The sequence below is a fragment of the Saccharospirillum sp. HFRX-2 genome (assembly GCF_043196805.1).
Lineage (GTDB): Bacteria > Pseudomonadota > Gammaproteobacteria > Pseudomonadales > Natronospirillaceae > Saccharospirillum.
In genome coordinates, this window is record NZ_JBEBMU010000005.1 from 56,184 (window position 1) to 113,854 (window position 57,671).

Below are 57,671 nucleotides of genomic sequence, written 5' to 3' on the forward strand. Positions count from 1 at the left end.
CGCGCGATTAACGAAGGCGTGAAAGCTCGGCTCGGCGGTTTGCATTCGGGGCAGATCGCTATGGTCAGCGTCGATTTCGATCCCATCGAAAAACTGCAGCACGCTGGCGACTGGGACGCGACTGCATCTTTGTTAAGCGACGCGGCAGTCAAGGTGCAAAACGCCGGCGCCGAAGCGCTGTTGATCTGTACCAATACCATGCACAAGGTGGCGCCGCAGATCGAAGCTGCGCTCGACATTCCTATCCTGCATATTGCCGATGCCACCGCTGAGGTTTTGCTGAAACAGGGCGTCAGCCGGGTCGGTTTATTGGGCACCGCCTTTACCATGGAGCAGGATTTTTATAAGGGCCGGTTGGCCGATAAATTTGGACTGGATGTGGTGGTGCCCAACGAAGCTGATCGCGCCATTGTACACCGCGTTATTTACCAAGAGCTTTGTCTGGGCAAAACAGACGCGGAGTCAAAGCAGGAATACTTACGCATCATTGATGCCTTGGCGGCAGACGGCGCTGAGGCGGTTATTCTGGGCTGCACTGAAATTGGTTTGTTGGTGCAGCAGGCCGATACCGTCGTCACCTTAGTCGATACCACAGCGATTCATGCCCAGGCGGCCGTCGATTTCATGTTGAGTGAATAACCGATTTATTTACTGGTATGGGTGAAGCTGCCATCCCAGTTTTCGGGCAGGGTTTCCTGCTCGAGAATGGCGATACGCTCCAGGTAGACCTCGTATAATTTGGCTTGTTCGCTCTGTGCTTTCAGTTGTTCAAAAGCAGCGTGCGCCGCCTCCCAGTTTTGTTGTAAATAGAGTTGGTAAGCGTCATCCAACGCATCCAATTCGGCGCGCTGATCGGCCGTTAAGTCACTCAGTTTTCCCCAGGGTTCAAACACCGCCACCGGTTCGGTTTTGCCTTTAACGCGGATGCGATCAATAGGACGGAACGCCCAGTCATCGATCGCTGCCCGGGTCTGTGGGCCGATCAGTATTTTCACGCCGTAGAACTTGGTCAGGCTTTCCAGACGCGATCCCAGATTCACCGCATCGCCGAGCACGGTGTACGCGCGGCGATAGGTCGAGCCCATGTCGCCGACGTTCATTGGCCCGGTATTCAAACCGATACCCACCTGAATTTCCGGATAACCCAGGGCCTGTAATTCCGGGTTTAACGCTTCGGTAGTGGCGATCATTGCCACCGCTGCTTCCAATGCATGACGTGGATGCTCGGGGTCTTCCAAGGGCGCGCCCCAGAACGCCATCACCATATCGCCGACGTATTTATCGATGGTGCCTTGGTGATTAAAAATCACCGCGGTGATGGGTGTGAAATATCGATTCAGTAAGTCTTTGAGTTGGGTTGCACTTAAGGATTCAGAAATAGTAGTGAACGAACGCACATCGGAAAACAGCACCGTCATTTCGCGGTTGTCACCTTCGAAACCATAGGCTTCCGGGTTACTGAGCATGCGCTCAATGTGCGCTTTGGGAACGTACTGGCCGAAGACGTTGGTGACGTGTTGTTTATGGCGTCGCTCGCTTAAAAAACCTTCCAATAAATGCAGCGTGCCCAACGCCAGCGTTAACAAAACGCTGCTCGCCAACGGCAAGGCCATCTGCTGATAAATCCACAGCGAAAAGTTGACGGCAATCAGCATGATCAGCAACAAAGCGGTCGCCGAAGCCAAGGCCAGCGGTCCCAGTCGGCTGGAAATCAACGAGAAAATAACCCCCAGGATGATCAGCAGAATGGCGGTCATGGTGTCGCCATAATCCGGGGTGAACGGAAAGTTGCCGACGAGCAGGCCATTGAGCAGATTGGCGTGCACTTCGACGCCCGGAAATTGGGTGCCGACCGGGGTGGTCCGAAGATCCGACAAGCCGACCGATGAAGTGCCAATCAATACCAGCGCATTGCTGAACACATCCGGATTGGCTTTGCCATGGATGACATCGGTGGCCGAAACGTAGGGAAATTGACCTTGCGGACCGAGGTAGGGCACCAATACGCGGCCGGCATCGACACGCAGGGATTTGTCGGCAAAGTGCAGCCGGTCGATCACATCCAGATGGCTGTTAAAGGGCACGATGTCGAGATCAATGCCGTCAAGAAAGTAGTAGGTCAGACCCATCGCCAGCGCCAGGGATGGATAGAGGCCGTCTTCAAAACGCGTCACCAAAGGCGCTGAGCGCAAGGTGCCATCGCCATCGATGGTCGGCACGATGGAGCCCGCCGTCACCGCTGCATTTTGCAAAACATCCACGGCACCAGCGTAACCCTGAGCTTCAACGATCAGTAACCGCTGTGTTTGCTCTGGTGTTAATTGATAGACCGGCGCGGGCAATTCACCGATGCGCAGCTGGGCGTCATCCTGCAATAAAAAGGGCAGCACCACATCGATGTCGGCGAAGCTGTTGGCCAGAATCTGGTCGTACTCGGTCAGCGGAATAAAAGGTGTCAGGGATTCCGCCAACTCAGTATTGCCTGCGATCAGCGCCTGCCGCTGTAACTGACGCGTCGGATTGGCCTGGGGTTCGGACATCAGAATATCGAAGCCGATGACCACAGCGCCGGCCTCGGTTAACTGCCGGGTCAGGGTGGCGAGTTTATCGCGCGGCCAGGGCCAGCGACCTTCAGCTTTGAGGCTGGCTTCGTCGATATCGACAATCACGATGTGGTCGTCGGCGCGGGCAAAACGGTCGCCGCTGTTGAGCAGTTGGTAGCGCCAGTCGTAGAACAAATAATCGAGCCGCTGGATAAAGGAATGCTGATCGTAGCGCGCCACAAAAAGGTGATAACTCGCCAGCGACAGGGTGATCATCAATCCCAGCAACAAAGCGCCCCAGCGCAAGGCGTGTCGGGATATTAACGGGCGCAGTGCTAAGGGCATGTCGAAATCGGGCTCCGGCATTCGATCAGTAGGCAGCATAAGCCAAGCGTGGCGCTTTGTCCCCTGACCGCGCTGCATTAGAGTGGCGCTCTGGTTTGGCGTTATTGAGGTGGTTGTGCGCGTCTATCGTTGGTTGTTTGTGGTGTTGTTATTGGTGGTTACGGTGTTGTCATTATTGCCGTTGGAGCATCCGGAGTTTTCGTCTAACGACAAGCTCAATCATCTGCTGGGCTGGGGTGCTCTGGGTGTGCTGGCGGGTCTTGGCTGGCCGGGTCGCGTGGCGGTGTGGCCGGCATTGTGGGGCTACAGTTGGTTGATTGAGGTGGCACAGGGCTTGACCACTTATCGGTTATTCAGCATTGCCGATGGCTTTGCCAACCTGGCAGGACTGGTGCTCGCCGTTGTGTTGCTTTGGCTGTGGTATAAGATGCGATCAATCACCCAATCTGGACAAGGCGCCGGGAGGCCCGAATGACTAAGACAGACCGTAATGTTGCCTTGGTGGCGCACGATAATAAGAAAAAAGAACTGGTGGCCTGGGCGCAAACCAACAGTGAATTGCTGGCGAAGTTGGGCATCTATGCCACCGGCACCACCGGTAAATTGATTGAGCAGGGTTTGGGACGTTCGGTCACCAAACTGCTCAGTGGTCCTTTGGGCGGCGATCAGCAGATTGGCTCCAAGATTGCCGAAGGCGAAATCGATTTGCTGATTTTCTTTTGGGACCCGCTGGAACCGCAACCGCACGATCCGGATATTAAAGCGCTGTTGCGTATTGCTGCGCTGTACAACATTCCAGTGGCCTGTAATCAGGCCAGTGCCGATTACATGATTCATTCGCCGTTGCTGTACGGCGATTACCATCCGAACAAGCCGGACTTTTCCATCTATACCCAAAGGGTGACGCCGGCCGGTTAAGCCCGGAGTGCGACTATGGTCAAGGTCAGTTTCACCGAAAACCTGCAACGGCATGTGCGCTGTGATGCCGTGACGGTAACCCCCGGCACCCTCGATGAGGTGCTGGCTCAGGTGTTTGAACAGTATCCGCCACTGGCGGGTTATGTGCTCGACGATCAAGGCGAGTTGCGCAAGCACGTCATGCTCGCCATCGATCAACAACTTGTGCAAGGTGCCTTGCCGCATAAACAGCGGCTGGATCAGGGCAGTCGTCTGCACATCATGCAGGCACTCTCCGGGGGATAAGCCTGGCGGGTAAGCCTTGAGGCAGAATCGGGAGACTGAACCATGGTAGATGGCATTCTGTTTTGGACGCGCAAGGGCCTGGTGGAATTAACCGCTGGCGCCAAGGGTTTTGATTATGTCCGCACGCACTTTTTGGGTGAGCCGGTATCGGCCGCAGCGGTCGGACCGGATGGCAGCTGGTGGTGCTCGCTGGCGCTGGGTCATTTTGGCTGCAAGCTGCATCGTTCGACCGATCAGGGCGCCAGTTGGCAGGAAGTGGCGGTACCGGTGTTTCCGGAAAAGCCCGATGATCCGGACGACAAAAACCCCTGGGCGTTGGAACAGATCTGGTGCCTGGAACCCGATCCACAGATTCCCGGCCGGCTTTGGGCCGGCACCATTCCCGGTGGTTTGTTTCGCAGCGACGATGGTGGCGACAGCTGGTCGCTGAACCAGGCGTTATGGAATACCCCGGAGCGCAAAAACTGGTTTGGCGGTGGTTACGATGACCCGGGCCTGCATTCCATTGCCATTCACCCGGAAGATTCCGACACCCTGATCGTCGCCATTTCCAGTGGCGGGGTCTGGAAAACCGAGGATGCCGGCAATCACTGGCGTCAGGTGGGGCAGGGTTTGCGGGCGGAATATCTGCCCGACGATATGCAATTCAATCTGACCAACCAGGATGTGCACCGCTTGCTGGTGGCGCCCTCCGATCCGCAATGGGTCTGGGTGCAGCATCATAACGGTGTCTTTGTATCCAGCGATGGCGCTGAAACCTTTACCGAGTGCAAGCCGCAACCGAGTGGTTTTGGCTTCGCGCTGGCGGTGCATCCCAAACAACCGCAGACCGCCTGGCTGATTCCCGGCGTCAAAGATCAATACCGTTTTCCGGTCGATCAGGCGTTACTGGTGAATCGCAGCGATGACGGTGGCCAGACCTTTCAAGCGCAGCGTCAGGGTTTGCCGCAGCACGGCAGTTTCGATCTGGTGTATCGGCATGGCCTGGCGGTGGATGCCCGCGGCAATACTCTGGTATTTGGAACCACCACCGGCAATGCCTGGTGCAGTCGCGATGGTGGCGCCAGTTGGCAGTTGCTCGGCCACACCTTGCCACCGGTTTATGGCGTGAGCCTGCTGGCCGGCTGAGTCGCGTTCGTTTTATTTGCCAACTGGCAACCAGGCTTTCCACTGAATGGTCGGGCCTCGACTTCACGGCGGCCGCGGCGCTGGTAAGATGCGCCCCTTTGAGGATAGGGAGAGCTGCCGGTGAAGTCGACGACAACGACGAGCACGAATACCACCACCCATTCCGTGCCGGAGGATTTGCTGGCTCTGGTCGCGGGTGCCTTGTTTGTGTCGCTGGGTTTGCTGTTGTTTAAGCATCAGGGCTTTCTGACCGGCGGCACCGCTGGTCTGGCATTGGTGCTGACCAAGGTGGTGCCGTACAGCTTTGGTCAGGTTTTTTTCGTCATAAACCTGCCGTTTTATTGGCTCGCTTTCACGCGCATGGGTTGGCGCTTCACGCTCAATACTTTTATCTCGGTCGCGGCGGTGTCTTTGCTGGCCGATAACCTGTCGATCGTCATCGAACTGGGTCGGGTCAGCCCGATCTTTGCGGCCATCATGGGTGGCTTTCTGATCGGTACTGGCATGCTGGTGTTTTTCCGTCATCGTTCCAGTCTGGGTGGGGTCGGCATCCTGGCGCTCTACGTTCAGGAGCGTTTTGGTTTTAGCGCCGGTCGCTTTCAGATGAGTGTCGATGTCGCCATCGTTGGCATCGGTTTCTTTTTGGTGCCGCTGCCGATTCTGGCACTGTCGATTCTCGGTGCACTGGCATTGAATGTGGTGATTGCACTGAACCACAAACCCGGGCGTTATCAAATCACCTGAAACGCTGTGCTCGCCCGCTCAGGGCGTTTGAATTCTCTGTTGAACGGCTGAAAGCTGAGGCCGGCTGGTGTAGGCTTAGCGACTGCTTTGCTCACCGTTACGACAAGAGGACGTCCGGTCGATGGCCACCATTCGGGAAGTATCCAAACACGCGCAGGTATCGGTGGCGACGGTTTCGCGCGTGGTCAACGGCAACAAGTGGGTGGCCGAAGCGACTCGCCAGCGTGTGCTCGAGGCCATGGCTGAACTGGGTTATCAACCCAATTCCTTTGCCCGCAGTCTGGCAACCAACAAATCTGAAACCATCGGTATGGTGGTCGGCGATCTGGCCGGCCCCTTCTTTGGTGAGATGATGCAATACGCCGAGCAATCGGTGCGCGATGCCGGCAAACATCTGATCATCACCAGCGGTCACAGCACGCTTGAAGAAGAGCGTGATGCCGTCCAGTTTCTGCTCAAACGTCGCTGCGATGCGTTGATTCTGCATCTGGATTTAATGCCGGATGCGGAAATTATCGAGCTGTCCAAGAAGGAATCGACGCCGATGATTCTGGTCAACCGACTGGTGCCGGAACTGACCGAGCAATGCGTGTATCTGGATAACGAAGCCGGTGGCTTTCTGGCCACTGAACATCTGCTTAAACAGGGTCACCAACGCATCGCCTGCATTACCGGCCCGCTCTATAAAGCCGATGCCCGCGAACGTCTGGCGGGCTATCGCCGCGCTCTGGCCAGTGCGGGGGTGGCGTTTGACGAGCAACTGGTCGTGGAAGGCGATTTTATGGAGCCTGGCGGTGAGGTGGCGGTGACGACTCTGCTGCACCGCAAGGTGGATTTCAGCGCGGTGGTGGTTGGCAACGACCTGATGGCCATCGGCGCCTACAACGGTTTTAAGCAGGCCGGAATGCGCATTCCCGAAGACGTCAGCCTGGTTGGCTACGACGATGTCTTGATGGCCGGTTATCTGGAACCGGCGTTGACCACGGTGCGGGTGCCGGTGGCTGAGTTTGGCAGTGAAGCCGGGCGTCTGGCGTTGAAGCTGGGCGAGGGTATTGATTGCGAGATTCACAATCGCTTTATGCCGACGCTGATTGAACGCGCTTCGACCGCTCCGCAATTGAAAGCCTCTCCGAAAACCGCCTGAGCCGGCGCGCGGTTCAGCGCGGTCCGGCGACCAATAGCGACAAGTAACAGGCCCAGGAGGCCTGCCATTCGATGCTCACGGCGCTGACGTCCGTTGCTGCTGTCGGCTCGTTAACGGTCGAGGTTTCGGCCGCGCCACCGCGTACCAGAATGCCGGGTGCAGCCTGCAAGGCGCCGGAAATCAGCGGGGCAAATCGGGGCTGCTGTACCTGCGTTTCGCCGCCGCCAGTGGTCCAGATGGTGGCGTTTGGGTTATGGCCGAAAAACCAGGGGCTCAGATCGAAGGCGGTGTCATACCAGCGCTGGCGACCGGTCAGTTGATGCAACCAAAGCAGTTGAGTTCCCAGCGTCGCCAACGTGCCGTTGTGATCATCCTTGGGCGCGCCCTGATGCCAGTTCAGACGGCCGTAAGGGTGAGTGAGCTGGCGCTCGCGCTCAGCCTGAAAGGTCTTTTCCATTCGTGTCAGCAGTGCATCTTTGAGTGTGCTGTCCTGCTCTGGCATGGCCAGAAAGTTAAACAGCGCCAGAAAGTTCAATTGCTGCCAGCCCGGTTGGTCATCGCCCAATCGGGCGGTACCTGCCAGTTCCCACAAGCGGCAATAATGCTGGTCATGCAAGGGTTGTGTATCGCTCCAATGGCGGGCGACCTTGGCCCACAGCCGGTTGTCGCGCTCGTCGTCATCCTGGTAGGCCTGGCCAAAGCTGCCGGTGCTGGTCGCGGCCAGACAATGGATGGCTTCCAGATGAGCGTCGAGAAACTGATCGGCCTGCTTTGCCGCTGTCTGACAACGCTGTGCCAGCAGCCAGTCTTCGGCAAGCGGGGACCGCTCGAAAGCACGGGCGGCCAGATGCGCGGTGGCGGCAAAATTGGCCGTGGCTGTGGTGCTCACTGGCATTAACCAACGGGTTCGGTGATCTGCCTGAGGTGCGTCGCTTAAAGCGGCACTCTCGGCGCTGGTGAGTTTGTGGTGCATTGCGCCGTCGCCGCGTTGCAAGGACAGCAAAAAATGCAGTTGCGGTCGGACCAGATCGAGAATGGCTGGGCGGCCTGGATTGTAACTGTGCAGCGGTTGGATGCGTTCGGGTAAGGCTTGCGGCCGAATCATCCAGGTCAGCAATGGCAGCGCGATCGACCAGGCTGCGGTGACGCTGTAGTGGCCATAATCCGGGCCGTCGTACCAACCACCACTAAGATCTCGCTGGTCGTGCTGGCCATAGACTGGCGCCTGCTCATCCTGCTGATGCGCTTGAGGATAGGCGTCGCTGTTAAACCAATGAAAGGCGCCCCAGGCCAGGTCACGATGCAGCCGATAACGCTCAGCGGCTTGGCCGGTGGCGGAAAAATATCGCTGGCTTGGTGGGTAAACATCGGCGCTACCGGCGGCAAAACCTGGGCGATTTTGCGTCTGGGGTTTGCCATTGGCATTGGATTGGAGCGTCATACCGATTTCCTTTGCGTCACCTAGGCGGTCGTTATCGCCGGGTAACAGGGTGGCAAATCTTCAGGCTGCCCGGGTTGTAAAACTGTCCAGATTGGCAACGCAAGCATTGCGCGATCTGGTTTTTTGTCGTGCCGCCAAAGCTTCCAGCGGTGACATCTCGGGACTTTTCAGTGTGGCGCGCGTGCAGTTAGACGATGGTCCTGCTTGACACGCCTGACGGCCGAATTTAGGGTAACTGTAAACGGTTACAGGATCACTGTCCAACCTGGGCAGAGGTCACCACAAGAACCATCGGTTGAGCCCATTTGGCTAGCGGGCCACCGAGCCGTTTACTGTCTGAGGCTTGCTTTGGTAAGCCCGGGGTTTGCAACCTCGCTCAGATAACGCCAGTCGTAACCGCTTTCCGGCGGCTGACGACAACAACAAAAACAACAATGGTTGGAGGCAACCAATGAACCTCAAGCGTAACCTTGGCATCGCTTTGGCCCTGAGCGGTCTGGCGACTGCAACCCAGGCTGACAACATCCGTTTCGACGGCTATCCCGATTACGACAGCCAGTTGGAAGCCATCCTGGATGGATTTCCGCAACACAGTGTCGAGCTGCTGATGAACGAGCACGGCGGCCACCACGACAAACTGAAAACCAACCTGGCAACCGGCAGTGGTGCGGGTGATGTGGTGTTGGTTGACCGTGGTTTCGTCGGCTCCTTTATCAACTCCGGTGGCTTTGTTGATCTGACCGATCGCTTCGCGCCTTATAAAGATGACTTCGCTGAATACGCTGTGGCTCAAGGCCAGGGCGCCGACGGTCGTCAATACGCAGTACCGGTCGATCTGGGTCCGGGCGTGATGTATTACCGTCGCGACTACATGGAAGACATGGGTTACGACATCGATAACGTCATCAACGACTGGGACAGCTACCTCGACTACGGTCGTGAGCTGAAGAAAAAAGACATCCTGTTGATCGGTGATGCGACTGCTGTAGCGACCGCTTACTGGAACTTCAACGTCGAACCGGGCAATGGTCTGTTCTTCGATGCCGACGGTGAACCGCTGGTCACTGGTCCACGTTTCCAACGCGCTTTCGAGCTGGCTAAAACCGTGCGCGATGAAGGCATGGACGGTCGCATTTCTGAGTGGACCGAAGAATGGTATGCCGGCTTCCGCGAAGGTCGTTTTGCCACTCAGCTGTCCGGTGCCTGGCTGCTGGGTCACCTGCAAAACTGGATGGCCCCGGAAACCTCAGGTAACTGGGGTGTGAGCAATCTGCCAGATGGCATTTACGGTACCTGGGGTGGTTCCTTCCTGGCGATTCCGAAACAGTCTGAACACCAGGAAGCGGCCTGGGACCTGATCGAATACATGATCAGTGAAGATATCCAGCGCGCTGGCTTTGCCAACATCGCTGCCTTCCCGGCTCATACCGGTACTTATGACGACGCCATGTTTGAAGAGTCGATCGAGTTCCTGCGTGGCCAACAAGCCCGTCTGTTGTTTGCCGACATTGCGCAAAACATCGAGCCGGTGCAGCCGCACGAAGGTGACCAGATTGCTGAGTCGCTGATGACTACCGCGCTGGAGCAGGTGCTGAACGACGGTGTCGACATCGATACCGCCCTGGCTAACGCTGAGCGTCAGATTCGTCGTCGCGTGCGTTGATTGAGTAAAGCCCACTTAGGCTTTGAATAAAGCTTTGGCCCGCCGCCCGGCGGGCCTTGTCAGGTCCGTATTATGAGCACAACCAAGCAGTCGTCCATCGCCCCTGAGCCTGGCCAACGCTGGCGCCGGTTCTGGTCGAACAGCACCCCTTACTGGTTTATGTCGCCCTACATCCTGATCTTCGGTGTGTTCGGCATTTTCCCTGTTTTCTTCATGATTTATCTGTCTTTCCATACCTGGAACCCGGTGCAGGGTTTGGGTTCTATGGAATTTGTCGGTCTGGAAAACTATGCCTTGGGTCTGACCGATCCAACGCTGTGGCAGACCATGTGGAACACCATCCTGATGGCACTCTATTCGGGCGTTCCGCAACATCTGGTGGCTTTGCCGCTGGCCTTTTTGCTGGTGCAATTGGGTAAACGTGCCCGTCATTGGCTGACCACTGCCTATTTTCTGCCATACGTCACCTCGACCATCGCAGTGTCGATGATCTTCTACATCATGTATTCGCGCGACAGCGGCATTATCAACCAGGCATTGATGGCGTTGGCGCAAGCACCGCTGACGGGCTGGGCCTTTGGCTGGTTAAACGAGTTTTTACCCATTGGTTGGGTGCAGGAAAACTCGGTGATTCGTTATTCAGTGGCCTTTGTGGTGTTCTGGAAATACGTGGGTTTTAACACCGTTATTTACACCGCAGGCTTGGCCACCATTTCTGATGATTTATACGAAGCGGCAACCATGGATGGTGCCAGTGGCTGGCAGCGTTTCCGCCATATTGCCTTGCCGTTGTTACGTCCCTTTATCTTTTTTGCGGTCACTCTGACCATCATCGGCAACATGAATCTGTTCGATGAACCCTATGTGTTGACCCGGGGTTTGCAGTTGGCGTCAACCAATGGCATGAGCATCTCCAACTATCTTTATCGGGTTGCCTGGGAATGGCTCGACATGGGCGGTGCTGCCGCTATTTCCTGGATTCTGTTCGTGGTGATTGGCATCTTCACCGGTTTGTATTTCTGGTTTTTTGGCCGTCGTGGCCTGGGAGGCGACTGAGATGGCCACTGATACTTTTGCCGACGATTGGCAAGCACAGGACAAAAGCCAGCTGCTGCGTCGCAGTGTGAAATTTATCGCTCGGGCGGTGATGTGGGCGGCCTTATTGAGTGCAGTTCTGCTGACCGTTTTTCCATTTTTCTGGTCGCTGCTACTGGCCACTCATGATCGCAATACCATGTTTGGCAGCGGCCTGAATTTGGCCATTGGTGACCAATTCGTTAACAACTACCACCGGCTGCTGGAGGCGATGGATTTTTGGGTTGGCATGCTCAATTCATTTTCCGTTTCTGTCATTGGTACCGCAGCCTCTTTGTTGTTCTGCAGTATGTGTGGTTATGCCTTGGCGGTGTTTAAATTCCGCGGCCGCAATGTGCTCTTTACCATGATGATCTGCTCGATGATGCTACCGCCGATCTTGACCTTGATTCCTTACTATATGGTCATTGATGCGCTGCATTTAACCAACACTCATCTGGCCGTCTGGCTGCCGTTTTCGATCAATCCGTTCGGCATTTTTCTGATTCGCCAGTACGTTGTCGCCTCAGTTCCAAAAGATTTATTGGAAGCCGCCAAGCTTGATGGCGCCAGTGCGTTTCGCACCTATTGGAGTGTGGTTTTGCCGCTGTTGCGTCCCGGTTTGGCGACACTTGCCATCGTGCAGTTTGTGTTCTTATGGAACAACTTTTTGCAGCCGCTGGTGGTGTTGACCAGCAGCGACAAGATGGTGATTACCCAGATGCTGCGCTCGGTCCAGGGCGTTCCTAACACGCCTTGGGGCGCGTTAATGCTGGGTACCTTTATTTCCATTGTGCCGCTGGTGTCGATCTATATGCTCGCCAGTCGACAAATGATCCAAGGCCTGACTTCGGGCGCGGTTAAAAATTGATGATCGGCCGTGAGGCCACGAAACGTTGGAGATTTCTATGAGTTTTAAATTACCCGCCGAGTCACCTTTGGCGCGCAAAGATTTTTTGTTCGGCGTAGCGACGGCGTCGTTCCAGATTGAAGGGGCGGCCCATGAAGATGGCCGCGCTGAAAGTATCTGGGACCGGTTCTGTGCCACGCCGGGCAAGGTGCTGGGTGGTGATAACGGCGATGTGGCCTGTGATCACTATCATCGCTGGCCGGAAGATCTGGATTTGATCAAAAACTTAGGCTTCGATGCCTATCGTTTTTCCATTGCCTGGCCGCGCATTGAGCCGCAGCCGGGTGTGTGGAATCAGGCTGGTTTTGATTTTTACGACCGTCTGGTCGACGGCATGCTCGAACGTGGCATCCGTCCGGTGGCGACTTTATATCATTGGGATTTGCCGCAGTATCTGGGTGATCGCGGTGGTTGGGTGAACCGCGACACCGCCTATCGCTTTGCCGATTATGCGGATCAGATTACCCGTGTGCTGGGTGATCGGGTGGAAAGTTACGCCACTTTGAACGAACCCTGGTGCGCCGGTTTTCTCAGCTATCGTCTGGGCATTCACGCCCCGGGTCTGAAAGATGATCGGCTGGGTTTCCAGGCGGCACATCATCTGCTGCTCGGTCACGGTCTGGCGTTGCCGGCGATGCGCGCCAACGCGCCCAAGGCTGATCACGGTATTGTGCTCAACTTCACGCCGGCCTATCCGGCCACCGACAGCGCAGCGGATAAAGCGGCGGCGGATTATTCCGACGAAGAGAACAGCCACTGGTATCTGCAGCCGTTGCTGACCGGGGAATACCCACAGGCGGTGCGCGAACGTCATCCGGAATGGATGCCGACAGTCTATCCGGGCGATATGGAGATACTGGCACGGCCGATCGACTTCCTCGGCATCAATTTCTACACCCGGTCGGTGGTTCGCGCTGGTGATAACAGCGACTACGAATCCATTGCGCAGGACGCGCCAAAGACCGATATCGGCTGGGAGATTTATCCGCAGGCGCTGACCGATCTGATGACCGGTTTTAATGCTCGTTACGACAACCTGCCGCCGATTTACATCAGTGAAAACGGCGCGGCGGATAACACCGGCATTGTCGATGGCGCGGTCGATGACCAATTGCGCGTGGGTTATTACGATCAGCATTTGCAAGCAGTCCACAACGCCATCGAAGCCGGCGTTGATGTGCGCGGTTACTTCGCCTGGAGTTTGATGGACAACTTTGAATGGGCCGAAGGTTACAGCCAGCGCTTTGGCATTGTGCATGTCGATTACGACACCCTGGCGCGCACACCCAAGCGCAGTTCGGCGGTGTTTACCGAGTGGTTGGCGCAACGTCGCTGAATCCATCGTCGCTGAACCCATCGCCGCAGTTGTGATTGCCTCAGTGCACTTCTAGTATGGTGTTCATACTGTCGAGACAAGGAGCGTCTCCAAGTCTTCTTGCTCGGGAGTGACGTCATGAAGGGTGTTCTGGGGCAATGTCTGCTGTTATCGCTGGTGCTGTGGTCGGTGACGGCCCAGGCTGAATCGGTGAGTTTGAGCTGTGATCGGCTGGTGGCGACAGGTAATCCGGATTACCCACCTTATCTGTGGCGTTCGCCGCAGCATGAAAATGCCTTGATCGGCGCCAATCAGTTGTTGCTCGAAGAAGTTGGCCAGCGGCTGGGGATTCCCATCGAAGTGGTCTATACCGGCGCCTGGTCGCGGGCACAGGAAGAAGTTCGCGCTGGCCGGGTCGACCTGATCGCCGGCGCCTTTTTGACCAAATCCCGCCTTGAGTATATGGATTACATTCATCCTGCCTTTTACACCACCCGCAGTCTGGTCTGGACGCGCCAGGATCAAATGCTGGCGTATCAGGACTGGGCCGATCTGGGGCAATGGCAGGGCATCAGCCTGATCAATAACAGTCTGGGTCAGGACTTCGACAACTACGCTCACGATCACCTGAGTATCGACAGCGTGGCAACACTGGATCAAGCCATGCGCATGTTGGTTCAGGGCCGGGTCGATTATCTGCTCTATGAAGAGTTTCCCGCAGCCGCCTATGCCGAACGACTGGGCTTTGCCGGTGAATTGCGAGCGCTGGAGCCGCCGATCAGTCAGGAACAGCTGTTTTTAACCTTGTCGCATCGGTCGCCCTGCAACAGCGGCGAATTGCGCGGCCAGTTGGCGCGCATCCTGACTGAAGTCATTGAAGATGGCACCGCCCAGCGCTTGCTGTCGACCGGACTGGAGCAGTGGCAACGCCAGCACAGCAGCGCTGCAACACCTTAAGGCTGGGATGTCGGGCGTTGGTAACGCCACGCCAGACGCTGACCCAAACGCGCCGATTCCTCAGCACGTTCCAAGGTGTAGAGCAGGGCGCAGGCGTCGTCGAGGCTGACCGGAGCTGAGCCGTGACCCGTCACGGCCTTGGCCAGTCGTTGATAAAATTGACGATAGTCGCCGTGCGCCGGCGTCGCGGGCTGGCTGCCATCGACAGTCGCCAGTTCGCCGCTTTGTTGGGCGCCAAGATTCGGATAAGCCGGATCGTTCGGTGCCTGGTCAGCGCGCAACGCCTCTTCTTGTGGATCCAGGCCCCAGCATTGCCAGCTACCGCCTTCAAAACGAGCGTTAAAACGACGCATGGCGCCCGCTTCAAAGGGCGTAGAGCCGAGCACAACTTCGCACTGCCCATAATGCAACTGCAGTTCAAACCAGTCGGTGGTCTGGCTGCCAGCGCGCAGCGTGCGCAGGTTAGCGGTTAACGCCTCGGGCGCGCCCAGCAGGTGCAGCGCCTGATCAATCAGATGCGGCCCCAGATCCCAGAAAATGCCACTGCCTTCGCCGGGCTGTTCGCGCCAGCGTGCTTGCGGCTGCGGACGAAAGCGGTCGAAGCGCGAATCCAGGTGTTTCAGTTGGCCCAGCGGTGCTTCGTTAAGCAAACTCTTGAGATGCAGAAAGTCGCCATCAACACGCCGGTTTTGATAGACGCACAGTGTCCGGCCCGCGCGCTCGGCCTGCTCGGCCAAGGCTTCCATTTGCGCCAGCCGGGTGACTGCCGGTTTTTCCAGTAGCACGTCTTTGCCGGCATCGAGCGCGGCCATCGCCAGTGGATAATGTTGATCGTTGGGGGCGGTGATCACGATCAGGTCGAGATCAGCCATGGCGATCAGGTCGTGGGCATTGGCCACCACCGGGCTGTGTGGGTAGCGTGCCAGGACGGTCTCGCTCTGACGGCTGGCTACGGCGGTCAGCGCAAACTCATCGAGTGCGTCGATAAAGGGCGCATGAAACACGCGACCGGACAGGCCATAGCCGATCAGTCCAGTACGAATAGGGCCAGTGGTCATGTTAATTCCTTCGGGATATCGAGACGCCTATTAGGCCGAAGTCGAGCCGGTGGCTGCAAGTTTCAAAGGGTAACGTCTGAACATGGGTTGTACTTATAAATGCAAGTCATTATCATTATTGACCATTCTTTGACATTTATTGTTGTTCGTATCGCTGTGCCTCAAACAACCCCTATTCATAAGACTTATTCATAAGGCTTATTCATAAGACAAGGAGTAACCCATGCATCGTTTGTTTATCGTCCCTTTGACCGCCTGTTCTCTGGTGGTGGGCGCCGCTCATGCCGCTGCACCGAGCAAGGACGCCATCGTTGAACAATACGCCGATGTCGCTTTCACCACTTATCAGGCCTCGCTGACCTCAGCCAAAGCCTTGGAACGCGCCATTGAGCGCTTCGTCGGTGAGCCATCAGAAGCCGGTCTGCAGGCGGCCAAGGATGCCTGGATCGAAGCGCGTGAAGACTATCAACAATCGGAAGTGTTCCGTTTTGGTAACCCGGTGGTCGACGATTGGGAAGGTCAGTTGAATGCCTGGCCGCTGGACGAAGGTCTGATCGACTACGTTGACGACAGCTACGTGCATGAACTGGGTAACCCGGGCGCTACGGCTAATCTGATCGCCTCCGACAGCGTTCAGGTCGGTTCCGAACAGTTGGATGTGTCCAAGCTGTCACCGGAACTGCTGGCGTCATTGAATGAACTGGGCGGCTCGGAAGCGAACGTCGCGACCGGTTATCACGCTGTGGAATTTCTGCTTTGGGGTCAGGATCTGAACGGTACCAATGCCGGTGCCGGTGAGCGTCCTTATACCGATTTTGTGGTGGGTGCCGACTGCACCAACGACAATTGCCACCGCCGTCGTGCTTATTTGCAGGCGACTATGGATCTGCTGATTGCCGATCTGGAATACATGGTTGAGCAATGGTCACCGAACCAGTCCGATAACTACCGCGCTGCCTTGCTGAGCGAGCCGACCGATAACGCCTTGCGTCGTGTGTTCTATGGCATGGGCAGCCTGGCTTTGGGTGAACTGGCCGGTGAGCGGATGAAGGTGGCGCTGTCGGCGTTCTCTACCGAAGACGAGCACGACTGCTTCTCCGACAACACTCATAACTCGCACTTCTATAACGCCCGCGGCATTCGCAATGTGTATCGCGGTGAGTTCGGGGGTGAAAACGGCAGCTCCATCCGTGATTATCTGCAGTCCAAGGATCCGCAACTGGCTGAGCGTGCCGATGCTGCTTTCGCCGAGGTCGATGCGGCGATGAGCAAGCTGGTGGCTTCGGCTGAGCAGGATAATGTCCACTTTGATCAACTGATCGCCATGGATAACAGCGAAGGTCATGCCCTGGTTCAGTCGGCTATCGATGCCTTGGTTGCTGAAGCGCGTGTCATCGAAGAGATGGCTTTGGCGATGGATATCGACCGCCTCAATCCGGATAATGCCGACCATCAGTTCTAAGCTGGTTTCGGGGTCGGTTGGACCGGCCCCGACGCTATTGTGCTGTATCAATCGTGAAGTGAGATCGTATGAATCTCGTGACCTCTCGCCGTCACCGGTTTCGGTTGGGCGGCTTCGTTATTGCTATCTTGCTGGCCTTGCCGTCGGCGGCTGATCTGCCAATGACCGGTGGCGATACCACCGTGCACAGCACCGGCGTTAACGCCTTCTCATTGCCAGCGGCGAATCTGTCGTTTGAGCAACGGTTGGACTTCAGCGTCGGCAATTCGTTTTTCCGCAATCCCTGGATACCGGCGCCGGCGACGACCACAGCGCGCGATGGCCTGGGCCCGCTGTTCAACACCAACGCCTGCCAGAGTTGTCATATCAAAGACGGTCGCGGTCATTTGCCGGAAAGCGATGCCGACAATGCGGTGTCGATGTTAGTGCGTCTGAGTATTCCCACCGATGATTCCGTGGCCGACGATTGGATCGCCCGCCATGGCGTGGTGCCGGAACCGAGCTACGGCGGTCAGTTCCAGGACGCCAGCATTCCTGGTACTCAGCCGGAGGGTCGCGTGACCATCCAATTCACCGATTACGCTCATCGTCTGGTCGATGGCAGCGAGGTTGTGCTGCGTCAGCCTCGGCCGGTATTCAGCCAGTTAACCTCGGGTGATATGCATCCGGACACCCGGGTTTCGGTGCGTGTGGCGCCTGCCATGATCGGTCTGGGCCTGCTTGAAGCGGTTTCTGAAGATCAGGTTCTGGCCTGGGTGGATGCCGAAGATGCTGATGGCGATGGCATTTCTGGCCGCGCCAACCGGGTCTGGGATGTGCAAACCCAAAGCCAGGCGCTGGGCCGCTTTGGCTGGAAGGCCGGTCAGCCCAGTTTGCGCCAGCAAAATGCCGCTGCCTTTAATGGTGATCTGGGGCTGACCAGCGATCTGTTCCGCACCGAAAACTGCTCGCCGCGCCAGCCGGTTTGCGCGCAGAGCGTCAATGGTGGCGATCCAGAGGTGCGCACCGAACTGCTCGATGCGGTGACCTTTTACTCGGGTCATCTGGCGGTACCGGCGCAGCGCAATCATGACAGCGCCGCCGTACAGCGTGGCGAAATGTTGTTCAACGACAGCGGCTGTGCTGCCTGTCATCGGCCGACCATGACCACGGGTTCGTTGCCGGATCGGCCAGCGTTATCGAACCAGACCTTTCATCCCTTTACCGATTTGTTATTGCACGATATGGGACCGGGCCTGGCGGATAATCGTGCGGAATTTGCTGCCAGTGGACAGGAGTGGCGTACGCCACCGCTCTGGGGCATCGGTTTGATACCGACGGTCAATGGTCATCAGCAGCTGCTGCACGATGGTCGCGCTGAGTCGGTCTTTGCGGCGATTCTGTGGCACGACGGTGAAGCCAAAGCCAGTCGTGAAGCCTTCGAACGTTTATCGGCCGAAGAGCGGGCGGCGTTGATTGAGTTTGTTAACTCCCTTTAGGAGTCTTTAGTCATGCGTTATCTGAGTATGTTGATATTGGCCGTGGTGTTACCGGTTAAGGCGGCCTGGCTGGATGAATGGGAAGCAGCCCAGAAGCAGGCTGTTTTGGATTGGCAACAGGCCGCTGCTGAGTTAGCGCAGCAATTGCAGCAAAGTTGTAGCGGCAGTGACTTCTTGTCGACTGCTCAGCGTCACGCGGTGCAGCCGGCCTGGCAGAATTTGGTGGCGCAGTGGGGCGTCATTGCGACTCAGTCTCCGGCCGTTATCGATGAGCTTGGTCTGGGTTACCGGGTGGCCTTCTGGCCCGACAGTCGTGGCATTGTTGCCCGGCAGATGCAGACGCATCAGCAGGAGCGGGCCGACGGCGCTTATCAGTCGTTGCAGTTGGCCGGTCATGGCATTCAAGGTGTCGATTGGCTGCTGGCTCAGCCGCAGCCTGATTGTGTGTTGTTAACCGACTGGGCGACGGTTTATCAGGGTTATCTGTCGCAGATTACCGAACAACTGCCGCAGCAACTGACACCGGCCGATCGTGCCCTGACGCTGGCGACCAACGATCTGTACGCCCAGGCCAGCCGCATCAATCAGCGCCTGCGCGAAGTGCTTCCTGAAGCAGACGGTCGTTATCGTCCCTTTATGGGCGATGTCTCCGAAACCGGCCAGTCGTTGACCTTTGTGAAAGCCGCTTTGAACAATCTGGCCGCGCGCATCGTGCTGGTTACCGATGCCTTCCCGGATGATTCCCAGGACCAGGCGGCGCAGTCACTCAGTACTGATTTGCAGCAACTGGCCAAGCAACTGCCTGACGGCTGGCCGGCCGATGATGCCGAAGCGGCCTGGCAATTGAGTCAGCGTATTCGCGCGGTCAATGTGGCGGTCGAAAGCTGGCTCAGCGATGAAGTCGCCGAGCGTTATTCGTTGCTGATCGGATTTAACAATCAAGATGGCGATTGATCGACGCACCTTTCTGAGGCTGGCGGGTTTAACCGCTATGTCGCCCTGGGTGCGAGCTCAGGGTCGGCAGCGACTGTGGCTCGGCAGTGCTCATGGCTTGGACGGTCGTTATTATCTGGCGGCGCTTAATGCCGATGGCCAATTACGCTATCGCACTGCTTTGCCGGGTCGGGCTCATGGTTTTGCCGTCGATTCCATTCAGGCTCGCGCTTTGGTGTTTGCGCGTCGTCCGGGCCAATGGGCGGGGCTGTTTGATCCCGCTGATGGTCAGTTGCAACAGCAATTGGCACCGCCGCGCGAGCGCATCTTTGTCGGTCATGGCTGCTGGCAGGGCGATGACTGCTGGATACCTCTGGGCCACGCCGACAGCAGCGCGGTGCATCTGGGTAAGTGGTCGGCGACGGCGGGCGACTGGGTTGATGATAGGACTCTGCCGGGCATGGGTGCACATCAGATAGTGGCGCATCCATCTGGCGGTGCCGCGCTGGCGGTGGGTGGTCTGGGCAACGGCGTACGCCAGGGTGATACCTCCTTTGCCAGCGCGCTGTTGTTACTCGATGAGCGCGGTGCGGTGCGCGCCGAACTACCATCGCCGGGGCCTGGTTTTTCGGTGCGGCATCTGGATGTCGATGCCGACTGGGTTTATGTCGGGCTGCAATACTATGGTTCCGGTCGCACCGATTTGCCCTTGGTGTATCGCGTTAATTGGCAGCAACCGACTTGGCAGCCGCTGCCGGCCGAACCCTGGCACTGGTTACAGATGAATAATTACATCGCCAGCGTAGTGGCTTATCCCGGTGGTGTGACCGTCAGTTCACCCAAAGGCCATCATCTGCTGCATTGGCGCGGCGATGCCGCTGTTGAGGCCGAACCGATGCGTGACATTGCCATGATCGCCGAGGCAGGCGGTGAACTTTGGGCGGCCAATGGCTTGGGGCAGTGGCGCACTCGTGCCACTGACGATGGTGCCGCTCATGGTCGCGGTCAGCTGGATCTGGCCTGGGATAACCACGGCGATGTCGCCTGGCTGTGAACAACTCGTTCGAATTTCCTGCATTGTCTGGGCTCAGATCGCGGCGTACCATAACGTCGTTTTTCAACTTCAGGGCGGGGTGAAAGTCCCCACCGGTGGTAGTGCGCTAGGGCGGGTGCCCGATGCGCAGAGCCCACGAGCGCCTGTTTTGTGTCACGCAAAGCAGGGTCAGCAGATCAGGTGCGGTGATCCAATCACTTATTCCTGAGCCGACGGTGATAGTCCGGATGAAAGAAGTTGATCGCAACATCGCCAACAGGCGATGGTGGCTGTGGTTGCTGCTGCACCGGTAAAAGCGGTGTGTTGGGCGCCGTGGTCTGCGTTCTTATCCTTTCGAAAAGCCAAGCCCTGTCACCTCGGAGAAGTGTTGTGACAGGAACTCTGTACGTTTTGCTGGCCTGCGTTCTGTGGGCTCTCGATACCTTAATACGTTACCCCCTGCTCAGCGCCGGCATCAGCAGTTTGCAGCTGGTGTTTCTTGAGCACGCGCTGCTGCTGTTAATGATGTTGGTGGTGTGTCGTGTCGCCGGCGTTCGGCTATGGCCGTTCAGCCGGCGCGATAGTTTGCCGCTGTTCATTATCGGCGGGCTCGGTTCGGCGCTCGGTACCCTGGCTTTTACTCAAGCCTTTAACCTGATGAATCCGACGCTGGTTATTCTGTTGCAGAAATTGCAGCCGATCGTGGCGGTCAGTTTGTCAGCCTGGGTGTTGGGCGAGCGCATCAGTCGTGGTTTTCTCGCCTATCTGGCCGTTTGTCTGTCTGGCAGTCTGCTGTTGATGTGGGAAGATCTCTTGCCCTTTATCGGTGGCCAGGACTGGTTTTATCAGCCGGGACTGCAAGCGCGTCTGGCCGGCTATGGTTTAACGCTGCTGGCGGTGGTGAGTTGGGGTGCCAGCACGGTGTTCGGTAAACAGCTGACTCAAAGTGGCTACGGTACCGGTGCCTTGATGACCGGACGTTTTGCCGTCGGCTTATTATGTCTGTTGCCCTGGGTCCTGGCATTACAACCCGATGCGCTGGTGATCACGGCGCCGCAGTTGGGCTGGGTGGCGCTGATGGTGTCCATTTCCGGTTTGCTGGGTATGGCGTTTTATTATCGTGGTCTTAAGCGCATAGCGTCACGTCACAGCGCTCTGGCGGAGATGTGTTTTCCGGTGGCCGCGGGCCTGGTCAACTGGGTCTTTCTCGGTTTTGCGCTAACACCGCTGCAATGTCTGGGCGCCATCTTGCTGGTGGGGGCGAGCCTGCTGGTGCACTGGCCGATAAGAACACCGCAGCCGGCGGTTTAACGTTGCTTCGCTGATCAATTACTGCTCATAAGATGAGCAATGGCGGACGGTGTTCCATTTTTCAGTGACTTTAAGTCAATAATCGGTAAGGAAGCGCCGGTGCTGCTGAAGGCACCGGCTTAACTAGCCATAACGAGAATTGCTTTTATTGATCGATCTGAAAAACGTGATGTATTTCACGTTTATCAGGTGTTCGGGCTCTATTGTGAAATTAAGGTTAATAATGTTTGTCTAATATTTGTGCAGATGTCTACCGTCAAGGGGACTAAAGTAGTAAGGGTACCCAATGATCAATAGTCATCTGATGGTGAGGGGTACAGCCTTCAGAGCATTTATCCCAAGGTGAAACGGAAATGGAGAAGAAAGAACCCGCTAAGAAATCCTTACTGGCGTTCCTCGGTGCAGTTAATAAGCATAAGTCACGTCGTCGCGGTAACTACAATACCCTAAGCCAGCTGGCGCGACCGGAAGTACGTGAGGAACTGACCTATGCAGGTGTAGCGGTTCTCAGCGACAACTGATCGCTGGCCCTGTCGAAGTTAGATATCCGGGCTCGGGAGGCTCGGACAGTCGCCATAATTCGACAGTTCTTCCCAAAGAGTTGCGGCTGGGCCGGATGGGTTAATATCTTCTATCTTCGCCTGGTCGGGCTGTTATTTATTTTAAAAACTCAACTGAGTTATCCATTGGTATCGAAGGACGCATCGGCGTCCTTTTTTCGTTAGACTGCCCGCCGATTATAAAGCGTTGAATAAGCCCGATCGCGTTGCCCCGCTCATAGGAGAAGTTGTTTTGCTGTGTCTGCGCCTGGTTCGTCTTGCTGTGTTGATGTTGGTGACCACCCTGTTGATGGGTTGTCAGGGCGATGAAGCGGCGCGACCCACACTATTGCTGCAACAGCAGCTGACTCAACAACTGGCTGATGCGCAGCCAGGTGACCAGATTGATTTACCGGCCGGCCGTTTTCCCTTCGATCAGGCCATACAACTGACGACCGAAGGTTTGATTCTCGCCGGTTCCGAAGAGGGCAAGACGGTATTGTCCTTTGCCAATCAGGCGACGGATGATGCCAGTGTCCAGTTGTTAGCCAATGGCATTCGCTTGCGTAATTTCAGTATTGAAGACAGTCATGGTGTGGCGGTCTCGATAAAGGGTGTCCAGCGAGCCCAGCTGATTGGCCTAAGGGTTCAGTGGCAGGATAAGGACTTAGCTGCCAGCACCGCTATAGAGGTGACCGACAGCCGACGCATCTTGCTGGATGAGGTTGCAGTTCGCAGTGCTACGCAGGCCGGTATTTTGCTGCACAACAGTGCCGCCGTCGTCGTTCGCAATGCCCGTGTCAGCGATAGCCTGATTGGTATTGATGTACGTAATTCCCAGCACAGCGATTTGTACGGCAATATGCTGGTCGACAACACTCAGGGTGTGCGCATTGTGAATGCTTTGAATTCGTCGATGTCGGGCTATGCCATTCGCCTGTTCGACAACGACATTCAGCGCAACAACAAGGCTAATACCGCACCCGAGACCAGCGAGCTGGCCGGATTGTGGCAGGGCGTTGGCGTGCAGATTGAAGGCGGCGATGCGATCGAGGTATTCGATAATCGGCTAACCAATAATGGCACCGCAGACATCTATGTACGCTCGGTTTCCGCCGATGAAGTGACGCGGCAACAGTCAGCACTCGACCCCTATCCAGAATCCATCTACGTGCATGACAACCAATACGGTGACAGCGGTACTCAGCCGGACGGCTTTAAACTCAAATGGCTGCGCTGGACCTTGTTTGGTTTTGGTGGCCGCCTGCCGCCGGTGCTCTGGGATGGCCAATTGGATGTGACCAAGCAGGTGAATGGTCAAACACCGATCCATCTGCGGCTGTGCGTACCGGAAGATGAATCGCCGGTATTGAACCTTGATCAGGCCAATGGCTTTGCCGATCCGCAAATTGAGCCGCAATGGCATCAATGTCGCTTGCCGAGTCTGCCGGCGGTGTCGAATTATTGGTAATGATGGGCGCCCAATTGAGCTTACAGGGCTCCAGTGGCAAGATGATTCAGTGCGACCAATAACTATAAAAGAGGCTGTCGCTATGCTGAACAAATCTGTTGATCAATGGCTTTCCGAATATGGCGAAAGCCACCAGAACCGAACCAACAAACGCATTCACTGGGTCTGCGTGCCCGTTATTTTGTGGTGTGTGCTGGCCTTGCTGTGGCAGGTCAGTCTGGCCGGCCATCCCTGGCTGAATGGTGCCAGTGTGCTGATCTTGATCAGTCTGCTGTTTTACGCGCGCCTGTCCTGGACGCTGACCCTGGGTATGGGTGTGATTGCAGCGCTTTCGATTGGCTTAATACTGGCGTATCAAAATGCCGGCTTTGAACTGCCGTTGTGGGTCTTTGCCTTGGTGCTGTTTGTGCTGGCGTGGATTGGCCAGTTTGTCGGCCACAAAATTGAAGGCAAGAAGCCGAGTTTCTTTCAGGATATTCAATTTCTGTTGATCGGTCCGGCCTGGTTGTTGAGTTTTATTTATCAGCGCTTGGGTATTCCGGTTCGCGGTTAATCGCACGACAAGAGAGTCGCAATTAATACAGCGGTTGGCGGCGCCGACCGCAACCGCTATGCTGCTGCTTTCGCGTTACAACCAGCGGAGCAGTCCTTGCCCAAACAGCATATCGAAGCTCATGGTCTGACCTTTCTCAAACCCGGTCACAAATCCGTCAAAGCCATTCGCGATGAGCACGGTGAAGCCAATATTCACGGTACCAAAGTCTGGGATTCCAGCTTTGTGCTGATGGATTATCTGTTGCTCGATCCCATTCCCAGCCATCGAGTCGTTTTCGATATTGGCTGTGGCTGGGGGCCAACAACCTTTTTCCTGCAGAAACATTTCCATTCCAAAGTCATGTCAATCGACGCCGATAAAAGCGTCAAACCCTATCTGCAATTGCATGGCGAACTGAATGGTTTCAAACCGGTTTTCTGGCAACGCAAATTGCATCAATTGAGCCGCGACGATTTATCGATGGCCGACACCATCGTCGGCGGCGATATCTGTTTTTGGGACAGTCTGCGTGATGACTGGATGAAGTTGATCAAGCGCGCCGACAAAGCCGGTGTGCGTCAGGTATTAATCGCAGACCCCGGCCGGCAACCTTTTTATGACCTGGCGGAATGGGCCAAGTCGCGTTACGACGCCGAATTGTGGGAACACGATATCCGCAAGCCGATCAAAGCCAGCCGCTATGTGCTGGAGGTCAACCTCAATCCTGACGAAGCAGACTAAAGCGCCGCTGAACAACTGCGCAGAGCCCGGTGTGAGTTATGCAGTGCTCCCTAAACTTTCTGCGCTGGCGGGCGATAACCTTGGGGAGCCTGTGTACTGGTCACACCGGCTGCTTGGTCAAGACAAGGGTTGAAAATCAATGCGTGCAAGCCGGATTCACAGGTGGCGTTTGGCTCACCGTGGGATGATAAATGTACTGGCCGGGCTGGTCGTCAGCCTGGTGCCGGCCCATGCCGACGAACTGAGCCTGGACCTGGGCGCGGCCAGCAGTGATCACACCACCGGCTGGGGCATCGCCAGTCACGGTCAGTGGATGTTGAATCCTCATGTCGGGCTCGATCTTGGTTATCGTTACCTCAGTAGCCTGGAATACGATTTCCAGGGCGACACTCTGGAAAGCAGTTTTTCTCAGGCAGAGACCGGCCTGATTCTGCAACAGGGAAATCTGGGTCCACGTTTTCAGGCCATCGGTGGACTGATCATGTCGACCGTCGGTGTAGAAAATAATCTGGGCCAATCCGTTATTGATCCGTTCACGCCGGGTTATCGTGTTGATGCCGATATTTCGGTGCCGGTTTTTGATCATTTTCGCGTTTTTGCCAACGGTGGTTACCAGGGCTTTTTCGATGGCGATATCCCCAATCAATGGCGTTGGCGTTATGGTTTTCGGCTGACCTTTGGTACCCAGCCGACAGCGCTGGAAAGTCAGGCCATGGCCGAACAGCAACGCCAACAGTCTGGTACTGAGCAGGCGCCGGAAGATCCACCTGTACAGATTGATCCGCAGGTGCCGCAATATATTCCGCGCCACAGTTCGCAATCGCTGCCGCCGATTATCGAATTATCACAACTGTGCAAGTGCTATCCCGAAGGTCCCTACACACTGCAGTTGGGCGAATTTTCCTCGATGCCGCAAGCGGTTCGTGCACTGGAATATCGCGGCTTGCGTCAGTTCTTTAATACCGTCGCTTATGAGCGCGATCCGCAGGCCGTCTTTTTGGGCCAAAGCAGCCAGGGTGGGGCGGTTGGTTTTTATCTGGGCGAATATGACTCTCTGGAAGCCACCGACCACTGGCGTCGACAGTTGCGTCGTTCGGGTATTCAGGCGCGGGTTAAACGAGTCGTTCCCGGCAGCAATGGTCAGGCCATGGAGCAGGAAAATTTTGCTACCGAAACCATCGAGCGCAGTACTGAGCCGACCTATACGCGGGAAGAAATTGCGCGCATGAATTCACTGCCGGGTCAGCGTCCGCCTGCACCGGATGTGTCGGCGATGAATCAACTACCTAAAGATGCTGAACCGGCTCCGGATCGACAAGCCATGAACAGCGTCGAGGAAAAACCGGTGCCGATGATGACCGATACCTTGGTGGTTGGACCGGTGAATGCCGAACGCGTTGAAGCCTGGTTGTCGGACCCGGATTTCAGAACGCCGGTGCTTAACCCGAGCAACACCACCTTGCCGGGTCGTCATCGTCTGGTGTGGAATGCGGCGCAAAAACAGGGTTGGCTCTATCTTGATGGCTTCGCTGATGCGACCCAGTTGGATCGCTGGCGCGCCTGGCTGGAAAGCCGCGAACTTGAGGCGCAGCATCGCGATAATCCACGCCTGCCAGTGGGTGATATTTACGTCTATACGCTGGGTAAAACACCGGACGCCTACAGCCTGTCGCTGGATAGCGAGACCGCCGCTGACGCCGTACTGGCCAGATTGGTCTCGCCGGAAGTGCTTTGGTTCCAGGCCTATCAATCGATCAACGACCGGCCGCTGGAACTGGTGGTCAACTGGTCCGATAACGATCAAAGCTATCAATTACTCGCCACCGGTTTTGATGACGAAGCCGATGCCCGCCGCGCCTGGCAGAGTTTGAGCAGCGTCGGGGTCATGCCGTCACTGGAATAATTCAGACGGTGAGCCGTGAACGCAAAAGCGCCAGCTTAGTGGCGCTTTTTTATTGGGCGGAAGAACGCTGTATCAGTGCCTTATCGTTAGTGGCTCAGGCACAATAACCGGCTTCTGTTGTTGTTGGAGACCGGTGTGGTCGACGTGGATTGGTCTGTTTCTGTATTGCTGATTTTTTTCTGTGTGGCCTTTGTCGCCGGCTGGGTGGATACGCTTGCCGGTGGTGGCGGTTTGATTGCGTTGCCGGCTTTGTTGCTGGCGGGTGTGCCGCCGGTAAATGCTCTGGCGACTAACAAAAGCCAGGGCGTTGTTGGCACGTTAACCTCTACGCTGACGCTCTTCTTTAAAGGTCATTTGCGTGGCCGGCATTTGCTTTGGCTGATGTTGATGGCGGCTATTGGTTCGGCGCTTGGCACCCTTCTGGTACAGCACATCGATACCGACTGGCTGAGCTGGTTTATACCTGTCCTGTTAATCTTGGTGGCGCTGTATTTTCTGCTCACGCCCAAGCTCGGTGAGATGGAAGCCGAGGCGCGGATGAGTGAAGGTCGTTGGGCTGGAATCATCGTGCCGCTGCTGGGGTTTTATGACGGCGTTTTCGGGCCGGGCACCGGCTCACTCTTCGCCGCCAGCGGCGTTGCCTTTCGCGGCCAGACCTTATTGACTGCCACCATCCGCGCCAAGCTGCTGAACTTCACCACCAATGTCACCTCTCTGGCGCTCTTTGCCGCCGGCGGTCAGGTGGTCTGGGTGTTAGGCGGCGCCATGATGGCGGGGCAGGTGGCGGGTGCCTATATCGGCAGTCACACCATGCTCGCTGGTGGCGCCCGCTTGATACGACCTCTGGTCATCACCATCTGTTTACTGATGTCGCTCAGTCAGATCGCCGACCACTTTGGTTGGTTGCCCTGGCAGTGAGTGTTCAATAAAGTGCACAAAATTAGCGCCTGGTGCTGATTTTGTGCGCTAAAAGTGATGCTCAGGGGCGTAATTTTTAGGGACCTAACCATTATTCCCCTTAAAAATAGTTGGCCGGCTTCAAAGCGCTTTTGAGATATCAAATATACTCAACACCTTGTCGATATAAATACCAACCGTTGTTGATGGGCGCTCAATTCTTAATAGTCGTAAATCTGAATTTACTCTATTAACTTATTGAAAAATAAGCAAATAAATTAAATTCTCTTACTGCTGAAAAAGGGTTTTTTAACTACGGCTGTAAGTTCACCACCTGCCCTTATGCGCAAAAAAACAAAAAAAACTTGCAAGCCCTCGGTTAAAAAACCTAGGGTAGTTTGACCTTCGGCTTAGGTTATTACGCAAGCCTAATCATTGATGTTCGATTTTATAAACGGGTGAATCGATTCGGGCCTGTTAATGTCCAAAATATTGCAACCTCAGCCCATCGATTAATTCCGTCGGTTAAATGGAGTCCCTCGTGTCTCAGTCTGCAACGACAAGCTGGAAAGCCCTGGTAAAAGACGCCGTGGAATTGCGTCGCGATTTGCATCGCCAGCCCGAGCTGACCTGGGCCGAACAGCAGACAGCGGCCACCATCCGAGAGCGTCTGACGCAGCTGGATATCGACTGGCGGGTCTGCGCCGAAACCGGCACGGTGGCGACGCTGAACCCCAAGGCCAAAGGCCGGCATATCGCCTTGCGCGCTGATATCGATGCCTTACCTATCGTAGAAGACAGCGGCGTTGCCTGGTCGTCCGAAGCCGAAGGCTGCATGCATGCCTGTGGTCACGATGGTCATACTGCGGCCTTATTCGCGGCTGCTCGCTGGTTAAAACAGCACGAAGCTGAGTTGCCGGGGCCGGTCACCTTATTGTTTCAACCCGCCGAAGAAGGCGGTCACGGCGCTAAGAAAATGATTGAAGACGGCGCGCTCGAAGGCGTCGATGCGATTTTCGGTTGGCACAACTGGCCGGCCATTCCTTATGGTCAGGCGGTCTGCCCGGATGGCACTGTGATGGCCGGCAACGGCACCTTCCGCATTGAAGTGATCGGTCAGGGCGGTCATGCCAGCCAGCCTGAACTCTGTCGCGATCCGGTGTTGGCCGGTTCTGCGTTGATCGTTGCCTTGCAGCAAGTGGTAGCGCGGCGTTTGCCGCCACAGCAGGCAACCGTGCTGAGTGTGACGTCCTTTGACGGTCGTTCCGGCGTGACGGTGATTCCCGATCGCGTTGTGCTGGAAGGCAGTTTCCGACTGGCGGATCCCAGCACGCGGGCGGTGTTGAGCGAACTGATTGAATCGGTCGCTAAATCCACCGCTGAAGCCTATGGCGTCAGCTGCGAAGTGACGGTTTACCCGCGTTATGACGCCACCATCAATCACGCTAGCGAGGCGGGCGAGTACCGCCAGGCACTGGTCGAAGAGTTCGGTGAACAGGCGCTGGCAACTAAAGTTGCCGTGCCGATCATGGCGTCCGAGGACTTCAGTTACTACCTTCAACAGATACCGGGCGCTTTTGCCTTAATTGGCTCAGACGATGGCAAAGGACATGACTTTCCTTGCCACAGCCCGAAATACGATTTTAACGATGCGCTGATTCCACATGTGGCGCGGGTCTATGCACGCTTGGTGGGTGCGCCCTTGCCGACGTCGTCTTAGTAATGATCTAAGTAATGATCTAAGTAATGACGTCGCGCCACTGAATTTTTCAATCTGGATGCTGACAAAACGCAGTCTGTCAGCGTCGAACTTCACGGCTTAAGAGAGGAGAGGCTGTTATGGATTTGAGCACATTTGAACAGTGGGAATCCGATGTTCGCGGATACTGCCGTCTGTACCCGACGGTTTTTACATCGGCCTCTAACGCCAGGCAGGTGGACGAAAACGGCAAGTCTTATATCGACTTTTTTGCCGGTGCCGGCGTATTGAATTTCGGTCACAACAACGAACGCATGAAGGCGGCGTTGATCGAATTTATTCAGAACGATGGTGTGGCGCACAGCCTGGATATGCACACCACGCCCAAGCGCGCCTTTATCGACAAGTTTGTCGACACCGTCCTCAAGCCGCGCGGCATGAACCACAAGCTGCAGTTTATGGGGCCGACCGGTACCAACGCTGTGGAAGCGGCATTGAAGCTGGCGCGCCGTGTTACCGGCCGTCGCAATATTGTCGCCTATGCCAACGGTTTCCACGGCATGACGCTGGGTGCTCTGGCCTGTACCGCTAACGCAGCTTTCCGTAACGCTGCCGGCGTGCCGCTGGAAAATGTCATTCGTGAACCCTTTGGTGCCGAAGGTGGTGATCCGTCTTTGGGCGTTGATCGGGTTGAAGAATTGCGCGCGCTGTTCGCCGATCCGTCCAGTGGTCTGGAAGCACCGGCGGCCTTTTTGATTGAACCGATTCAGGCCGAAGGCGGTGTTCATGTTGCCACCCGAGAATGGCTGCAAGCGGTTCAGAAACTGGCTAAAGATCTGGGCGCCCTGGTCATCCTCGATGACATCCAGGCGGGCTGTGGCCGTACCGGCAGCTACTTCAGCTTTGACGGTCTGGGTCTGGATCCGGACATCATCACTCTGGCCAAAGGCATCGGTGGTTTTGGTACACCGCTGGCGATGAACCTGGTGAAACCCGAGCACGACAAGCACTGGAACCCGGGTGAACACACCGGCACTTTCCGGGGTCAGGGTTTCTCTTTTGTCGCCGGTGTCGAAGCGCTGAAATATTTCGACGACGAGGCGCTGATGAAAGACGTCGCTCGCAAAGGTGCGCAGATGAAAGAGCATCTGGAAGGCATTGCCAGCGGTCTAAACGGCGTCAGCGTGCGTGGCAAAGGCATGATGCAAGGCATCGATCTGGGTGACGGTGCCAAAGCCAAGGCGGTTGCTCAACAGTGCTTTGAAAGCGGTCTGTTGCTGGGCACCTGTGGTTCCGGTGGTCGCGTTCTGAAATTGATTCCGCCGCTGACCATTCCCGATGCCGACCTGAGCGAAGGTCTGGGTATTCTGGAAACCACCATCAAGTCGGTGATGAAGGCCGCCTGATGAGCGCAGCGTGTCGGTACTGAGGCCGGCACGCTGCCATGGCCTGTTAATCGAATTCAACACAGTGGCTCTGGCCACTGTTTTAGTAAGAGGAACCCCCATGCTGACAGCAATCGATCCCAGCAATGGCGAAACCCTGAATGAGTTTGCGCCGGCCACTAGCGAGCAGGTGGAACGCATTCTGTCCGATGGCGAAGCGGCTTATCGCAGCTGGCGCCAAACCAGCTTTGCGCAACGCGCCGAGGTATTGCGCAAGGCCGCCAAGGTGATGCGCGACGACGTTGACCGCCTGGCCATCCTGATGACCGAAGAAATGGGCAAGCCGATCAAAGAAGCCCGCGCCGAAGTGGAAAAGGCTGCCTGGTGCGCTGAGCACTATGCCGAGCACGCCGAGCAGTATCTGGCTACTGAGATTCTGGCGTCGGATGCGCATCATTCTTACGTGAGCTATGAACCCTTAGGTGTGATTCTCGGTATTTTGCCGTGGAATGCGCCCTTCTGGCTGGCGTTTCGTTATTGTGCGCCAACGCTGATGGCCGGCAACGTCTGCGTGATGAAACACGATCCGCACGTGCCAGCCTGTGCCCAGGCCATTGCCGATGTTTTTGTGCGCGCTGGTGCACCGGAACATATTTTCCAGAACCTGCCGTTGGAAACGCCCGCGGTGGAAGCGGTGATTCGTGATCCGCGCGTCCAGGCGGTGTCGTTCACCGGTTCGGAAAAAGGCGGGGCTGCCGTGGCCTCTATTGCCGCCTCGGAAATCAAACATTCGGTATTGGAACTGGGTGGTTCAGACCCGGCGATTGTGCTCGCCGATGCCGACCTGGAAACCGCCGCCGATGTACTGACTTTGTCACGCATCATTAACGCCGGTCAGAGCTGCATTGCTGCCAAGCGCATCATCGTTGAGGCGCCGGTCTACGATCAGATGGTCGAGTTGCTGACCGAACGTCTGGCCAAACTCAAGCTGGGCGACCCGCGTGAGGAAAGCACCGATATCGGTCCCATCGCGCGTGCCGATCTGCGTGACAACCTGCATCGCCAGGTCAACGACACCGTCTCTGCCGGCGCCCGCTGCGTGCTCGGTGGCGAACTGCCAGCAGGCCCCGGCTTTTATTATCCGGTGACCTTACTGACCAATGTCACCGAGTCGATGTGTGGTGCCCGCGAAGAAACCTTTGGTCCGGTGGCGGTGGTGATGAAGGCTCAAGATGAAGCCGAGGCCATTCGCATCGCCAATAACACGCCTTACGGTTTGGCCGCAGCAGTGTGGAGCGACGCCAAGCGCGGTGAAGCGATTGCCGCCCAACTGGAAACCGGTCAGGTGGCGGTGAACGGCATCGTTAAAACCGATCCACGACTGCCCAGCGGCGGCATCAAACGCTCTGGCATGGGTCGTGAACTGGGCCCGCATGGCATCCGCGAGTTTGTCAATGCCAAGCAGGTTTGGGTCGGCCCGAAGCAGGGCTGAGCCAACCACTCAGTAAGGCTGTATTGTCCAGCCGCCGAGCAGTTTGGAATTCCCCGGCTACACTATAAGGAACCGCTGTTTGGAGGCTGGCTATGCGGTATGCCACCGCTTTCCTCCTGTGCGTGATGATCGCAAGTGCCCAGGCGCAAACCACAACAACGATGCGCCTGGGCACCAACATCATGCCGCCCTATACCCTGATCACCGAAAATCGTCAGTTGAGTGGCGAGGCAACGGCGACGCTTAATTGTGTCTTTGATGCGCTGCCGGAGTATCGCTATGAAACCTCGGTCGCACCTTGGCCACGGGTGGTGCGTTTAGCCGATCAAGGCGGTATCGATGGCTGGTTTTTGTACGTCAAAAACGCCAGCAGCGATCGCTTTGCAAAACTCTCCGAACCCTTGCAATTGGAAACCTGGTATTGGTACAGCCATCAGGTCATCGGCGACGCCAGCCTGGAAGATTTTCGTGACCAAAGCATACTGGTATTGAGCGGGACCTATCAGAAACTCTGGCTGGAAGCGCGCGGCTTTCATCGGTTTTTAACGGTGCAAAGTAATGAAAGTTTGATGCGTGCCTTTTTAGCGCGTCGTGCCGATCATCTTTTGATCAGCGATTCGGTCTTCGATGAAACCCTGGCAAGTTTTAATGGCGCGCCAGCAAATATTGACCGACGCTTTGTCGGCTATATTCAATTGGGTCTTTACATCACCGACACCTTCCTTGCTAACAACCCGGATTTTATGCAGCGTTTTAATGATGCTGCTCATGATTGCCGCTCCGCCAATCCTCAACTGACCGAGGCCGACCGTGAGCAGTTACTGCAACTGGTGGAGCAACTGTCGCAGTGGCAACAAGCGGACTGGATGCGCCAGGCACTGCGCCGACAAAACCGGCTAAACCAGCGACTGACGACAACTGATATCGAACGTTTGGATCAACAGTGGCGCGCTGAAGTGGATCAGCCTGATGGCGACTTGGTTAACGAACTAATGAGTTCGGAACTATCGATCCGCCTAGCCTACATTCAGGCACAGCAGCAGGGGATTTTCAGTGAGTTATTTATTACCGATAAGTTCGGTTTGAACGCCGGAGCCAGTGAGCCTACCAGTGATTATTTTCAGGGTGATGAAGCGATCTTTCAGCACTTCGGTGACAGTCAGGCGCGCTATTATATTGGTGAGTTGGAATACGATGAATCGAGCCGTACTTTTCAGGTAAAAATCAGCGTACCTGTGCGTGCCGCCGACGGCGAATTCCTGGGTGTTTTGGTCGCCGGTGTTGATGTTGAACAGGCCTTACGTGGTTTTAAATAAGCGGCCTGGCAACGATTATTTATCAGGCAAGTTGTCGTTCTGGTTCCTCGCTATCGACAGCGACTAATCGTTTCACCTCGGGCAAGCAACTGCCACAAGAAGTACTGCACTTGAGTGCTTGCTGGACGGCAGTGAGATCGGCGTGCGGATGTTCTGCTAGGTAGGCTTCAATGTCCTGGTCGCGTACTCCAAAGCAAGTACAGACCAAACGGCCAGCCGCCGCTGCTCCGGCGCGACCAAGTAACCAGGCGCTGGCGGGGAGGCTCGAGTCCGGTTGCTGCAGTGCACCTTCCAACCATTCCAGATCGGGTGCCGATATTGGAGCGTCGCTTAGCGCCAGCCAGGCGCGCTGCGGTAACGGTCCTGTGTAGCGAATCTGTTGAAAGCAGGCTTGATCATCATCGGTCAGTTGCAGGTCTGAACGGGTCGTTACGGCCAGAGTAAGATCCGCCACGCGACGCTTTGGATAAACTAACTGCCAACAACTGATTTGATGCAGTTCAGTGCGAAACCAGATCGCGCCCTCGGCCAATTCCTCAGGCAAATCGCTGCCCAGATAATAGCCATAACTGGTCAAAGATTGAGGTTCGATTTCCACCAGAGCGTGCTTGGATTCCGGCTGACCGGAGATGGGGTCAACCAGGCTGTTGATCAGTCGCGCCACGCCGCCGTTCGCCGCGAATTGTCGATTCCAGTGGATGGGCGCAAACAACTGTCCAATGGGCTGGCTTTCCGTAATGTCCGCCCAGGCATGGCATTCGCCGCAATCGCTGTAGAGACGAACCAGATCGCCGGCTTTGATCTGACGGGCGGCGGCATCCAGTGGATTGAGTTGCACCTGGAAATCGCGCCGATGTTGGTTCAGGCGAGGGGCGTAGCCAGTGCGGCTCATGGAGTGCCATTGGTCGCGCAGTCGGCCGGTATTCAGGCGCAGCTTGTTATTCGCAGGTTCAGGCTCGGCCGGTGCCACCGGATGAAAACGCGCCCGTCTGTCCGCAGTGGCAAAACGACCGTCGCTAAACAGTCTGGTCTGGCCTTGGCCGCTGTCATTCAATGGCCATTGGATGGGTGTCAATTCCTGGTATTGCGCCGCTGTCAGCTCGGTTAAACCACTGAGATTAAACTGACGCCTTGGGTCTGCTTCAAAGCTGCTCAGCCGGGCGTGTTCGTTAAAAATCTCGGCCGGGCCTGCGTAGTTGAAGGCCTGGTTGTAGCCCAGTCGTTTGCCGACTTCAGCTAACGCCCACCAGTCGGGCCTGGCTTCACCGGGCGCCTCGACAAAGCCGCGTTGACGGGAAATGCAACGTTCAGAGTTGGTGACGGTGCCGTCCTTTTCGCCCCAGGCCAATGCCGGTAAATGGATGTCGGCCAGCGCCAGAGTGTCGGTCTCGCTGACCACATCGGAGACAATGACCGTTCTGACTCGTTTCAGCGCGCGCCGAACCCGGTCTGCATCGGGCAGGCTGCTGACCGGGTTAGTCGCCATAATCCAGAGCACATCAATGTCGCCACGCTCGGCGGCGTCGAACAGTTCTACCGCTTTTAATCCGGGCGCAGTCGCCATGGCCGGTGCTTGCCAGAAACGCTGAACGGCATCAATGTCGGCGGTCGTGAAACCGCGATGGCTGGCCAACTGGTTAGCCAGGCCGCCGACCTCGCGGCCACCCATGGCATTAGGCTGGCCGGTAATGGAAAAGGGCGTTGCGCCGACTTTACCAATGCGGCCGGTGGCCAGATGCAGATTAATGATGGCCTGGCCTTTATCGACCCCGGAACGGCTTTGGTTGATGCCCATCGACCAGGCAGTGACGGTACGCGGGCAGGCCTCGAACCAGGCGAAGAAAGTATCGAGATCGCGGCGCTTTAGGCCGCAGTCGGCCGCCAGTTGGTCCCAATCGGTGCCGGCGTGTCGGCGTGCCTTATGCAGGGTTTCCTCGAAGCCCGAGGTATGGGCGGCGATGTAGTCGGTATCGAGCGCATCGCGTTCTGCCAGCCAGGCCAGCAGGCCATTCAGCAAGCGGCCATCGGCGCCGGGGCGGATCGCTAAGTGCAGGTCGGCGGCATCGCTGGTATCGGTCTGGCGCGGATCGATCACCACCAGTTTTTTGTTCGGATCTTTTTGGCGGGCGGCCTGCAAGCGCTGAAACAACACCGGATGTGCCCAGGCCAGGTTAGAGCCGATCAGCACTACCAGTTCGGCCGCTTCCAAATCGTCATAGCAGCCGGGCACGGCGTCTTCACCCAAAGCGCGCTGGTAGGCGGCCACGGCGGAGGACATACACAGCCTTGAATTGGTATCGACGTTGGCGGTGCCCAAAAAACCCTTGGCCAGTTTGTTGGCGACGTAATAGTCCTCGGTCAGCAACTGGCCGGACAGGTAAAAACCAATGCGCTGCGGTGGCGTTTGCGCCAGTGTCCTGGCGATGCGCGTTAAAGCGCTGTCCCAGTCCGCAAGCTGGCCGTCCATCCTGGGTTGCAACAAACGATTGCGCAGCGGCAGAACGTCGCCCAGATGAGTGCCTTTAACACAGAGCCGCCCGGCGTTGGCCGGATGAGATTTAAGGCCGCTCACCTGAATGCTGCGATCGCCGCTGCGTGGCACTGCCACGCCGCAGCCGACACCGCAGTAAGCGCAGGTGGTGGCAACCGTCATCGCACTATCAACTCAGCGCGATTTCGACGCGATCGTCGACCAGGCGGGCGGGCCAGGTGCTGATGCGCACCGCTGCATCCTCAATGCATTGGCCGTCTTCAAGTCGGAAGTGTTGCTTATAGAGCGGCCCGGCGACGGCCCAGTCGCCGCCGATATCGCCGACAATGCCTCTGGCCAGCACATTGGCCGAACTGAAGGGGTCGTGATTGTCGAGTGCGTAGACAGCGCCTTGGTCGGGCAGATAAAACAGTGCGATCTGGCGGCCTTGCAAACGCACCGCCACACCGGATTCGGGCACCAGATCATCGCGTTGGCACACGGCCTGCCAGTTGAGCGTTTTGGATTGCGCGGTCATCTCGGTCTCCTCAGGCAGATGCAATCAAGTGGCTTTTTTCGTCAGCCGTGGCCGGTCGAATCTGGTCGCGTTCTTCGACGAAGACGACGTTGTCGTCGGGCTCAGGGCTGTTCACAAAGGTGCGGAAGCGCTTCAGTTTTTGTTCGTCTGCCAAGGTGGCTTTCCATTCGCACTGATAGGTGTCGACGATACGCGCCATCTGTTGGTCGAGTTCTGCGCCCAGCTTCAGGCTGTCGTTGAGGATGACATCGGTCAGATATTCCAAACCGCCATCGAGACTCTCCAGCCAACGCGCGGTGCGTTGCAGTCGGTCGGCAGTGCGCACGTAGAACATCAGCAGGCGATCGATGGTGCGAATCAGCGTTACATCGTCGAGATCGGTAGCAAACAAATCGGCGTGACGCGGTTTCATACCGCCGTTGCCGCAGACGTATAAATTCCAGCCGTTTTCGGTGGCGATAACGCCAATATCTTTGCTCTGAGCTTCGGCGCATTCGCGGGTGCAACCGGACACCGCGAATTTAATTTTGTGCGGTGCACGCAAACCCTTGTAGCGGTTCTCCAAGAGAATCGCCATGCCCACTGAATCCTGCTGACCATAGCGACACCAGGTGCTGCCGACGCAGGATTTAACGGTGCGCAAGGCTTTGCCGTAGGCGTGGCCGGTTTCAAAACCGGCGTCGATTAAGCGTTTCCAGATTTCCGGCAACTGATGCAATTGCGCACCAAACAGGTCGATGCGCTGGCCGCCGGTGATCTTGGTATAGAGCCGATAATCTTTGGCGACCTGACCGATCACCAAGAGTTTATCCGGAGTGATTTCCCCACCGGCGATGCGCGGCACAATCGAATAGGTGCCGTCTTTTTGCATGTTCGCCAGAAAGGTGTCGTTGGTGTCTTGCAGCTTGACGTGCGGCGCTTCGTGCACGCCTTCGTTCCAGTGGCTGGCAAGAATGGACGCCACAGTTGGCTTACAAATATCGCAGCCATGACCACGGCCGTGCTTGGCAATCAGTTCATCAAAGGTTTTGATTTCTTCGACCTGCACCAGGTGATACAGCTCTTGGCGGGTGTGAGCAAAGTGTTCGCACAGCGAATGATCGACCTCGACACCGCGCGCTTCCAAGGTCGCATCGACGAGGTTTTTCAGAATGGCAGCACAGCCGCCGCAACTGGTACTGGCGCGGGTTTCGGCTTTGACCTCAGCGACACTGCAACAACCGCCATCAATCGCCTCGACGATGCTGCCCTTGGTGACGTTCATGCACGAACAGATGGTGGCGGAGTCGGGCAGGGCGTCCGGGCCCAAGGCAGGAGCGGCACCGGCGCTGGGCAAAATCAGGCTGTCGGGTTCAGCGGGCAGGTCTATGTCGTTCAGGTAGTACTGCAGCAGGCTGTCATAAACGCTGTTGTCGCCGACCAGAATGGCGCCGAGCAGATGTTTGCCATCGGCGCTGGTGACGATCTTCTTGTACAGTCCTTTGGCCTCATTGTGGTAGCGGAAACTGAGCGCGCCGGGCGTGGTGCCGTGGGCGTCACCGATGGCGCCGACATCGACGCCGAGCAGTTTCAGCTTGGTGCTCATGTCGGCACCGAGGAAGGGACTGTCGCCACCTTCCAGATGCGCCGCCACCGTTTCGGCCATGCGATAACCGGGCGCGACCAAGCCAAAAATACGTTCGTCCCAAAGCGCGACTTCGCCGATGGCGTAGATGTCGGCATCCGAGGTCTGGCCGTGGTTGTTGATGCGCACGCCGCCGCGCTCGCCGACTGCCAGACCACATTGGCGCGCCAGCTCATCGCGGGGTCTAATGCCCGCAGAGAACACCAGCACATCGGTTTCCAGCGGTTCGCCGTCGGCAAAGTGCAAACGCAGCCGACCGTCATCGAGGGTTTCAATTTTCTGGGTCGCGGTGTCGGTATGAACGGTCACGCCGAGCGCTTCGATCTTGTCTTTTAACACCGTGCCGGCGGTAGCATCGAGTTGCACCGGCATCAGGCGCGGCGCAAATTCAATCACCTCAGTCGCCAGCCCCAGCGATTTCAACGCATTGGCCGCTTCCAGCCCGAGCAGGCCGCCGCCGATCACCACGCCGCTTTTGCCGTTGGCCGCGGCGTTACGAATGGCGTCCAGATCATCGAGCGTGCGGTAGACAAAACAGCGCTCAGCATCGTGGCCGGGAATCGGCGGTACGAAGGGATAGGAACCGGTGGCCAGTACCAGCTTGTCGTAGCTGAGTTCTTCGCCGTCGCTGAGCAAGACGGTGTGGGCAGCGCGGTCGATGCGTTCTACCCGGGTGCCGAGGTGAGCGGCGATACCGGCTTGTTGGTAGCTGGCGGCGGTGCCCAGGGCCAGGTCGCTGTGCTCGCGGCCCTGGAAATATTCCGACAGATGTACTCTGTCGTAAGCCGAATGACGTTCCTCACCGATGATGTGGATGCACCATTGATCGGCGTCATCGAGCTTGCGAAAGGTGTCGGCGAAGTGGTGGCCGACCATGCCGTTGCCAATGATGATCAGGTCTTTGCGTTGGCTCATGATGCTTTCTCCTCAGGCAGCGCTCGCTTCACCCAGCATGGCGAGGCGGGCGTCAGATATCGGGGTCTGGGTTCGAATCAGTTGCTGGTCCTGGTCGGCGTGATCGACACAGCCGATCATCTCGGCGCCGACCAGACGGTCGCCCAGCAGATGCAGGCGCCGGCAGCGACGTTCGCCGGGTTGATCCAGCGTCAGCCGACGTGCCTCGGGGTGGTCGATACGACCGATAGAGACCACATCGAGACCGGAAATTTTCAGACGGGTGCTGTCCTGGCTGGGTCTGTAGGGCGCGGCTTCGGTGTCACCGCACAGGCGCGCAGCCAGCACCGCAGCCTGGTGATAGGCCGGATTGACCAGGCCGATGGTGCGGCCGTCGCACTCGGCGCATTCGCCCAGCGCTGAAATATTGGCCTGGCTGGTGGCCAGGCGATCATCGACCAGAATGCCGCGCTTTGTTGCCAAGCCAGCGCGCTGGGCCAGCTCGATTCTGGGTTGGATGCCGGCGGCGGTGATCAGGGCATCGGCTGCTAGGGTGTGGCCATCATCCAGGGTGATGCCGCTCAACTTGGGACTGGCATCGATAGCGCGGAGCGAGCGTTGCAGATGCAGCTCGATCCCCGCAGCGCTGAAGGCATCCGACAAATAACGCGCCGGCGCATCCGACAGTTGGCGGTTCATCAGATGGCCGTTGCGATGCACCAGGGCAACGCTGTGGCCGCGCTGACGCAAGCCCCAGGCAGCTTCCAACCCGAGCAGACCGCCGCCAAGCACCACCACCTTGCTGCCGGTCGGCAATGCTTTTAACCAGTGACCATCAGCCTTGGTGCGGAAGGCGCGGATGGCTGGCTGGGCCGGGAAGTCTAGCTCGGGCAGGCGGGGTTGGGCGCCGGTGGCCAGCACGCAGTGGTCGAACTGAAGCTGTCGGCCCGAGGCCGTCGTGGCCTCGCCGTTAAGGTTTAACTCGGTGACCGCTTCGTTTTCGACGCAGCGAATAGAGTGCTGGCGATACCAGTCGCGCTCGACCAAGTTCAACGCTGCTTCGCTGGTTTCACCGGCGAGCCAGGGCGTTAGCTGGATGCGGTTGTAGCCGACACCGGGTTCGTCACCGACCAGGGTGATGCACCCCTTATAGCCACGCTCGACCAGCTCGCGCACCAGTCGGGTCGCGGCCATGCCGTTGCCAATGATCAACAGTTGCGGTGCAGCCATCTTTTTCTTCCACGCAAAAAAAAGACGCTCTTGGGTTTCCCCAAGAGCGCCAATGCTCGATACGCAAATCACAGTGTAAGGCCATTACAGCCCGCCTCTGACGAATTCAGCGGCGTTCTGCCATGACTGGGTTCTATAAAGCGAAGGCTGTGCCAACTTTTAAAAACCGCCTGAACAGGGGCTTTCCGGGGATTTTGACGCTTAACACTGGTCGGTTTTACCCCCGGTTGGCGCACCAAGGATGCACAGGGGTTGGGCAGGGTTGTGCAAAAAGAGGGCAAGTGCGAGTGGTTTAGTCGTCTTCGCGCAGCAGTTGAATGTCGCCTTCGGCGCTGACCAGGACGCGCATCGGTTGGCAGCAGACTTCGCAGTCTTCGATGTAGTCCGGGGGAGCATCTAATAACTCACACGAGGCTCTGCGCGAGGCTAAAAGGCCCTGCCGTAAGGCGCGAATCGCTGGCAATGGCGTGGTCCTTGTCAAGATTCGCAACGCGGCGGCAGGGCCTTTTAGCCCGCGCCCGGAGGGGCTTGCAGAGGAACCCGGATGCCGCGTTGCACTTACTTGAAAGGTTCGCGACATTCCTGCGCAAGTGCGCCTTGCCTCCGTGTCCCTCTGCAAGCCAGAGCCCCGCGTGAGTTATTAGATGCTCCCCTTAGCTTCATCAAGGGGCTCGGTGATGAGCTGGATGCTGGCGCCGCAGTAAGGGCAAGACAGAGCAGTGAGATCAGTGAAGAAGTCGTGGGCCATATTCAGTCCGCCTCGTCGGCGTTAAACAGCGGGACCTGGATGGCGGAATCAAGCTCGTCCGCCTCGTCCAGTTGGGCACCGCGGGCCAAACGCAGTTTGCGAATCTGACAGTTGCGAATCACCTGACGTTTGCTGGCGGCATCGAGTTGATGCCATTGCTGACGTTCGGGGCGCGAGCGCAGGCAGCCGCGGCAATAGCCACGCGGCCCGGATTCGCAAACCCCGATGCAGGGGCTGGGAATGTCGAAAAATTCCAGTTGCTGCACAACGTTACCCTCGGTAATGCGTCGAGGATAACGCTGCAATGCAGCTCAGGCCACTGCGCTGGTTTTTGCCGAGGGCTTGGTGCTGCTGCGCATCGGCTCCACCTTGCGCTGTTTTTCATACAGAAAACTGAGCACTTCCGAACGCAAACGGTTGTAGTCGGCGTTGGATGCCAGTTCCAAACGGTTGCGCGGGCGCGCCAGTGGCACCTCGAGAATTTCGCCGATGGTGGCGGCCGGGCCGTTGGTCATCATGACGATGCGGTCGGAAAGCAGCACCGCTTCGTCAACGTCATGAGTGATCATGATGACGCTGTTACCGAGCCGCGCCTGGATCCCCATCAATGAATCCTGGAGGTGGGCGCGGGTCAGGGCGTCGAGCGCGCCGAACGGCTCATCCATCAGCAATACTTCGGGTTGCATCGACAGCGCCCGGGCGATGCCGACGCGCTGCTTCATACCGCCGGAAATTTCACCGGGTCTTTTGTGGGCGGCGTGCGTCATCTGCACCAGGTCGAGATTGTGGGCTATCCAGTCGCGCATCTCGGCGCGGCTTTTGTGTTTGCGAAACACCTGTTTAACGGCCAGCTCGACGTTCTGCCACACCGTCAGCCATGGCAGCAGGCTGTGGTTTTGAAACACCACGGCGCGTTCCGGACCGGGTTCGGTGACTTCGCGATTGCCCAGCAGCACGCCGCCATCGGTGGCTTGATGCAGGCCGGCAATGATGTTTAAAACGGTGCTTTTTCCGCAACCGGAATGGCCGATCAGCGAGACGAACTCGCCTTGCTGCACTTTTAGATTAACGTTATCGAGTGCTTTGAACGGTCCTTTGGGCGTCGCAAAGTCGATGCCGACGCCGCTCAATTCGAGATGTGTCTGAGTCATAGCGATGCTCCGGTTGTGTTCAACGTTGTTGACTGGATTTATCCCAATCCACCCAAGCTTGCAGTTGCAGCATGATGCGATCGAGGCCGTAGCCGATCAGGCCAATCACCAGCACCGCCACCATGATGCGCCCCAGTGAATTGGAACTGCCGTTTTGGAATTCATCCCAGACAAATTTTCCCAGGCCCGGGTTTTGCGCCAGCATTTCGGCGGCGATCAACACCATCCAGGCGATGCCGAGGGACACCCGCAGGCCGGTAAAGATCATCGGAATGGCCGAGGGAATGACGATGCGGCGAATGTGCGTCAGCGCCGGCAAACGCAGCACCTGGCTGACGTTGCGCAAATCCTGATCGATGTTGGCAACGCCGACGGCGGTGTTGATCAGCGTCGGCCACAAACAGCACAGCGTGACGGTGAACATCGAGGTGATAAACGACTTATCGAACAGCGGATCGTCAGTCACATAGACCGCCGAGACCACCATGGTTACCAGCGGCAGCCAGGCCAGCGGTGACACCGGCTTGAACAGTTGGACGATCGGATTCACCGCCTGATGCACCCGGTGCGACAGTCCAACCAGAATGCCTGCCGGTATCGCCAGCAGACTGCCCAGCGTAAAACCGGCCAGCACCGTCACCAGGCTGGTGCCGATCTGATCGAGAAAGGTTGGCTTGCCCGGATAATCGATCTTCAGTGGCTCGAAGTCGGGATTATCGGCCTGGCGGGCGGCGTTTTGCTGAGCCAGGCGATCGTAGAAGGCGGCTTCTTTTTCCCGCGCGACCTCGTGTTCCTGCCACAGTGCCAGCGATTGCTCGAACACCGTCGCCGGGCCGGGAAACTGGCCCAGCGAGGTGTTGACCTGGGCGGCACCGAAGTGCCACAGCATGATAAAAACACTGAGGCCCAGCAGCGGCAGGGTGGTGGCCGCGACGGCGGCCATTGGATTCCAGGCGGGCAGCCGATCAAGCCAGCGCAGCCAGGGTTTGATTCGCAGTTGTATCGTCATGACGCGCCTCGCTTGGCTCGCTTAAAGAGTCTGGTCGCTGCCCAGACCAATCGGGAACTGGTCCAGATAGGCGTTGGGCTGGCGACCGTCGTAAGTGATGTCGTCGATAAACTCCGACTGCGGCGGTTTGTAGCCCGTCTCAGCCGCGAAATCGGGGAACTGATCGGCGCTGAGCAGGCCTTCATCAATCAGCGATTCGGCGGCCTGTTGATAGAGGTCCGGGCGGTACACCTGAGCGGCGGTGTCCTGATACCACTGATCGCTCTGCGGCCCCGCAATCTGGCCCCAGCGGCGCATCTGGGTCAGATACCAGATGGCATCCGAGTAGTAGGGGTAGGTGGCGTTGTAGCGGAAGAAGACGTTGAAGTCCGGCACTGAGCGGGTGTCACCGGCTTCGTATTCGAAGGTGCCGGTCATGGAATTGGCGATGACGTCAGCATCGGCACCGACATAAGCCGGGCGTGACAGTATTTCCACCGCTTCGGCACGGTTAGCGTTGTTGTCGGCATCCAGCCATTCGGCCGCCCGAATCAATGCTCTGACCAGGCGCACCGTGGTGTTGGGATTTTGCTCGGCGAATGCCTCGGTAATACCAAACACCTTCTCCGGATTGTTCTTCCAGATTTCGTAATCGGTGATCACCGGTACGCCGATACCCTTGAACACCGCCTGCTGGTTCCAGGGTTCGCCGACGCAGTAACCGAGAATGGTGCCGGCTTCCAGGGTGGACGGCATCTGCGGTGGCGGTGTAACGCTGAGCATCACATCGGCGTCGATTTGGCCGGAGGTATCACCGTTGTCGGGGTCGTAATAACCCGGGTGCAGGCCGCCGGCAGCCAGCCAGTAACGCAGTTCGTAGTTGTGCGTCGACACCGGGAACACCATGCCCATATTGAACGCCTGACCGCGTTGTTGGTAATCGCGCACCACCGGCTCCAGGGCGCTGGCGCTGATCGGATGCACCGGGCGGCCATCTTCGTGCGGAATGTATTGCTTCATCTGCTCCCAGACGCTGTTGGATACGGTAATGCCATTGCCGTTCAGATCCATGGAAAAGGGCGTGATGATATTGGCCTGGGTGCCGTAACCGATGGTCGCCGCCAAGGGCTGACCGGCGAGCATATGAGCGCCATCCAGCTCGCCGGTAATAACGCCGTCGAGCAACACCTTCCAGTTGGCTTGGGCCTCCAGGGTGACGTACAGGCCTTCGTCTTCGAAGAAACCTTTTTCATAAGCGATGGCCAGCGGCGCCATATCGGTCAACTTGATAAAGCCGAGCTTCAGCGTCGGTTTTTCCGGCCAGCCGAGTTCCGCCTGAGCGCCGGTAGTGATAAGCAGCGCGGTGATGGCGGCGAACCAACTAGCTTGCCAACGTCGTGCGAACAGCAGTGTCATGAATCTCTCCCTCGGGTCCGATTTTTTTCGGGCAAAAAAAAACGGCGCCATCACCGCGTGAGCGGTAATGGCGCCGTTGCCAGTCGTTGCAATGCAGGATGACGGGGAGCGTCGGGGTCGGGGTCGTATGCAAAGACGACGGTGACAACACCGTGGCGTCGAAGTCAAAAACGCTCGCCGGAATCCTGAGAAAACAACCTTAGGTTTTCTATCGAAGACCTGAACATCTTTGGGTTCAACCTGTTCACCCCGCCGATGTCTCAGCTTCTAAGGCTGTTAAGCGAAGCTTGTGCCAACTCAGTTCAATGGATGGTCAACTGCTTGTTTTGCGGGAGATTAATAACCAGAAAGTGCGTCAATCAGTCCGGCCTTTATCGACAATGTCGCACCAAGAACGTGCTGTCAGTTGATCCTATGCACCAGGAAGTGAACGCGAATAGCCGCGCTCTTGGCAAGCTGAAGCCTTTATCCCATGCTTTGATGTAAACGGATTAACTCGGATGATGAATGAAATACCCAGCCCAATTTCCCGCCCCTGCTGATGCCAGTGAACGTCGCTCGGTAGCCGCCGTTGTTGCCTACCCCAATGACAATCACGCAGCCAGCCAGTCACCGATGGCAGCGGCGCGCACTAGCATGAAGTTAGTGGAAAGCGTTCAGATTGAGCCGCGAACCGCAGGCACCTTTGTGGTACCGGCCGGGCATTTTTTCCGCATCGTCTCAACCGAAGGGCCGCAGGTCGGTGATCTGAATCTCTGGCATCGAGACGATTTAAAGGAAGCCTTTTACAGTGGCAAAACGCGCGCTTTGCAGGGGACTCATCTGAGTACCGGTGATCGGTTATGGAGTCGCTTTCCGTATCTGCGGCCATTGGCAACCATCACTGCCGACACCCTCGACTGGTACGGCTGGGATGCAGAAGGTTGCAGCGTGCACGATGTGATTGGTACGCGCTGCGACCCTTACACCGAGCATCAATTAACGGGTCGGCATTATCATCATTGTTGTCATTCGAATCTGACGCGCGCCTTGGCGAAATATAAAGGCTGGTCGTTCGAGCAGGCCGAACCTTTTGTGCACGATGTGTTAAACGTCTTTATGTGCACCGGCTTTAGTCTCGATACCCATCAGTACATTATGAAAGCCAGTCCGGTGCGGCCGGGCGACTATCTGGAATTTTTTGCTGAAGTGGATTTGCTCGCTGCGCTCTCGGCCTGTCCGGGTGGCGATTGCAGTGCCAGTCATTCCAGCGATGCGGCCGCTTGTTATCCGTTGCTGGTGGACATTTATCGGCCGGACCCGGCACACCTGGCCGCTTGGCAATCGCCGTCGGTCAATGGCTATCGAGCCGACGGCTAGTGCCTATCCGCAGTGGTTACCAGGCTTGGTTTTTTAACTCGGCCAGACCCTCAGCGCGGCTGATAACCGGTTGATAACCCAGCTCAGTTTTTGCCTTGCTGATGTCGAGTGTGACCTCAACAGCAGAGGTCGCCAGCGACTGTCGGGTCACCGGCCCTTTAACAGCACCACCGCTTATCCGGCTGAGAAAATCACCACCGGCCGCCAGCGTTTTCAGCAGCCATAAGGGCACACTTTTATCCGGAGCGCTGATGCCTTGGCTGGCTAACAGATCAGTCGCGAATTGACGAAACTCAACCGGTTCGTCGTCGCTGATAAAATACACCTCGCCGTTGTTGCCGTTCTCCAAAGCCCGTTCGATTCCGACGCAAAGATTGTGAACATGAGTGGTGGAGCTGCGGTAACGACCGCCATCAATCCAAGCCAATTGTCCGGACAGGGCAGCATCCACCAAGTGTGGCAGTGCGGTGGTGTCGTCGCGGCCCCAGACGAATCTTGGCCGCACGATGATGACCTGAAAATCCTCACTGGCAAAAGCCAAAGCCTGACGTTCGGCGGCGGCTTTGCTGCGGCTGTATTCGCCAATGGCTTTTGCTGGAATCGGCTGATCTTCATTAACGTTGCGCAATGCTTTGCCGGTCAGCAATACCGATTCGGTGCTGATATAAAGCGCTTTGTTAATGCCCGCGCGACGGGCGTTGTCGAGCACATTGCGGGTGCCTTCAACGTTGGTCTGGTATTGGGTCTTGGAGCGGTTGTCGTGATCGGTATCGGCCGCGGCATGAATCAGTACCTGGCAGCCAGACATAACCTCGGCCAGGTTGGTGTCGAGCACATCACCACGGACGGCTTGGGCACCGAGCGCTTCGACACTGGCTGCGGATTTATCGCTGCGCGCCAGGGCAACTACCGAGTGGCCCTGTGCGATTAAATAACGAATCAAATTGCGGCCGATGTAACCACTGCCGCCGGTCAAAAAATAAGACGTTGTTGTCATCAATTAATTCTCTAAATATTGGGTTCAGTCGGCTTTGGCAGCCTTGCCGGGCTGGCTGTTAATCAGCCATTCGATGTCACCAAGAATTTCGCGGCGCTGATCGTCGGACCAGTGCAGGTAGTCAAACGACTCCAGCAGTTTCAGGCCTTCCAAAGCCAGATAAGCCAGACGCGCACCGCGCGGGTTGCTGGCGGTATCGAGCACCGATGCCAGGGTTTGTTGCTGGTTGGTTTGCACGATGCCGCGCAGCGTTTGGTCTTGCGCCAGCGCTGCGCACAGTTGCAGCGCCACGGCACCAAACTCTTCTGGGAACGGCTGGCTGGCGGCCTTGATGCGGCCGCGAATGGTCGGGCTGTCGACTTCGCCCAGAGCGTCAATCTGGCTCTGGTTAAAGGCGTTGTCTCTGTCGGTGGCGCGTTGCACCACGGCGGCAATCAGCGCTTGTTTGTTTTTGTAATCGTAAAGCACCGATGCCTTGCTGACGCTGGCCTGAGTCGCTACGGCATCGAGTGTTAAACGGGTGGCGCCATCGCGGGCGACCACCGCTTCGGCGGCATCGAGGATGCCTTGCTGATCGATACTGCGGGTTCGGGCCATGCTGTTTCTCCATTAATAACCAACCGGTTGGATATTAATTACAAGTCGTCAGGCTGTAAAGCTTTCTGGTGTCGTTTTGTAGGGGCGGCCGTCTGGCTATTGGCAACGGAGTTGGAGGGGCTTAAGGTGTCACCCACTGAGACGGGGTCCGACTTTAGTCGGTGATAGGAGGCAGGATGTGGCTGGGTGGAGTGAGTCGGTTGGCGCAAATGCCGCAAAGCGGCGATCGCCATCATCACCGTCATCATCAGGTCGTGCTGGGCTTTGAAGGCGCTGCCGATTTTGAGCTGGACGGCACCGGCGGTGAGCAGTTGCGCATCGGCGGCGGCTGTCTGGTGCCGACCGAGTGCGGCCATGCCTTCCAGGGCCTGGGTGATAACCGCATGCTGGTGCTGGATTTCGATCTGGACAGCGCCATCGATAGCCGCATCGACCGGGAAATGCTCGACCGCCTGTTCGACCGACCGCACTATTTCCAACTGGACGACCACTTCAGCACGCTATTAAAAGCCATGGCGCACGAACTGGACTTGCACGGCCAGGACCCGCAGATGCAGCAACACATCAGCGCTTTGCTGTTGCACAGCCTCTACCAGCGCCTGACCGGCCAGACGCTGCGAGCGCAGGAGAGCCCGGGCCGGCTCGATATGGAGCGCATCGATCAACTGATCAAACAGCGCCTGCAAGACAAAGTCTCGGTCGCCGAACTGGCCCAGACCTGCCATCTCAGCCTCAGTCAGTTTCATCTGCGTTTTCGTCAGACCACCGGTATGACGCCCTACCAATATGTGATGAAGCATCGCCTCGATCAGGCCGTCTGGCTGCTGCGTTGCTCGTCCCATCCCATCGCCGACATCGCTGTCGAAACCGGCTTTTCCAGCCAAAGCGCGCTGACTCACGCCATCAAGAACGAACTGGGTTTATCGCCCGGTCAGGTGCGCCGTCAGCAATCCAGCTAAGCCGTTTTCCGGCGTCAAGATCACTCTGTTCAAGCTGTGACCTCGGTTCGCAACAGCGGATTATTTTGCAAAAGAATCGGTTTTTTTGACAAGCCAGCGATAACAGCGGCGCTCTACTGTGGTTGGTCAGTGATTCACAAAACCGACAGGTACGACCGCTATGACTCAGTTTGATCCGGCCCGGGCGCTCTCCGGCGAATACCGTTCTGCGGACGAGGACCAATGGTTCCGCTATATCTGTGATCAGTACGCCGTCGATGAAGATGAATATATGGCGCAAATGGTTGAGCTGGCTGAACCGTCTGACGGCAGCCGCGCCAACGTAGAAAGCACGGCGCGCCGTATTGTCGAACAGGTGCGCGATCAGGGCGACGTTGCTCACGCGGTCGATAAACTGCTGCAACAGTACAGCCTCGATAACGAAGAAGGCGTCATCCTGATGTGTCTGGCCGAAGCTTTGATGCGGGTGCCGGATGCCGATACCGCCGACGATCTGATTCGCGACAAACTCTCGGTCGCAGATTGGAAAGAGCATATGGGCAAGTCAGACTCTCTGCTGGTCAACGCCTCGACCTGGGGTTTGATGCTGACCGGTAAGGTGACCTCGCTCGACAGCCGCGAAACCTCGCCTGCCAACTTACTTTCCAAACTGATTAACCGCGCCGGTGAACCGGTAATTCGCGCTGCCATGAACCAGGCGATGCGCATTATGGGTAAGCAGTTTGTGCTCGGTCGCAGCATTGGCGAAGCCATCAAAAATGGCCGCGATTACCGCAAAAAAGGCTACACCTATTCGTTCGATATGCTCGGCGAAGCGGCCTTTACCGATCACGATGCCGAGCGTTATTTCCAGTCTTATCTGGAAGCCGTGCGCACCCTCGGTGAGCGCAAAGACGAGTGGGGCGAGCTGCCGCGTCCGACCATTTCCATCAAGCTGTCCGCCTTGCATCCGCGTTACGAAGAAGCGCATCAGGATGATGTGATGACCGAGCTTGCGGATCGGGTCAGCCAGTTGGTTAAGGAAGCGCGCGCCCTGGGTGTTGGCATCACCATCGACGCCGAAGAAATGGATCGACTGGAGTTATCGCTGCGTTTATTTAAGCAGGTATTTAACAGCGCAGACGCACGCGGCTGGGGTCATTTCGGGCTGGTGATTCAGGCCTATTCCAAACGCGCTCTGGCGGTGCTCGGTTACCTGACCAAACTGGCGCAAGAGCAGGGCGACATCATTCCGATTCGTCTGGTTAAAGGCGCCTACTGGGATACCGAAGTGAAGCACGCCCAGCAGTTGGGCCTGGCTGATTACCCGGTGTACACACGCAAAGAAAACACCGATGTGTCTTATCTGGTGTGTGCGCGTTTTCTGATGAGCGACGCCGTTGGTGGTGCGCTCTATCCGCAGTTTGCAACGCACAATGCCCACACCGTGGCATCCATTGCCGAACTGGCGCGGCTGAACCCGCAACGCGAATTTGAATTCCAGCGTCTGCACGGTATGGGCGATGCGCTTTACGACAGTCTGCTGGAATCCGATAAACCAACGGTGCGTATTTATGCGCCGGTCGGTGCGCATAAAGATTTGTTGCCTTATCTGGTGCGTCGTCTGCTGGAGAACGGTGCCAACTCTTCCTTTGTGCATCGTCTGGTCGATGCCGAAACTCCAATAGGTGATCTGGTGCAATCGCCGGTTGAAGTGGCTTTGCGTCATCCGGTCTTTCGTAACCCGAAAATTCCGCGCCCCAGTGAAATGTTTGGCGAAAGCCGACGCAATTCTCAAGGCTATAACCTGGCGGTGGCGTTCGAGCGTGAACCCTTGTTGGAAGACATCGCCAGTTTCGATCAAACCCAATGGAACCTGAAACCGCTGGTAGCGGGCAAGGCGGTAGCGACCGGCGAAACCCAGACTATTGTTTCGCCTTACGACACTCGCCAGAGCGTCGGTCAGTTGGATTGGACTACCGCTGAGCTGGCCAGTGAAGCCCTGGCCTCTGCGCATCAGGCCTGGTCCAGCTGGAATCGTACGCCCGCCGTTAAGCGTGCGGCCTGCCTGGATAAGCTGGCCGATTTAATGGAAGCCAACACCGCCGAGCTGATGGCGCTCTGTGCGCGTGAAGCCGGTAAAACGCTGCAGGACAGCATCGATGAAGTGCGCGAAGCCGTCGATTTCTGCCGCTATTACGCCAACGAGGCACGCGCCAATATGAGCGAGCCGACGCTGTTGCCAGGACCGACTGGTGAGAGCAACGAGCACTATTACGAAGGCCGCGGTGTGTTCTTGTGCATCAGCCCCTGGAACTTCCCGCTGGCGATTTTTACCGGCCAGATCTGTGCAGCGCTGGTGGCCGGTAATACCGTGTTGGCGAAACCAGCCGAGCAAACTTCTTTGATTGCTGGCCGTACCATCGAACTGTTCCATCAGGCCGGTGTGCCGACCGATGTGTTGCATTATTTGCCGGGCGCGGGGGCAACTTTAGGTGACGCCTTGTTACCGGATGAGCGTTTGGTCGGCGTGGCTTTCACCGGTTCCACCGAAACCGCGCATCGCATCAATCGCACCTTGGCGCAGCGTGACGGTGCCATTCCTACCTTGATCGCCGAAACCGGCGGTCAGAACGCCATGATCGTCGATTCAACCGCCTTGCCCGAACAGGTCGTGGCTGACGTGATGCAGTCGGCTTTCGCCAGCGCCGGTCAGCGTTGTTCGGCGCTGCGCGTGCTCTGTGTGCAGGAAGATATTGCCGATCGAATTATTGAATTGATCGGCGGTGCTTTGGGTCGATTGAAGATCGGTAATCCTCAGTTTTATGCCACCGATTCCGGCCCGGTCATCGACGCCAAGGCGCATCAGGCGTTGTCGGAATACGTTGAGAACTGGCGTGCCAAAGACCGGGTGGTGGCCCAAGCCGAACTGGGCGAGGGCACTGAGCACGGTCACTTCCTGGCGCCGGTGGCACTGACCATCGAAGGCTTCCACGAAATCGGCCGCGAACAGTTTGGTCCCATTCTGCACATCCACCGCTTTAAAGGTCGTGAACTGGATCAGGTCATCGAAGACATCAACAACACCGGCTATGGCCTGACGCTGGGTATTCACAGTCGCAACGAAGCCACGGCGGCTTATATCGAAGCCCGGGCGCGCGTCGGTAATTGCTACGTGAACCGCAACCAGATTGGTGCCGTGGTTGGCGTGCAGCCGTTCGGCGGCCGGGGTCTGTCGGGTACCGGTCCCAAAGCCGGCGGTCCGAACTACATCAAGCGCTTCGCCACCGAGCGGGTGCGCACCATCAACACCACTGCCGTGGGCGGTAATGCCACTCTGTTGTCGCTGGAAACCGACGATTAAGTGGTGACCGAAGTTGCCGCTGTGTGTTGGCGGCCACTGCTCAGCTTTGTTGCGGGTGAGCGCAACAAAGCTGAGTGAACCGGCTGTTGCCGGATAACAATAACGTCATGCTCGAATCAGCATTGATCAAAACAACTACAACCTGGAGTCAACTATGAGCAATATGTTTGCGATCAGTTTGACCTTTATCGCCTATCTGGCGGTGATGCTATGGATTGGTGTCTGGGCTTATCGCCGTACCACCAACTTGTCAGACTACATTATTGGTGGTCGTTCCCTGGGGCCTTGGCCGTCGGCACTGTCTGCCGGTGCGTCGGACATGTCCGGCTGGCTGTTACTGGGTTTGCCCGGTGCGGTTTACGCTTCCGGTCTGGGCGCTTCCTGGATTGCCATTGGCCTGTTGGTCGGCACCTACCTGAACTGGTTGGTGGTGGCACCGCGTCTGCGCGCTTATTCCCAAGCCGCGTCTGACAGCCTGACCTTACCGCAATATTTCAGCAATCGCTTTGAAGACACCGTTTGGATTCGGGTCATCGCAGCCTTCTTTATTTTGCTGTTCTTCCTGTTCTACACCAGCTCCGGTCTGGTCGCCGGCGGTAAGCTGTTCGAGAGCGTTTTCGGTCTCGACTACACCCTGGCCGTCACCATCGGTACGCTGGCGGTGGTTTCCTACACCCTGTTCGGTGGTTACCTGGCGGTTTCCTGGACGGACCTGGTACAAGGTCTGTTGATGGCCGCGGCGCTGATCCTGGTGCCGATTGCCGCGCTGATTGCCGTTGGTCAGGGTCCGGTTGGCGTACTGACCGATACCAACCCCAATATGCTCAGCATGTTTACCACTCCGGATGGCAGCACTTTGGGCGCCATGGCGATTATCTCGTCACTGGCCTGGGGGCTGGGTTACTTCGGTCAGCCGCACATTCTGGCGCGTTTCAAAGGCATTAAAAGCCGCGCTGAAGTGCCGACTGCGCGTCGCATTGCTGTGACCTGGACCTTTATCGGTATGGCCGGCGCATTGCTGGTGGGTATCGCCGGTAATGGTTATTTTGAGACCGCTTTGGCGGACCCGGAAACCGTCTTTATCAGCCTGGTTCAAGGCATCTTCCATCCGCTGGTCGCCGGTATTTTGTTGGCGGCGATTCTGGCGGCGATTATGTCCACGGCCGATTCACAGTTGCTGGTATCGTCTTCTGCGTTGACCGAAGATTTCTATAAATCTTTGTTCAATAAAGACGCCGACCCGCAGTTGCTGGTCAAGATCGGTCGTGCGGCTGTGGTGGTGATTGCCATTATCGCCTGGCTGTTCGCGCTGAACCCGGACAGCAGCGTGCTGAGTCTGGTGTCTTATGCCTGGGCTGGTTTTGGTGCCGCCTTCGGTCCGGCGGTGATTTTGTCGCTGTACTGGCCGCGCATGAACCGCCTTGGTTGCCTGACCGGTATCATCGTTGGTGGTGTGACCGTGGTGCTCTGGAAACAACTGTCTGGCGGTTTGTTCGATATGTACGAGATCGTTCCGGGCTTTATTCTGTCGACCCTGGCTATTGTCATTGTTAGCCAGATGACGGCTGAGCCGTCCAAAGAAATGGCCGCCACTTTTAAAGAAGTGAATGGCTGATATCTTGGTGACAGGCTGATGTTTTCAGCCAAATAAAAAGGGCGCTTCGGCGCCCTTTTTTGGTGATTTTTAGTGTGGAATTTATGCGCTGCCGTGCATCCAGCTACCCAGCAAATACACCAGATAATAACCCAGAGTATAAGCCGGAATAAGTAACCAGATGGATGCCATGTGCGATTTGAAGGTCAGCTCTTTGACCTTGCTCATGGCGACGATACCTGCGGCTGAACCGATAACCAGCAGCGAACCACCGGCGCCTACGGCGTAGGTCAGGCCCATCCAGGCGGTAGCGTCCATATCGATATCGGACTTCAGCAAGGCGGCTGTCAGCGGGACGTTGTCGACCAGAGCCGAAACAAAACCGATGATGTAATTGGCAATAAAGGAAGGCGCTTCGCTGTACTGATGCGCGATCATTTCCAGCACCGCAATTTCCTTGAGCATGCCCACCAGCAACAAAATACCCAGGAAGAACAACAGTGTTTCGAACTCGATGGTACGAATGAATTCGAGAATCTGATCTTCGTCGTCGTTGTAGAAACGCGACACCAAAAACATCACCGACAGGCCGCACAAAAAGGTCAGCGCCGGAGGTATTTGATAGAGAGCATTGCCGATGATGGTGGCGAAAATGGTCAGCAAGAAAATGGCGGCGATAATCATGTCGACACGACGTACATCGTGGCGGTTCTGTTCGATTACCACACGACCGCTCAAACCAAACGACAGCATAAAGGCCAGCGCCATAACGGCAATAAATGCCGGCGCGCTCAGCGACAGTAAGTCGGCGATGCCAATTTTACCAGCCAGGAAAATCATCAAGGTGGTGACGTCGCCGGTAATCAAGGCGACACCGCCGGAGTTCACCGCGAAGATCACCAAAGTGGCAAAACGCACGGTCTTTTTCGGTTCCAGTTTTAACGACAATACCAGCGTCATCGACACCAAGGTGGCGGTGATGTTGTCGGCCAGCGAACTGAATACAAAGCAGAAAATGGCGGTGAGAAACAGCAGTGTTTTTTCGCTGACTTCCTTGGGCATGAACAGGTAGATCAGGTTTTCGATCATGCCTTTTTTGTTCAGGTAGGCGACGAAGGTCATGGTCGCCACTAAGAACAGCCAGAGGTTGGCGATCTCGCCCAGATTCTCACTGAAGTTCCGTGTGACGTCGTCGATGGCCGCCGGTGTTTCGGCGAAGATATACAACAATACCCAAGCGACGGTGCCGAAAAACAAAGTGACCTTAGCTTTATTGACGTGAGTGACTTCTTCGAGGATGACGCCCAGCAACGCCAGCACGGCGAGGGCGATGAGCAAAGGTGTTAAAAGATCTGGCATAACGTAACAGTACCTGCGTGCATCAATGAACCGACACAGCTGGGCCGCATGCAGTCGTCGAGGCACGTCGCAGGAATTCAGAGCGAAGCGTTGGCGCTTGGCGCGGTAGCCATGCCGAAACCGGTGAAAGGTGTAGGGCGCGCGGATTATACGCAAGGCGCGGGTGGAAATCACTCCGCTGAACTGTGTCAAAGCGTTGCACCAGCGGCAATGATGCGTTGGGCAGAGTTGGCTTTCCCTGTCTCCAACGCGCCGTTAAGCTAATGCCTTTTCGCGCTGGAGTGGTTGTGACCAAAGCAATCTTTTTAAGCTGGCTATCGGCCCTGGTATTGGTGGTGTTGCCCTGGTTGTTGGGCTCAGTGGTGCCAACGCAGCTGATTAATGAACTGGGCGCGCTGGAGCACAGCGGGCGTTCTCTGGCCAATGGCATTTTCCTGCTCAGTGGCGCTTTCTGGATGGGTACGGTCGAGGCTGTGCGCAAACAGTTGGAGCCGCAACGTCTGGATAGCTGGCTGCGCTTTGGCACCATTGCCTTTGCCGCCAGTCTGATTGGCCGCATGGTTTTTCCTTGTGATCTGAACTGTCCGCTGGATGGCTCAGTCACGCAATTAGTGCACAACACCCTGGTGTGGGTGCTCTACGCCGGTGCGCTGATTGTCGGTTGGCGGCTGCCGAATCTGAATGTAACGGTTGTCTTGCTAAAGGGCCTTCTGCTGGCCTGCTTTGTGCTGTTGCAATGGGCGTTCTGGCACCGCGACTGGTGGCCGGGGCTGTGGCAGCGAGGCTATGAAGCGAGTTTCGCCGTGTTGTGGTTGATCTGGGTGCATTATCTGGGACGCGCAGCAAGCGCTAAGGCTAATCAATGATCGAACGTATTGCCGCCATCGTTGTACCGATTTTTCTGGTGGTTTTGGTGGGTTATCTGTACGGGCGACGTCATGCGCCGGATATGGAAGCGGCCAATCGCATTAATATGGATGTGTTTACGCCCTTCCTGATTCTCAGTGTGTTCGCTTCCCGGCCCTTGGAGTTGAGTCAGTTCGGCCCTCTGACATTGGCGGCTATTCTGGTGACCTTGCTACCCGGCCTGCTGGCCTGGCCTTTAGGACGCATGATTGGTGCCCAGTGGAAGACCTTTGTGCCGCCGATGATGTTTCGTAACAGCGGCAATATGGGGTTGCCGTTGTTCCTCTTTACCTTTGGTGAGCAATATATGCCGGTGGCGGTGATCTTATTCATCGTTGAAAACACCCTGCATTTCACCGTTGGGATGTGGCTGCTAAACCCGCGTACTCATTTGCTGGCGGTACTGAAAAACCCGATGATTCTGGCCGCGGTGGGCGGTTTATTGATCGCCGGTTTCGACATCAGCCTGCCGGACTGGTTGGTACGCTCACTGCAATTGCTGGGTGATATAGCAGTACCCTTGATGTTGTTTTCGCTCGGTGTTCGGCTGGTCAAACTCGATTTGAGTGGCTGGCGCATTGGCCTGATCAGTGCCATCGCCGCGCCGATCTTGGGTCTGCTGATTGCCTGGCCGCTGGTGTTGATGTTCGACCTGCCGCCGGTGCAGGCCGGTATGTTATTGCTGTTCGGCGCTTTGCCGCCGGCGGTGTTGAATTATCTGGTTGCTGAACGCTATAACCAGCAACCGGACCAGGTTGCTGCCATGGTGTTGTTTGCCAATGCTGCCAGTCTGGTGGTGATGCCGCTGGTGTTGGCCTGGGTACTGGCTGGAGTCTGAATCATGATGCATCGAGCCAAGGCGTTTCTGGCGCAGGCGGATTTAACCGATCTGGCCGCCATAGAACGTTTTGTACTGCAGCACAAACCCGATGACGGTCCGGTCTGGGTTTTTGGTTATGGTTCGTTGATCTGGAATCCGGAGATGGCGGTGGTCGAAGATCAACCCGCCAGCCTGACGCATTACCGTCGCGAAATGTGCATCAAAGCAACGGTACACCGTGGTTCACCTGAGCGCCCTGGTCTGGTTTTGGGGATTCGCCATCAGCCTGGCGGCAGTTGCGAAGGACATGCTTTTCGGCTCGACGAACAGCAGTTGCAGGCATCCTTACAGCGTTTGATTGCCCGCGAACTGGTCACTGACTGTTATATCCCGCTGTGGTTACCTATTGATCTATCTGATGGACGCAGCGTTGCGGCTCTGACCATGGTGGTGAATGAAGGCCATCCGCAGGTTGTGCAGCCAAGTCTGGATAACAAGGTTGAGATGATTCGCCATGCCACTGGTGGCCGTGGTTCCAGCCGGGATTATTTGCTGAATATGGCGCGACATTTAGCGGAAAATAATATCCGCGATGCCGAAATTGAAACGTTGGTATTGCGACTGAAGTCACAGGACGGCCAGGATAACAGCGGGGCATAAACCGCTGTACGATTCAGCTATTGACAGCATTGCTTGAATTAATTCGAATAGCGGGGTTTTAGGGAATAACTTTCTTGGGGAAACGCCCCGGTTTGCGATGTTCAAGGAATGAATGTCGTTAGCAGTACCGAGGCTCTTGTATCAATTATTTATACAGGAGTACGGAATGGATACTAATACTGATACCACCAGACCGGCAGGGACAGCCGACACCGTTGCAATGATGCAACAGAATGTACAGCGCGGCATCGAACACACTCCTCCCGATTATTTTGTGCAATTGCTGGCCCTGGCCGAT

Annotated in this window: 50 protein-coding genes and 1 riboswitch (2 of these 51 cut by a window edge); of the genes, 35 read left to right on the forward strand and 15 right to left on the reverse strand. The window is 56.8% G+C overall.

The window, feature by feature from the left end:
- Positions 1-639: the 3' portion of an aspartate/glutamate racemase family protein gene (locus tag ABMA60_RS11860; protein WP_392803283.1), read on the forward strand. The gene continues 57 nt to the left of window position 1, outside the view; 639 of the gene's 696 nt are visible here — the last part of the coding sequence; the start codon falls outside the window, past its left edge; it ends in the stop codon at positions 637-639.
- Positions 640-644: 5 nt separating this feature from the next.
- Here the strand turns inward: ABMA60_RS11860 and ABMA60_RS11865 are convergent, their stop codons facing one another.
- Positions 645-2,888 (reverse strand): CHASE2 domain-containing protein, encoded by a 2,244-nt coding sequence (locus ABMA60_RS11865; protein ID WP_392803286.1) that lies wholly within the window; start codon positions 2,886-2,888, stop codon positions 645-647.
- Positions 2,889-2,970: 82 nt separating this feature from the next.
- On the opposite strand from ABMA60_RS11865, the gene ABMA60_RS11870 reads away from it, so the two are divergent.
- The 6 genes from ABMA60_RS11870 (at position 2,971) to ABMA60_RS11895 (ending at position 7,107) form a co-directional block, all read left to right on the forward strand.
- A complete protein-coding gene (locus ABMA60_RS11870) occupies positions 2,971-3,363 on the forward strand; it encodes a hypothetical protein (protein ID WP_392803289.1) in 393 nt (130 codons plus the stop codon).
- Positions 3,360-3,806 carry a methylglyoxal synthase gene (locus ABMA60_RS11875; RefSeq protein WP_392803292.1) on the forward strand — a complete coding sequence of 149 codons (447 nt, stop codon included), beginning with the start codon at positions 3,360-3,362 and terminating at the stop codon, positions 3,804-3,806. Before ABMA60_RS11870 ends, ABMA60_RS11875 begins: the two co-directional genes overlap by 4 nt.
- A gap of 15 nt (positions 3,807-3,821) precedes the next feature.
- Positions 3,822-4,091: a MoaD/ThiS family protein gene (locus ABMA60_RS11880; protein WP_392803295.1), complete on the forward strand. Its 270-nt coding sequence runs from the start codon at positions 3,822-3,824 to the stop codon at positions 4,089-4,091.
- 42 nt (positions 4,092-4,133) lie between these two features.
- Positions 4,134-5,219: a WD40/YVTN/BNR-like repeat-containing protein gene (locus tag ABMA60_RS11885; protein WP_392803297.1), complete on the forward strand. Its 1,086-nt coding sequence runs from the start codon at positions 4,134-4,136 to the stop codon at positions 5,217-5,219.
- A gap of 120 nt (positions 5,220-5,339) precedes the next feature.
- The gene (locus ABMA60_RS11890) at positions 5,340-5,963 is read left to right on the forward strand and encodes a YitT family protein (RefSeq protein WP_392803299.1); all 624 of its coding nucleotides are present in this window, start codon (positions 5,340-5,342) and stop codon (positions 5,961-5,963) included.
- Positions 5,964-6,084: 121 nt separating this feature from the next.
- Entirely contained in the window at positions 6,085-7,107 is a 1,023-nt protein-coding gene (locus ABMA60_RS11895; RefSeq protein ID WP_392803301.1) for a LacI family DNA-binding transcriptional regulator, read from the forward strand.
- Between the two features lie 13 nt (positions 7,108-7,120).
- Here the strand turns inward: ABMA60_RS11895 and ABMA60_RS11900 are convergent, their stop codons facing one another.
- Complete coding sequence (locus ABMA60_RS11900) at positions 7,121-8,548, reverse strand: glycoside hydrolase family 9 protein (RefSeq protein WP_392803303.1); 1,428 nt, start codon at positions 8,546-8,548, stop codon at positions 7,121-7,123.
- 451 nt (positions 8,549-8,999) lie between these two features.
- Between ABMA60_RS11900 and ABMA60_RS11905 the strand changes: the two genes are divergently transcribed.
- From ABMA60_RS11905 to ABMA60_RS11925, 5 genes are all read left to right on the forward strand, one after another.
- Positions 9,000-10,211 (forward strand): ABC transporter substrate-binding protein, encoded by a 1,212-nt coding sequence (locus ABMA60_RS11905; RefSeq protein WP_392803305.1) that lies wholly within the window; start codon positions 9,000-9,002, stop codon positions 10,209-10,211.
- Positions 10,212-10,283: 72 nt separating this feature from the next.
- A complete protein-coding gene (locus tag ABMA60_RS11910; protein WP_392803307.1) occupies positions 10,284-11,267 on the forward strand; it encodes a carbohydrate ABC transporter permease in 984 nt (327 codons plus the stop codon).
- 1 nt (position 11,268) lies between these two features.
- Positions 11,269-12,156 carry a carbohydrate ABC transporter permease gene (locus ABMA60_RS11915; RefSeq protein ID WP_392803310.1) on the forward strand — a complete coding sequence of 296 codons (888 nt, stop codon included), beginning with the start codon at positions 11,269-11,271 and terminating at the stop codon, positions 12,154-12,156.
- Between the two features lie 37 nt (positions 12,157-12,193).
- Positions 12,194-13,531: a GH1 family beta-glucosidase gene (locus ABMA60_RS11920; RefSeq protein WP_392803312.1), complete on the forward strand. Its 1,338-nt coding sequence runs from the start codon at positions 12,194-12,196 to the stop codon at positions 13,529-13,531.
- Between the two features lie 117 nt (positions 13,532-13,648).
- Positions 13,649-14,467, forward strand: a complete 819-nt coding sequence (locus ABMA60_RS11925; RefSeq protein ID WP_392803314.1) for a substrate-binding periplasmic protein — start codon at positions 13,649-13,651, stop codon at positions 14,465-14,467.
- Here the strand turns inward: ABMA60_RS11925 and ABMA60_RS11930 are convergent.
- Positions 14,464-15,525: a Gfo/Idh/MocA family oxidoreductase gene (locus ABMA60_RS11930; protein ID WP_392803316.1), complete on the reverse strand. Its 1,062-nt coding sequence runs from the start codon at positions 15,523-15,525 to the stop codon at positions 14,464-14,466. The genes ABMA60_RS11925 and ABMA60_RS11930 overlap by 4 nt on opposite strands.
- Before the next feature lie 223 nt (positions 15,526-15,748).
- Between ABMA60_RS11930 and ABMA60_RS11935 the strand changes: the two genes are divergently transcribed.
- From ABMA60_RS11935 to ABMA60_RS12005, 15 genes are all read left to right on the forward strand, one after another.
- A complete protein-coding gene (locus ABMA60_RS11935; protein ID WP_392803318.1) occupies positions 15,749-16,987 on the forward strand; it encodes an imelysin family protein in 1,239 nt (412 codons plus the stop codon).
- A gap of 68 nt (positions 16,988-17,055) precedes the next feature.
- Positions 17,056-18,465, forward strand: coding sequence for a di-heme oxidoredictase family protein (locus tag ABMA60_RS11940; RefSeq protein WP_392803320.1), 1,410 nt, complete (start codon positions 17,056-17,058; stop codon positions 18,463-18,465).
- Between the two features lie 12 nt (positions 18,466-18,477).
- Entirely contained in the window at positions 18,478-19,419 is a 942-nt protein-coding gene (locus ABMA60_RS11945) for a hypothetical protein (protein ID WP_392803322.1), read from the forward strand.
- A complete protein-coding gene (locus tag ABMA60_RS11950; RefSeq protein ID WP_392803324.1) occupies positions 19,409-20,452 on the forward strand; it encodes a DUF1513 domain-containing protein in 1,044 nt (347 codons plus the stop codon). Before ABMA60_RS11945 ends, ABMA60_RS11950 begins: the two co-directional genes overlap by 11 nt.
- Positions 20,453-20,513: 61 nt before the next feature.
- Positions 20,514-20,695, forward strand: a riboswitch (FMN riboswitch).
- Positions 20,696-20,821: 126 nt separating this feature from the next.
- Positions 20,822-21,742, forward strand: coding sequence for a DMT family transporter (locus ABMA60_RS11955; RefSeq protein ID WP_392803326.1), 921 nt, complete (start codon positions 20,822-20,824; stop codon positions 21,740-21,742).
- A 353-nt stretch (positions 21,743-22,095) separates the two neighbouring features.
- The gene (locus tag ABMA60_RS11960) at positions 22,096-22,263 is read left to right on the forward strand and encodes a hypothetical protein (protein WP_392803328.1); all 168 of its coding nucleotides are present in this window, start codon (positions 22,096-22,098) and stop codon (positions 22,261-22,263) included.
- Positions 22,264-22,534: 271 nt separating this feature from the next.
- Positions 22,535-23,752: a parallel beta-helix domain-containing protein gene (locus tag ABMA60_RS11965; RefSeq protein WP_392803330.1), complete on the forward strand. Its 1,218-nt coding sequence runs from the start codon at positions 22,535-22,537 to the stop codon at positions 23,750-23,752.
- 82 nt (positions 23,753-23,834) lie between these two features.
- Positions 23,835-24,305, forward strand: a complete 471-nt coding sequence (locus ABMA60_RS11970; RefSeq protein ID WP_392803332.1) for a DUF962 domain-containing protein — start codon at positions 23,835-23,837, stop codon at positions 24,303-24,305.
- A 96-nt stretch (positions 24,306-24,401) separates the two neighbouring features.
- Entirely contained in the window at positions 24,402-25,028 is a 627-nt protein-coding gene (locus ABMA60_RS11975) for a class I SAM-dependent methyltransferase (RefSeq protein WP_392803333.1), read from the forward strand.
- Positions 25,029-25,212: 184 nt separating this feature from the next.
- The gene (locus ABMA60_RS11980; RefSeq protein ID WP_392803335.1) at positions 25,213-26,931 is read left to right on the forward strand and encodes a hypothetical protein; all 1,719 of its coding nucleotides are present in this window, start codon (positions 25,213-25,215) and stop codon (positions 26,929-26,931) included.
- Positions 26,932-27,066: 135 nt separating this feature from the next.
- Entirely contained in the window at positions 27,067-27,849 is a 783-nt protein-coding gene (locus ABMA60_RS11985; protein ID WP_392803337.1) for a TSUP family transporter, read from the forward strand.
- A gap of 520 nt (positions 27,850-28,369) precedes the next feature.
- A complete protein-coding gene (gene doeB2, locus ABMA60_RS11990; RefSeq protein ID WP_392803339.1) occupies positions 28,370-29,548 on the forward strand; it encodes a N(2)-acetyl-L-2,4-diaminobutanoate deacetylase DoeB2 in 1,179 nt (392 codons plus the stop codon).
- A gap of 125 nt (positions 29,549-29,673) precedes the next feature.
- Positions 29,674-30,933, forward strand: coding sequence for an aspartate aminotransferase family protein (locus ABMA60_RS11995; protein ID WP_392803676.1), 1,260 nt, complete (start codon positions 29,674-29,676; stop codon positions 30,931-30,933).
- A gap of 100 nt (positions 30,934-31,033) precedes the next feature.
- On the forward strand, positions 31,034-32,404 hold the full coding sequence (locus tag ABMA60_RS12000) for an NAD-dependent succinate-semialdehyde dehydrogenase (protein WP_392803341.1): 1,371 nt from the start codon (positions 31,034-31,036) through the stop codon (positions 32,402-32,404).
- Positions 32,405-32,496: 92 nt separating this feature from the next.
- A complete protein-coding gene (locus ABMA60_RS12005; protein ID WP_392803343.1) occupies positions 32,497-33,720 on the forward strand; it encodes a hypothetical protein in 1,224 nt (407 codons plus the stop codon).
- A 22-nt stretch (positions 33,721-33,742) separates the two neighbouring features.
- On the opposite strand, the gene ABMA60_RS12010 is transcribed toward ABMA60_RS12005, so the two are convergent.
- From ABMA60_RS12010 to ABMA60_RS12050, 9 genes are all read right to left on the reverse strand, one after another.
- Entirely contained in the window at positions 33,743-36,373 is a 2,631-nt protein-coding gene (locus ABMA60_RS12010; RefSeq protein ID WP_392803345.1) for a molybdopterin-dependent oxidoreductase, read from the reverse strand.
- A 7-nt stretch (positions 36,374-36,380) separates the two neighbouring features.
- Positions 36,381-36,728: a nitrite reductase small subunit NirD gene (nirD, locus tag ABMA60_RS12015; protein ID WP_392803347.1), complete on the reverse strand. Its 348-nt coding sequence runs from the start codon at positions 36,726-36,728 to the stop codon at positions 36,381-36,383.
- 10 nt (positions 36,729-36,738) lie between these two features.
- Positions 36,739-39,267: a nitrite reductase large subunit NirB gene (nirB, locus tag ABMA60_RS12020; RefSeq protein WP_392803349.1), complete on the reverse strand. Its 2,529-nt coding sequence runs from the start codon at positions 39,265-39,267 to the stop codon at positions 36,739-36,741.
- Between the two features lie 12 nt (positions 39,268-39,279).
- Positions 39,280-40,476: an NAD(P)/FAD-dependent oxidoreductase gene (locus ABMA60_RS12025; protein WP_392803351.1), complete on the reverse strand. Its 1,197-nt coding sequence runs from the start codon at positions 40,474-40,476 to the stop codon at positions 39,280-39,282.
- Positions 40,477-40,768: 292 nt separating this feature from the next.
- Complete coding sequence (locus tag ABMA60_RS12030; protein ID WP_392803353.1) at positions 40,769-41,056, reverse strand: CPXCG motif-containing cysteine-rich protein; 288 nt, start codon at positions 41,054-41,056, stop codon at positions 40,769-40,771.
- 170 nt (positions 41,057-41,226) lie between these two features.
- The gene (locus ABMA60_RS12035; RefSeq protein ID WP_392803355.1) at positions 41,227-41,529 is read right to left on the reverse strand and encodes a DUF1289 domain-containing protein; all 303 of its coding nucleotides are present in this window, start codon (positions 41,527-41,529) and stop codon (positions 41,227-41,229) included.
- A 6-nt stretch (positions 41,530-41,535) separates the two neighbouring features.
- Entirely contained in the window at positions 41,536-42,375 is an 840-nt protein-coding gene (locus ABMA60_RS12040) for an ABC transporter ATP-binding protein (protein WP_392803357.1), read from the reverse strand.
- Positions 42,376-42,394: 19 nt separating this feature from the next.
- Positions 42,395-43,318 carry an ABC transporter permease gene (locus ABMA60_RS12045; protein WP_392803678.1) on the reverse strand — a complete coding sequence of 308 codons (924 nt, stop codon included), beginning with the start codon at positions 43,316-43,318 and terminating at the stop codon, positions 42,395-42,397.
- Positions 43,319-43,405: 87 nt separating this feature from the next.
- Entirely contained in the window at positions 43,406-44,779 is a 1,374-nt protein-coding gene (locus ABMA60_RS12050) for a CmpA/NrtA family ABC transporter substrate-binding protein (RefSeq protein WP_392803359.1), read from the reverse strand.
- 507 nt (positions 44,780-45,286) lie between these two features.
- Between ABMA60_RS12050 and ABMA60_RS12055 the strand changes: the two genes are divergently transcribed.
- Entirely contained in the window at positions 45,287-46,138 is an 852-nt protein-coding gene (locus ABMA60_RS12055) for an urea carboxylase-associated family protein (protein WP_392803361.1), read from the forward strand.
- Between the two features lie 16 nt (positions 46,139-46,154).
- Here ABMA60_RS12055 and ABMA60_RS12060 read toward each other — a convergent pair whose 3' ends face one another.
- Together ABMA60_RS12060 and ABMA60_RS12065 are read right to left on the reverse strand one after the other, a co-directional pair.
- Positions 46,155-47,135, reverse strand: a complete 981-nt coding sequence (locus ABMA60_RS12060) for an NAD-dependent epimerase/dehydratase family protein (protein WP_392803363.1) — start codon at positions 47,133-47,135, stop codon at positions 46,155-46,157.
- Positions 47,136-47,159: 24 nt separating this feature from the next.
- Positions 47,160-47,732 carry a TetR/AcrR family transcriptional regulator gene (locus ABMA60_RS12065; RefSeq protein ID WP_392803366.1) on the reverse strand — a complete coding sequence of 191 codons (573 nt, stop codon included), beginning with the start codon at positions 47,730-47,732 and terminating at the stop codon, positions 47,160-47,162.
- 176 nt (positions 47,733-47,908) lie between these two features.
- Between ABMA60_RS12065 and ABMA60_RS12070 the strand changes: the two genes are divergently transcribed.
- From ABMA60_RS12070 to putP, 3 genes are all read left to right on the forward strand, one after another.
- A complete protein-coding gene (locus ABMA60_RS12070) occupies positions 47,909-48,691 on the forward strand; it encodes a helix-turn-helix domain-containing protein (protein ID WP_392803368.1) in 783 nt (260 codons plus the stop codon).
- Between the two features lie 160 nt (positions 48,692-48,851).
- Complete coding sequence (gene putA, locus ABMA60_RS12075) at positions 48,852-52,034, forward strand: bifunctional proline dehydrogenase/L-glutamate gamma-semialdehyde dehydrogenase PutA (RefSeq protein ID WP_392803370.1); 3,183 nt, start codon at positions 48,852-48,854, stop codon at positions 52,032-52,034.
- Positions 52,035-52,188: 154 nt separating this feature from the next.
- A complete protein-coding gene (putP, locus tag ABMA60_RS12080) occupies positions 52,189-53,649 on the forward strand; it encodes a sodium/proline symporter PutP (protein WP_392803373.1) in 1,461 nt (486 codons plus the stop codon).
- Between the two features lie 81 nt (positions 53,650-53,730).
- On the opposite strand, the gene nhaD is transcribed toward putP, so the two are convergent.
- Entirely contained in the window at positions 53,731-54,987 is a 1,257-nt protein-coding gene (gene nhaD / locus ABMA60_RS12085; RefSeq protein WP_392803375.1) for a sodium:proton antiporter NhaD, read from the reverse strand.
- 287 nt (positions 54,988-55,274) lie between these two features.
- Here nhaD and ABMA60_RS12090 point away from each other — a divergent pair, with 287 nt between their 5' ends.
- The 4 genes from ABMA60_RS12090 to cfa all read left to right on the forward strand — a co-directional run.
- Positions 55,275-55,853: a hypothetical protein gene (locus ABMA60_RS12090; RefSeq protein ID WP_392803378.1), complete on the forward strand. Its 579-nt coding sequence runs from the start codon at positions 55,275-55,277 to the stop codon at positions 55,851-55,853.
- Positions 55,850-56,731, forward strand: coding sequence for an AEC family transporter (locus ABMA60_RS12095; RefSeq protein ID WP_392803380.1), 882 nt, complete (start codon positions 55,850-55,852; stop codon positions 56,729-56,731). Before ABMA60_RS12090 ends, ABMA60_RS12095 begins: the two co-directional genes overlap by 4 nt.
- A gap of 3 nt (positions 56,732-56,734) precedes the next feature.
- Positions 56,735-57,373 (forward strand): gamma-glutamylcyclotransferase, encoded by a 639-nt coding sequence (locus tag ABMA60_RS12100; protein WP_392803382.1) that lies wholly within the window; start codon positions 56,735-56,737, stop codon positions 57,371-57,373.
- A 112-nt stretch (positions 57,374-57,485) separates the two neighbouring features.
- On the forward strand, positions 57,486-57,671 hold the 5' end (the start) of the coding sequence (gene cfa, locus ABMA60_RS12105; protein WP_392803385.1) for a cyclopropane fatty acyl phospholipid synthase. Its footprint extends 1,071 nt past the window's final position; only the first 186 of its 1,257 coding nucleotides appear in the window; the start codon lies at positions 57,486-57,488; its stop codon lies beyond the right edge, outside the window.

Coding starts and splice junctions, on each gene's coding strand:
- ABMA60_RS11865 (WP_392803286.1), bottom strand. CDS start 2,888: ATGCCCTTAGCACTGCGCCCGTTAATATCCCGACACGCCTTGCGCTGG.
- ABMA60_RS11875 (WP_392803292.1), top strand. CDS start 3,360: ATGACTAAGACAGACCGTAATGTTGCCTTGGTGGCGCACGATAATAAG.
- ABMA60_RS11880 (WP_392803295.1), top strand. CDS start 3,822: ATGGTCAAGGTCAGTTTCACCGAAAACCTGCAACGGCATGTGCGCTGT.
- ABMA60_RS11885 (WP_392803297.1), top strand. CDS start 4,134: ATGGTAGATGGCATTCTGTTTTGGACGCGCAAGGGCCTGGTGGAATTA.
- ABMA60_RS11895 (WP_392803301.1), top strand. CDS start 6,085: ATGGCCACCATTCGGGAAGTATCCAAACACGCGCAGGTATCGGTGGCG.
- ABMA60_RS11900 (WP_392803303.1), bottom strand. CDS start 8,548: ATGACGCTCCAATCCAATGCCAATGGCAAACCCCAGACGCAAAATCGC.
- ABMA60_RS11905 (WP_392803305.1), top strand. CDS start 9,000: ATGAACCTCAAGCGTAACCTTGGCATCGCTTTGGCCCTGAGCGGTCTG.
- ABMA60_RS11910 (WP_392803307.1), top strand. CDS start 10,284: ATGAGCACAACCAAGCAGTCGTCCATCGCCCCTGAGCCTGGCCAACGC.
- ABMA60_RS11915 (WP_392803310.1), top strand. CDS start 11,269: ATGGCCACTGATACTTTTGCCGACGATTGGCAAGCACAGGACAAAAGC.
- ABMA60_RS11920 (WP_392803312.1), top strand. CDS start 12,194: ATGAGTTTTAAATTACCCGCCGAGTCACCTTTGGCGCGCAAAGATTTT.
- ABMA60_RS11925 (WP_392803314.1), top strand. CDS start 13,649: ATGAAGGGTGTTCTGGGGCAATGTCTGCTGTTATCGCTGGTGCTGTGG.
- ABMA60_RS11930 (WP_392803316.1), bottom strand. CDS start 15,525: ATGACCACTGGCCCTATTCGTACTGGACTGATCGGCTATGGCCTGTCC.
- ABMA60_RS11935 (WP_392803318.1), top strand. CDS start 15,749: ATGCATCGTTTGTTTATCGTCCCTTTGACCGCCTGTTCTCTGGTGGTG.
- ABMA60_RS11940 (WP_392803320.1), top strand. CDS start 17,056: ATGAATCTCGTGACCTCTCGCCGTCACCGGTTTCGGTTGGGCGGCTTC.
- ABMA60_RS11945 (WP_392803322.1), top strand. CDS start 18,478: ATGCGTTATCTGAGTATGTTGATATTGGCCGTGGTGTTACCGGTTAAG.
- ABMA60_RS11950 (WP_392803324.1), top strand. CDS start 19,409: ATGGCGATTGATCGACGCACCTTTCTGAGGCTGGCGGGTTTAACCGCT.
- ABMA60_RS11960 (WP_392803328.1), top strand. CDS start 22,096: ATGGAGAAGAAAGAACCCGCTAAGAAATCCTTACTGGCGTTCCTCGGT.
- ABMA60_RS11970 (WP_392803332.1), top strand. CDS start 23,835: ATGCTGAACAAATCTGTTGATCAATGGCTTTCCGAATATGGCGAAAGC.
- ABMA60_RS11980 (WP_392803335.1), top strand. CDS start 25,213: ATGATAAATGTACTGGCCGGGCTGGTCGTCAGCCTGGTGCCGGCCCAT.
- ABMA60_RS12000 (WP_392803341.1), top strand. CDS start 31,034: ATGCTGACAGCAATCGATCCCAGCAATGGCGAAACCCTGAATGAGTTT.
- ABMA60_RS12005 (WP_392803343.1), top strand. CDS start 32,497: ATGCGGTATGCCACCGCTTTCCTCCTGTGCGTGATGATCGCAAGTGCC.
- ABMA60_RS12010 (WP_392803345.1), bottom strand. CDS start 36,373: ATGACGGTTGCCACCACCTGCGCTTACTGCGGTGTCGGCTGCGGCGTG.
- nirD (WP_392803347.1), bottom strand. CDS start 36,728: ATGACCGCGCAATCCAAAACGCTCAACTGGCAGGCCGTGTGCCAACGC.
- nirB (WP_392803349.1), bottom strand. CDS start 39,267: ATGAGCCAACGCAAAGACCTGATCATCATTGGCAACGGCATGGTCGGC.
- ABMA60_RS12025 (WP_392803351.1), bottom strand. CDS start 40,476: ATGGCTGCACCGCAACTGTTGATCATTGGCAACGGCATGGCCGCGACC.
- ABMA60_RS12030 (WP_392803353.1), bottom strand. CDS start 41,056: ATGTCGCGAACCTTTCAAGTAAGTGCAACGCGGCATCCGGGTTCCTCT.
- ABMA60_RS12040 (WP_392803357.1), bottom strand. CDS start 42,375: ATGACTCAGACACATCTCGAATTGAGCGGCGTCGGCATCGACTTTGCG.
- ABMA60_RS12045 (WP_392803678.1), bottom strand. CDS start 43,318: ATGGCCGCCGTCGCGGCCACCACCCTGCCGCTGCTGGGCCTCAGTGTT.
- ABMA60_RS12050 (WP_392803359.1), bottom strand. CDS start 44,779: ATGACACTGCTGTTCGCACGACGTTGGCAAGCTAGTTGGTTCGCCGCC.
- ABMA60_RS12055 (WP_392803361.1), top strand. CDS start 45,287: ATGAAATACCCAGCCCAATTTCCCGCCCCTGCTGATGCCAGTGAACGT.
- ABMA60_RS12060 (WP_392803363.1), bottom strand. CDS start 47,135: ATGACAACAACGTCTTATTTTTTGACCGGCGGCAGTGGTTACATCGGC.
- ABMA60_RS12065 (WP_392803366.1), bottom strand. CDS start 47,732: ATGGCCCGAACCCGCAGTATCGATCAGCAAGGCATCCTCGATGCCGCC.
- ABMA60_RS12070 (WP_392803368.1), top strand. CDS start 47,909: ATGTGGCTGGGTGGAGTGAGTCGGTTGGCGCAAATGCCGCAAAGCGGC.
- putA (WP_392803370.1), top strand. CDS start 48,852: ATGACTCAGTTTGATCCGGCCCGGGCGCTCTCCGGCGAATACCGTTCT.
- putP (WP_392803373.1), top strand. CDS start 52,189: ATGAGCAATATGTTTGCGATCAGTTTGACCTTTATCGCCTATCTGGCG.
- nhaD (WP_392803375.1), bottom strand. CDS start 54,987: ATGCCAGATCTTTTAACACCTTTGCTCATCGCCCTCGCCGTGCTGGCG.
- ABMA60_RS12095 (WP_392803380.1), top strand. CDS start 55,850: ATGATCGAACGTATTGCCGCCATCGTTGTACCGATTTTTCTGGTGGTT.
- ABMA60_RS12100 (WP_392803382.1), top strand. CDS start 56,735: ATGATGCATCGAGCCAAGGCGTTTCTGGCGCAGGCGGATTTAACCGAT.